This is a genomic window from Brevundimonas sp., assembly GCF_046295075.1.
Classification (GTDB): domain Bacteria; phylum Pseudomonadota; class Alphaproteobacteria; order Caulobacterales; family Caulobacteraceae; genus Brevundimonas.
Genome location: NZ_JBKBOC010000010.1, coordinates 57,672 through 100,894, shown reverse-complemented (window position 1 = coordinate 100,894; position 43,223 = coordinate 57,672). Strand labels below are relative to the sequence as shown.

Sequence of the window (43,223 nt, the reverse complement as noted above, 5' to 3'; positions counted from 1 at the left end):
GATCCAGCGGGCCCGAGTTGCCGATACAGGTGGTGCAGCCGTAGCCGACCAGGTTGAAGCCCAGGGCGTCCAGGTCCTTCTGCAGGCCGGCGTCGGTCAGATAGTCGGTGACGACCTGCGAACCGGGGGCCAGCGAGGTCTTGACCCACGGCTTGGCCTTCAGGCCCAGCGCATTGGCCTTGCGCGCCACCAGGCCGGCGGCGATCAGGACCGACGGGTTGGAGGTGTTGGTGCACGAGGTGATAGCCGCGATGACCACGTCGCCGTCGCCGACGGTGAACTTCTGACCGTCGACCGACACGCGCTCAGCGTCGGTCGGGCGGCTGAAGACTTCAGTCAGGGCGGTTTCGAACGCCGGAGCGGCGGTGGTCAGTTCGACGCGGTCTTGCGGACGCTTCGGACCGGCCAGCGACGGCACGACGGTCGAGATGTCCAGTTCCAGCACGTCGGTGAAGACCGGGTCTTCGCTCGTCTCGTCGATCCACAGGCCCTGGGCCTTGGCGTAGGCTTCGACCAGGGCGACGCGCGCCTTGTCGCGGCCCGTGGCGGTCAGATAGTCGATCGTCGCGCGGCTGACGGGGAAGAAGCCGCAGGTGGCGCCGTATTCCGGGGCCATGTTGGCGATGGTCGCCTGGTCCTCAATGGTCATGTTCGGCAGGGCCGGACCGAAGAACTCCACGAACTTGCCGACGACGCCCTTCTTGCGCAGCATCTGGGTGACGGTCAGCACCAGGTCGGTCGCCGTCGTGCCCTCGGGCATCGCGCCCGACAGCTTGAAGCCGATGACCTCGGGGATCAGCATCGGGATCGGCTGGCCCAGCATGGCCGCCTCGGCCTCGATGCCGCCGACGCCCCAGCCCAAGACGGCCAGGCCGTTGATCATGGTGGTGTGGCTGTCGGTGCCGACGACGGTGTCGGGATAGGCGACGGTCTTCTTGCCTTCGTCCAGGGTCCAGACGGTCTGGGCCAGATTCTCCAGGTTCACCTGGTGGCAGATGCCGGTGCCGGGGGGCACGACGCGGAAGTTGTTGAAGGCCGACGAGCCCCAACGCAGGAAGTTGTAGCGCTCGATATTGCGCTCGTATTCGCGCTCGACGTTTTGGCCGAAGGCCTTGGACGTGCCGAAGTTATCGACCATCACCGAGTGGTCGATGACCAGATCGACCGGCACCAGCGGGTTGATCTTGGCGGCGTCGGCGCCCAGGGCGCTCATGGCGTCGCGCATGGCGGCCAGGTCGACCACGGCGGGAACGCCGGTGAAGTCCTGCATCAGGACGCGGGCCGGGCGGAAGGCGATCTCGTGCTCGACCGAGCCCTTGTTCTCGACCCAGGCGGCGACGGCCTTCAGGTCGGCTTCGGTGACGGACACGCCGTCTTCGTTGCGCAGCAGGTTCTCCAGCAGCACCTTCATCGAGCGCGGCAGGCGGGAAATCCCGGTCAGACCGGCTTCCTCGGCGGCGGGAAGGCTGTAATAGGCGTATTTCTTACGCCCGACGGAAAGGTCCTGGCGGGTCTTGAAGCTGTCGTTCGACGGCATGGAGTCTTCCTCTGGTCAGCGCCGCCCGACAATCCGGTTGCGCCTTCGCGCGACAGACGCAGCGGCTCACAGGGCCCCTGCGCGCGCGGCGAAAGCCTGCTGCGGCGACCGTGCCTATAGCTCCACGGGATCGCACCGTCCATGTGTCCACACCCTCCACAGGGACATTGAGAAGGGTTCGCAGATTCTGCGGACCTGGCGGGGCATAGATGATCCACACCCTCACCCTCTCCGACCTGACCGTCTCGCGCGGAGAGCGGCGGCTGTTCCACGGCCTCGACCTGACCCTGCGCGCCGGCGAGGTCCTGGCCCTGACGGGCGCGAACGGCGCGGGCAAGACCAGCCTGTTGCGCACCATCGCCGGCCTGCTGCGACCCGATACGGGCACGGTCGGTTTCCAGGACGGCGACGGCAATCCGCTGGACGAGCGGCAGGCGCGCGGGCGAGAGGTGCATTTCCTGGGTCATCTCGACGGGCTGAAGGGCGGCCGCACGGCCCGCGAGGAACTGGGGTTCCAGTGCGACTGGCTGGGCCACACCCAGTACGGCCTCGATCACGCCGTCGAGGCCTTCGGCCTGAAGCCCCTGCTGGATCTGGAGGTCCGGCGTCTCTCCGCCGGTCAGCGACGCCGCCTGGCCATGGGCCGGCTGGTCGGATCGCCGCGCGCCCTGTGGCTGCTGGACGAGCCGATGGCCCCGCTGGACGCCCGCTGGCGCGAGACCTTCGCCGAACAGATGAAGCGGCATCTCGACGCCGACGGCCTGATCGTCGCCGCCGTCCACGACCCCCTGCCCCTGCCGGCCCGCGCTCTCGATCTGGGGAGCCTCAAATGAGCCGCCGCGATCTCGATCAGGAACCGCGCCCACCCGGCCTGCGGGGCGCGACGCGCGTGCTGCTGGAGCGCGAACTGGATCTGGCGTGGGGCGGAGGCGGCGGTCCGCTGCTGGCCTGCGGCTTCTTCGCCTGTCTGACCGCCATCCTGCCGTTGGCGGCCGGCGGCGACCCCCGCATGCTCGGCCCCGTCGCAGGCGGGGTCGCCTGGCTGGCCCTGGCCCTGGCGTCGCTACTGTCGCTGGAGCGGCTATTCGAGCGAGACATGGAGGACGGCGGCCTGGACCTGCTGGCGCTCGGCCATCTGTCGCTGGAGCAGGTCGTGCTGATCAAGGCCTTGGCCCAGTGGATCGCCGTCGGCCTGCCGCTCGCCCTGACCGCCCCCGTCGCCGCCCTGGCCCTGGGGCTGCCGGCGTCGCTGGCGCCCCTGACCGCCCTGACCGCCCTGATCGGCGGCGCGGGCTTCGCCTTCACCGGGGCGCTGGGCGCCGCCCTCGCGCTGGGGGCCAAGCGCGGCGGCCTGCTGATCGCCGTGGTCGTCCTGCCGCTGTTCATCCCGCCCGTGGTCTTCGGCGCCGGCGCCCTGGAACGCGCCGCATCCAGCCAGCCCGTCGGCCCGGCCCTGGCTTTGCTTTGCGCCTATGTCCTGTTCGCCGCCGTCATCGCCCCCTTCGCCGGGGCGGCTGCCGTTCGGAACGCGCAAGGGTGAGCTTGCCCGTCAGCCCTTCGCCGCGTAAGCGCTGAACCGATGTTCGGCCTGTCCAATCCGCAGCGCTTCATGGCCTTCACCGGCCCGTTGACGCCCGTTCTGTGGGGCCTCGCCGCCGTGCTGCTGGGCGTCGGCGCCTGGCTCAGCTTCTCCGTCCCGGCCGATTATCAGCAAGGCGACACGGTTCGGATCATGTTCGTCCACGTCCCCGCCGCCGTCTGGGGCCTCGGCGCCTATGCGGCCCTGGGCGTCTCCAGCTTCTTCGCGCTCGTGTTTCGCCACGCCCTGGCCGACGCCGCCGCCCGCGCCGCCGCCCTGCCCGGCGCCGCCTTCACGGCGCTCGCCCTGTTCACCGGCTCGCTGTGGGGCCAACCCATGTGGGGGACGTGGTGGGTGTGGGACGCACGCCTGACCAGCGTGCTCGTGCTGTTCCTCTTCTACCTCGGCTATATGGCGCTCAGGGCCTCGATCGACGACGAGCAGAAGGCCGGGCGCGCCGCCGCCGTCCTGGGCCTGGTCGGCCTGATCAACCTGCCGATCGTCAAGTTCTCGGTCGACTGGTGGAACACCCTGCATCAGCCCGCCAGCTTCCTGACCCCCGGATCGTCGGGGCTGGACCCCGTCTATCTGCCGCCCTTCCTGACCATGCTGGCGGCCTATGGGGTGCTGTTCGCGGCGCTTTGGCTGACCGCCATCCGCACCGAGATCCGCCGCCGCCGCGTCATGACCCTGCGCGCCCGCCAAGCCCAGGAAGCCTAAGATGCTCGACCTCGACGTGACCCCCTACGCCGCCTTCGTCTGGCCCGCCTGGGGCGTCAGCGCCCTGGTCCTGGCCGCCCTGACCGCCCGCGCCGTCATCGCCTCGCGCAAATGGAAGCGGGAACTCATGCGGCTGGAGACGAGCCCGATACCGGAAGCCGCAGCCACCAATCGCCCTCAAGTCGCGCGAAGCGCGATAGGGCCAAAAAAGTGAACCGCTGGCTGGCCCTTATTCCGCTGGTTGTCCTTGTGGCGCTGGCGGCCCTGTTTGTCGGCTGGTCGCTGAAACGCGATCCCGCCTTCAAGCCCGACGCCCTGGTCGGCCAGACCATTCCCGAGACCGTGCTGCCGATGCTGTCCGGCGACGAAGCCGGGCCGGGCAATCTGGACCTCAAGACCGCCGGCGTCGGTCGGCCCATGCTGGTCAACGTCTTCGCCTCCTGGTGCGCGCCCTGCCGAATCGAACACCCCAAGCTTCTGGCGCTGAAGGCTCGCGGCGTCGCCGTCGTCGGCGTCGCCTACAAGGACGAGCCGGTCGCCACCCGCGCCTTCCTGGACGAGCTGGGCGACCCCTATGCGATGGTTCTGGTGGATCGCGAGGGCCGTGCAGGTCTGGACCTGGGCATCTCCGGCGTGCCCGAGACCTTCGCCGTCGACGCCATGGGGCGGATCACCGCCAAACAGTCGGGCCCCCTGCTGGACGACGCCGACATCGCGCGGCTGGTCGCCTCCATGCAGGCCCCGCCCCGTTCAGCACCCAGCCCGGCGCCTCGCCCTCAGTGATCCTTCTGAACACGCGTTAACCCTTTTTCGAGGGTTTCCATTAACCATACCGGCATGAGCGCGATTCGCACCGGCCTGCCGCTGAACCTGCCCGCCCAGGGCCTCGATCTGCCGAGCGCGCGCAACGCCCAGGCGGCCTTCTTCCGCGCCGCCATGGATCAGGCCGCCGCTCCCAAGGCGCCCGCGCCGGCCGCCGCCGTCATGTCCTCGATCCGCACGGCCAACCCGGCCCGGCCCGCCGAAGCCCCCGCCATGGCGCCCGAACGCGAGGAGCCCCGCATCATGCGCCCTGGCTCCTACCTCGACATCCGGGTCTGACGCTCAGTCCAGCGGCGTCGCGCCCAGCAGCGTCCGACAGGCTTCGGCCTCGGCCGCCAGCGCCGCCCGCCTTGTTTCGCCGAACCCGTCCAGGGTCTTGTAGGGCATTGCCAGCCGCACATTGTCCCTCAACCGGTGGCGATTGCGCTCCAGAAAGCCCCAGTAAAGCCGGTTGAACGGACAGGCGGCGTCTCCGCTCTTGCTCTTCACGTCATAGCGACAGGCCCCGCAGTAGTCGCTCATCCGGTCGATATAGGCCCCCGACGCCGCATAGGGTTTGGACCCCACGATCCCGCCGTCCGCGAACAGGGCCATGCCCCGCGTATTGGGCATCTCGACCCACTCATAGGCGTCGGCATAGACGCACATATACCAGTCGTCGACCGCATCAGGATGCACTCCCAGCAACAGGGCCAGATTGCCCGTCACCATCAGCCGCTGGATGTGATGGGCATAGGCGTTGTCGCGCGTCGTCTTCACCACATCGGCGACGCAGGCCATGTCGGTCTCGCCTGACCAGTAGAACCAGGGCAGCTTCCGGTCCGCATCCAGGAAGTTGCGCGCCCGATATTCCGGCGCCTTCAGCCAATAGATTCCCCGCACGAACTCGCGCCACCCCAGGATCTGACGGATGAACCCCTCCACCGCGTTCAGCGGCGCGCGGCCTGCGCGATAGACCGCCTCGGCCCGGCGACAGACATCCAGCGGATCGAGAAGCCCCAGATTGATCGAGGTTGAGATCAGCCCGTGCCACATCCACGGCTGGTTCTCGGCCATGGCGTCCTGCCAGTCCCCAAACGACGGCAGGACGTCGCTCAGGAAGTGCGCCAGCGTCGCCTCCGCCTCGTCTGCCGTCGTCGCCCAGCCGAACCCGTCCAGCGATCCGAAATGGTCGCCAAACAGCCGCTCCACATCCGCCATCGCCTCGCGCGCCACGGTGTTGGGCGGGATGTGCAGCCGACCGGGCGGCGTCACGCCCTTCGCCAGCTTCTTTCGGTTCTCGGCGTCATAGTTCCAGCGCCCGCCCTCCGGCTGGGCGCCGTCCATCAGGATGCCCGTCTCGCGCCGCATCTCGCGATAGAAGAACTCCATCCGCAGCTGCGACTTGCCCGAGGCCCAGCGCCGGAAGCGGTCGTGCGAGCTGATGAAGCGGCGATCCTCGCGGATTTCGACAGACAGGCCCGCACCCTCGGCGAAGGCCGCCAGATGCTCGGCCAGCCGCCACTCGCCGCATTCCGTCAGCACCACCGCCTCATAGGCGCCGTCGTCCAGCGCGCGCGTCAGTTCGCCGGTGATCGATCCGCTGTTGTCGGCATCGTCGATCCGCACATAACGCACCCGCACGCCCCGCGCCTTCAGCCGCGCGGCATGGTTTCGCATGGCGGCGAACACCAGGGCGAGCTTCTGCTTGTGATGCCGGACATAGGTCGCCTCGTCCCGGACCTCGGCCATCAGGACAGTGTCGATATCGGGGTCCAGCCCCTCCAGCGCCGACAGGTCGTCAGACAGCTGATCGCCCAGCACCAGCCTAAGCACCGACATGCGTCATCCCCACTTGCGGGCCAGAAATTGAAGACGCGGACGCACGCGAAGAAAAAGCCGATACGCGCCTTCCAGCGCCGCAAGAACCACCGGAACACGCGCCGCCAGCCCTATGGGCCGCAGCAAGGGAATGGCCCGCCACATGGCCGCAAAGGCTGCTGCGCAGGACAGCAGCCGCCCATTCTCGCTGGCGTGGAACCGAGCGAGCAGGGCGTCGCGGTCGATGGGGCAGGTCGCATCGCCCTTGTCCACATCGATGAACCGGATCGCGCCCCGGCGATCCAGCCGACGCATCAGCGCGATCTCGCGGCGGCACAGGGGACAGCCTCCGTCGTACCAGACAAGCAGTTGGGTCATCGACGTGGAGGGCTTTCGTGGACGGAGTGCGTAATCGCCGTGATATACGGGCGTCTTCTGTAGTCTGGATTGCACGCAGCCCGACAGGTGTCCGATGGATGATGAAATGACCGACCGACACAGACTGCCGCCGATCGCCCGTGTCCTGGGTTTCGCGGGCCTCCTGCCCCAGGCGGCGGCGGTCGCGGTCCTGATCGGAGGCAGGCCGGACGTGCAGTTCGCGGCCCTCAGCCTCGCCTATGCCTATGCCGCCCTGATCTTCAGCTTCCTGGGCGGGGTCTGGTGGGGGTTGGTCGCCATGGCGCGCGGCGCAGGGCCGCGCTGGGTCTGGATTGCGGCCGTGCTGCCGTCCTTGCTGGCCCTGGTGACGGCCTGGCCCTGGGCGACCGGTCAAACCTGGCCCGGACCGTCCCTGGTCGCCTTGGGCGTCCTTATCGCCGCCAGCCTGCTGGTCGATCTGAGGCTCAAGGCCGCAGGACTGACGCCGGAAGGATGGCTGGCTCTGCGCGCGCCTTTGTCGCTCGGTTTGGGTCTGCTGACACTTATGGCCGGCCTGATCTGACGGACCGCCAGGATTCAGGGCAAAAAATCGGGGCCTGCCGAGAACGACAGGCCCCTGATTTTATCAGTCTCGACTTGGAGCGGGCGAAGAGATTCGAACTCTCGACCCCAACCTTGGCAAGGTTGTGCTCTACCACTGAGCTACGCCCGCACTCCGTAGGAGCTAGGTGCGCTCCCCGTCGAGGAGGGGGCGTATAGCGGAGGGTTGAGCGGTTCCGCAAGAGGTTTTTTCGACCTATCGCGGTTCGCGTCGCCCGCGTCGGAAAACGCCGCCGAAACGCTCCCGGCTCTCGCCGCCTGGGCGCCTTCGCGCTGAAGCGGCGAGCCTCGTCATTCCCGCGAAGGCGGGAACGCGTCGCGAGCGTAGCGCCCTTCCGCGCGTCAGCGCGGCGCCAGCCTGATAGCTCCGTCCAACCGGATGCACTCGCCGTTGATATAGACGTTGCGCGCCAGCTCCAGCACCAGGGACGCATAGTCCGCGGGCGTGCCCAGGCGGCTGGGGAAGGGGATGGCGGCGGCCAGGGCGTCCTGGATCTTCTGGTCCATACCGGCCATCATCGGCGTCCACATGATGCCGGGCAGGATGGTGTTGCAGCGCACGCCCTCCTGAGCCAGATCGCGCGCCACCGGCAGGGTCATCGCATAGACGCCGCCCTTGGACGCCGAATAGGCCGCCTGGCCGATCTGGCCGTCCTGGGCGGCCACAGAGGCGGTGTTGACGATCAGACCGCGCTCGCCGTCCGCCATGGGCTCCAGCGTCACCATGCCCGCCGCCGATTGCGAGAGGACGCGGAAGGTGCCGAACAGATTGACGCGCACCGTGCGCTCGAACTGGGCCATGTCGTGGGCGCGGATCTCGCCGGTGTCCTTCTTGCGCGATACGGTCTTCTGACCCGTGGCGATGCCGGCGCAGTTGACGGTCAGCCGCTCCTGGCCGTGGGCGGCGCGGGCTTTTTCGAAGGCGGCGGCGACCGAGGCGTCGTCGGTCACGTCCACCTGGCAGAAGACCCCGCCGATTTCCCTGGCGATCTCTTCGCCCCGCTCGGCGTTCAGGTCGAACAGGGCGACCCGTGCGCCCGTCGCAGCGATGGCGCGGGCGGTGCCTTCGCCCAGGCCCGAGGCGCCCCCGGTGACCACGGCGGCGATGGTGTTGTCGAGTTTCATCCTGGTCGTTCCTATGTATTGTTTGAACCTGAGTTTCGTTTGAGGATTTAGCGGCCATGACCGCCAAAGCCAAACCCGCCGATCCGTCCGACGCCCTGGACCCGAAAAAGGCCCTCGTCCCTTCCGTCGTGAAGGTCAACGAGGCGCGTGTGACCAAGGGCTTCTGGCCCAAGATCACCCGCACGGCCGCCCGCATCCCCTTCGCCGACCAGGCCCTGGCCGCCTGGTACGCCGCGCGCGATCCCGAGACGCCGATGGCGGCCAAGGGCATGATCTTCGCCGGCCTGGCCTATTTCGTCCTGCCGGTGGACGCCATCCCCGACATCTTCGCCGGCATCGGCTACACCGACGACGCCGCCGTGATCACCGCCGTCCTCGCCATGGTCGGCGCCAGCATCAAACGCCGCCACCGCGACAAGGCCGAGGATGCCGTGCAGCGGTTGAAGGCGAAATAATGATCCTCCCCCGAGAAGCGTAGCGGAACGGGGGAGGATTCAGCTCTCCACCGTCACCACGATCTTGCCCAGGGCCTGACGGTCGCCCAGCGCCTTGATCGCCTCGCCGGCCTTTTCCAGCGGGAAGGTTCTGGACACCTGCGGCTTGATCTTGCCGTCGGCGTACATCTGCATCAGTTCGGCCATGTTGGCGGCGTGGCCCTTGGGATCGCGCGCGACGGCGGCGCCCCAGAAGACGCCGATCACCGACACCGACTTCAGCAGCGTCAGGTTCAACGGCAGGGACGGGATCCCGGCCGGGAAGCCGACCACCAGATACCGCCCGTTCCAGTCCATGGCCCGCAGGGCCGGATCGGCGTAGTCGCCGCCCACCGCGTCATAGACGACGTCCGCGCCGTCGCGACCGGTGGCCAGCTTGAACTCGCCCGACAGTTCCTTCTGCGCCGCCCTGTCCATCGGCCCGGACGGATAGATCAGGCCGTTGTCGGCCCCCAGGTCCAGGGCGAACTGCACCTTGTCGTTGGTCGAGGCGGCGGCGACCACGCGCGCCCCCATGGCCTTGCCCAGTTCGACCGCAGCGGCGCCCACGCCCCCGGCCGCGCCCAGCACCAGCAGCGTCTCACCGGCCTTCAGCTGCGCCCTGTCCTTCAGCGCATAATAGCTGGTGCCGTAGGTCATGATCAGGGCCGCCGCCTCCTCGAAGCTCATGGCCTCGGGGATCGGGATGACCGTCTCGGCGCGCACTGCCAGCCGTTCGACCAGCCCGCCCCAACCGGGCACGGCGATGACCCGGTCGCCCTTGCGCACGCCCTTGACGCCCTCGCCCACCGCCTCGACCACGCCTGCGACCTCCGCGCCGGGCGAGAAGGGCCGTTCGGGCCGGAACTGGTATTTGTCCTCGATGATCAGGGTGTCGGGATAGTTGATCCCGACCGCCTTGACCTCGATGACCACCTCACCCGCCTTGGGCGTCGGATCGAGCACATCCTCGACCACCAAGGTTTCGGGACCGCCGGGGGCTTTCGAAAGAACAGCACGCATCAAGATTTCCTTTTCCCCGTGGCCGACATGGCGCGGCCTTCATCGCGACGCTAAACAGCGCCACGCCCGATTGAAAGAGGCGACGAAAACCAGGCTCAGGAAGACGACATGACCGCCCTCATCCTTCACGGCGGCGCCGGCGCCCGGCGCGAACGCAACTACGACGCCGAGGTCGTGCATATGCGCCAGGTGGTCGATGCCATGAAGGCGCGGCTGGACGCGGGCGACAGCGCCGTGGACGTCGCCACCGCCGCCGTCGTCATGCTGGAGGATTCCGGCCTTTACGTCGCCGGCAAGGGGGCCTCTCCCAATCTGGCCGGCGCCTATGAGCTGGACGCCAGCATCATGGACGGATCGACGAAACGCGCCGGGGCCGTCGCCGCCCTGCAAGGCTTCCGCAACCCCGTCGTCGCCGCCCGCGCCGTGATGGACCACACGCCGCATGTCATGCTGGTGGGCGAGGGCGCGGCCCTGTTCGCTCACGACCAGGGGCTGGAGCCCATCGCCGACGAGGCCGCCTGGTTCACCGGCGCCGGCCAGGGCGAGGACAACCATCCGCCTGGAACCCTCAGCCACGGCACCGTCGGCGTCTGCGTTCTGGACGCACAAGGCCGCCTCGCCGCCGCCACCTCGACCGCAGGCGTCTTCGGCAAGATGCCCGGCCGCGTCGGCGACACCCCCATCCCCGCCGCCGGAACCTGGGCCGACGGCCGCGCCGCGACCTCTTGCACCGGCCAGGGCGAATATTTCATTCGCGTCGCCGCCGCCGCCCAGGTCGCCTGGCGCGTCGCCGCCGGCCAGACCCTGGCCCAGGCGACTCAGGCCGTCATCGACGAGATCGGTCAAATGGGTGGCGACGGCGGCATGATCGCCCTGGACGCCGCCGGAAACATCGCCGCCCCCTTCAACAGCCAGGGCATGAAACACGCCTGGCTGACCCCCGCCGGCGAGATCGGCGTCGAGGTCTTCAGGGACTAGGCCCCGATCTCGCTCTGGCCTGACATCACGTCGGAGATGGTGGTCAGCAGCACCTTCAGGTCGATGGGCTTGCTGACCACCGCATCCATGCCCGCCGCCAGATAAGCCTCGACCTGTTCCACCATCGCATTGGCCGTCAGGGCGATGATCGGCGTCCGCGCCAACTCCTCGTCGGCCTCGCGTTTGCGAATGGTCTTCGTCGCCGTGGGACCGTCCATGTTCGGCATCTGCACGTCCATCAGGATCAGGTCCCAGGCGCGCGCCTGCGTCGCCTTCACCGCCTCAAGACCATCATCGACGATCTCGACCTCGATCCCGACCTGGCCCAGCAGGCCGCGGATCACCTGCTGATTGACCGGATGGTCCTCGGCGACCAGCACCCGCAGCGCCGCCTGCGGCTCGGCGTCGGCCCCATCCTGGCCGGCCTTCACAGGCTGCGTCCGCTTCAGCGGCAGGGTGACGACGAAAGTCGCCCCCTCGCCCGCCTCGCTTTCGACCTCGATCCGACCGCCCAGCAGGTCCACCAGCGCCGCCACGATCGACAGCCCCAACCCCGCCCCGTCGCGCCGGTCCGCCGCCGCCGCCTCGATCTGGGCGAAGCGCGTGAACAGATGTTCGATCTGATCGGCCGGTATGCCCCGCCCGGTGTCGGAGACCCGCAACACCACCCCGGCGTCCGTGCGCGCAACATCCAGCGCCACCTCGCCCTCGGCCGTGAACTTGATGGCGTTGGACAGCAGGTTGAACAGAATCTGGCGCAACCGCACCGGATCGGCGCTGAGCCACCCCAAACCCGCCGAGCGCACGTGGAAGGCCAGTTCCTTGCTGTCCGCCAGCGGTCTCAGCGTCTCGGTCACCTCATGGATCAGGGCGTCCGCGTCGATGGCCTGGGGCACGATCTCCAGCCGCCCCTCCTCGATCCGCGACAGGTCCAGGATCTGGTTGATCAGGTCCAGCAGGGTGTGGGCCGACCGGTCCAGGATCTCCAGCCGCCGCTTCTGTCGGTCCTCCAGCCCATCGCCGGCCATGATCTGTGCCATGCCGATGACGCCGTTCAGGGGGGTGCGTATCTCGTGGCTCATATTGGCCAGAAAACGCGACTTGGCGGCGTTGGCCTCGTCCGCCTCCTGGCGTGCATCCTGGGCCGCGTCGCGGTCCAGCAGGGCCGCCGCATGCGCCGCCTGGACCTCGGCCAGCAGGCCCTTGTTGCGTTGATCGGCCGCGAACAGATCGCACCACAGGGCGTGCATGGCCCGCGAGATGATGACCAGAATGATCGCCAGCATGGCGAAGGCGGCCGCGACCGCCAGGCCGTGCGGCCCCAGCAACGCCGGATAGATCACCACCAGCACGGCGACGCCGATGGGCGCCGCAGCCAGGGCCAGCAGCCTCGGCGCCGCGCTGAACTGGACGAAGGCCACGCCGATCGACCAGACCTGGATCAGGATCACCACGAGCCGAACATCGGGGGTCGGGCTCGACAGCCAGGCGATCAAAGGGCCCGACACCCCCAGGGCGAATCGCATCGACACGATCGCCATCAGCACCGGGGGCCAGCCGGACGCCGGGGCCTCTTCACGCTGGTAGCGTTTCACCCGTCGCTGCGCCCAGGCGTCGAACGCCATGCCGACGGCGGCGAATCCCAAGCCCAGCCAGGGCTGCCCCAGGGCCGCCAGGATCAGCCCGGCCGCCGCCCAACTGCCGTAGAGCACGGCCGGCGGAGTAACCATATTTTCCAGGACGAAGGCCCAGACCGCGATTTTTTCGTCGGAGACAGAAGTCGCTTTCGCTCGTCTCGGCACGCGTCCTCGGCATGGGTGGCCGCTGGAATGCGGCATTCGGCGAATAGATCGCCGTCATGAACTTGTCCACCAACGACCTGACCGACGATCCGGTTCATTACATCTCGGTAAGGTGCAAGTCGGCCAATCGCTGATACGGTCGGCCCCGCCCGGCGTTCCGGGCCTGGGAGCCCCGCATGAAATTCCGCCTCACCGCCACCGTCGCCGCCTCGGCCCTGATGCTGGGCCTCGCCGCCCCCGCCTTCGCAGAGACCGCTGCCCCTGCCGCAGCCGCCGTTCAGGCGCCCCAGGGCGTCACCGTGCCCCCGCTGGGCTTCGCCAAGCGCGTCCTGCCGAACGGGCTTGAAGTCTATACGTCGCGCGGCGCCGACACCTCGAACGTCACGGTCCAGGTCTGGTACAAGGTCGGCTCCAAGGACGATCCGGCGGGCCGTTCGGGCTTCGCCCACCTGTTCGAACACCTGATGTTCAAGTCCACCAAGAACCTGCCGCCCGAGACCTTCGACCGTCTGACAGAGGATGTGGGCGGGTCCAACAACGCCTTCACCGCCGACGACACCACCGCCTATTTCGAGACCGTGCCCGCCAACCACCTTGAGCGGATGCTGTTCGCCGAGGCCGACCGCATGGGCTCGCTGGTCGTGGACGAGCCGACATTCGTCGCCGAGCGCGACGTGGTGAAGGAGGAATACCGTCAGCGCATCCTCGCCAATCCCTATGGCCGCCTGTTCGGCCTGTTCGTGCCCGAAACCATCTATCAGGAAAGCCCCTATCGCCGCCCCGGCATCGGCTCGATCGAGGAGCTTGAGGCCTCGTCGCTGGAGGACGTGCGCCGCTTCCATGCCACCTACTACCGGCCCGACGCCGCCTATCTGATCGTGGCGGGCAACTTCGACCAGGCCCAGTTGGACCGCTGGATCGACCAGTATTTCGGCCCGCTAAAGAACCCGACCACGCCGATCCCGGTCAACAATGTGGTCGAGCCCGAGCCGACAGGCCCGCGCAACGTCACCTATTATGCGCCGAACGTGCCGCTGCCGGCCGCCGTCGTCGCCTGGCCGACCGTCAAATACGCCGACGCCGACCGCGCCGCCCTGACCGTGCTGGACGGCATCCTGTCCACCGGCGAATCGAGCCGTCTGTATCGCTCGCTGGTCTATGACAAGCAGATCGCCGCCCAGATCGGCTCCACCCCCGACTTCTCGCAACAGGCCGGCAACCTGTCCGCGCTTGCCATCATGGCCCAGGGCCATACGGCCGAGGAGGGCGTCACCGCCCTGAACGACGAAATCGCCAAGCTGCGTGACGCCCCCGTCTCGGCCGAGGAACTGTCCGAGGCCAAGAACGAGATCGTCGCCGATGCGCTGCGCAGCCGCGAGACGGTGGACGACCGCGCCACCGCGCTCGGTTTCGCCCTGATCAACACCGGATCGGCCGCCGCCGCCGACGACGAGGTCGCCCAGATCCAGGCCGTCACCGTCGCCGACATCCAGCGCGTGGCCCGCAAATATCTGACGCCGCAACGCCAATCGACGATCACCTTCCTCGCCGCCGACGACCAGAACCCCGCCTCGGTCCAGAAGATGAATGTCGGCGCCCCCGTCACTGTCGCCGACCTGGCGCCGGCCGGTCCGCCCGCCGTCCTCCTGCCCGAGGCCGAGCGCACCCCCCTGCCCCAGCCCGGCGCCGAGGTCGCACCCGTAACCCCTGCCGTCGCCGACTTCCGCCTCGACAACGGCCTGCGCGTCCTGGTCGCCCCGACCGACGGCGTGCCGCTGGTCTCGGCCCGCCTCAGCTTCGACGCCGGCTCGTCCGACGATCCGTCGGGCAAGGCCGGGATCGCCGCCATGACCGCCGCCCTGCTGACGCAAGGCACCAAGACGAAGACGGCCCCCGAGATCGCCACCCAGATCGAACAGCTGGGCGCCTCGATCGGCGCGGGCGCGGGCGTGGACTTCTCCAACGTCTACGCCAACGCTCCGTCCAACGCCTTCCCGGCGACCGTCGCCCTGATGGCCGATCTGGTGAAGAACCCCACCTTCGCCGCCGAGGAGCTTGAGCGTCAGCAGGCCCAGACTCTGGACGGCCTGCGCGTCGCCCTCAGCCAGCCGGCCGCCATCGCCGGCATGACCGTGGGCCGCGTCATCTATGGCGACGCCCCCTATGGCGCGACGATCACGCAACAGACGGTGCCGACCATCACCCCGGCCGACGTCGCCGCATTCCACGCCGCCCGCTATCGGCCGTCGGACGCGACCCTGGTCTTCTCGGGCGACATCACCCCCGACGCCGCCCGCGCCCTGGCGCAACAGGCGTTCGGCGACTGGAACCCGGCCGGCGCCGCGCCTGCCGCGACCGCCAACCCCGCCGGCCAGGTCCTGGCGCCCCGCATCGTCGTGGTGAACCAGCCCGGCGCAGGCCAGGCCGCCGTGGTCGCAGCCGTTCGCGGCGTCTCGCGCACCGACGCGGACTTCTTCCCCCTGACGGTCGGCAACACCCTGCTGGGCGGCGGCTTCTCGTCGCGGCTGAATCAGGAAATCCGCATCAAGCGCGGCCTGTCCTACGGCGCCTCGTCGTCGCTGGGCGTGCGGGCGGATGCGGGCCTCTTCACCGCCTCGACCCAGACCAAGAACGAGACCGCCGACGAGGTCGCCGACTTGATCCTGGCCGAGATCGCCAAACTGGGCGCCGAAACCCCGAGCCAGGCCGACCTGGCCCCGCGCCGCGCCACCCTGATCGGCGGCTTCGGCCGCTCGCTGGAGACGGTGGACGGCCTGGGGGCCCTGGTCGCCAATCTGGCCCTCTATGACCTGCCGATGAGCGACCTCGCCGACTACGCCGGCCGGGTCCGCGCCGTGACGCCCGAACAGGTCCAGGCCGCCTTCGCCGAACACCTGCCGGTCAATCGCGCCAGCCTGGTCATCGTCGGCGACGGCTCGCTGTTCCTCGACGCCCTGCGCGCCAAACACCCGAACCTCGAAGTCATCGAGGCCGGCGCCCTGAACCTGAACAACGGCGCGCTGAAGTAAGAGGCATACGCGAAAAGCTCATCCTCTCCTGCAGGGGGAGGGTGAGCTGCCGCCTAGACTGACAGGCAGACCACCTGGGCCACGCGCAGATCGCGCCTCAGCCGGTTCGATACCTGGCCATAGTCCTCGGTCGTCACCGCCTGGCCCCGCGCGTCCTCGTCGGCGGTCTGTTCGCCCCGGATGGCGGGACCGAAGGTTTCGGGCGCCGTCGTATAGATCCGACCCCGGCGCGGCGCCTCGGCGATGGTGACGCCTACGACCCGGCCTTCTGGGTCCAGCGCAGGCGCCCCCGACAGGCCTGACAGCGTGCCCTCCAGCCCGTTTGTCCGCCCGACCTCGGCCCAGGCCAGGACCGGCTCGTCGCGCGCGCCGCGTCCGAACACCTTCAGCGTCTCGCGGCCCAGAAGGCGCGACGTGACCTCGCCGGGCCGCCCTTGCGGGAAACCGGGATGGAAGGCCCGCTGTCCCTTGCGCAAGGGCGCCTGGGCAGCGACCGGCAAGGCGGGCGGCCCCCCATCGGTGATCAGCAAGGCGATATCGGCACGCGGGGCCAGACGCACGTCGGCGGCGACGGCCCGGCCCTGCCCCACCACCAATGCGGGCTTTCGACACCCCTCCACCACATGACGCGCCGTGATCCAGCGGCCCCGGCCGGCGATGGAGAAGGCGGTCCCGGACGAGGGTTTGAACGGCGCATCTCCCGCATCGACGGTTACGGCGGCGTCAAAAGGGGTGATCGGCCCCAGCAGCGGCCCTTCGGCCTCGGACACAGGCGCCGACGCGGGCGGCGCATCCGCATTCTCGCGCCGCCCCAGCGACACGGCCAGAAACACGGCCGCCACCGCTCCGTAGATGGCCCAGTCCGGCAGGCGGGGAAACTGCATGACCCCGGCCGATCAGCCGGTCAGCGCGGCGGACAGGATCACGGCCGTCGCCAGCTTGGCGCCCAGCAGCACCACCGCCGCCGAAATCTCGCCATGCCGGATCCGCTCGGGCAAGCCCGTCAGCAGCAGGTCCACGACCCGGAACGCCAGAAGCTGCAGCACCACCGTCGCCACGCCCCAGATGGCGATGTCGCGCACCGAGGTCGAGACCGACAGGGACACCGCCAGCGGAATGGCCAGCCCCACCAGAATGCCGGCGAAGGCGATGGCGGCGGCCGTATTGCCCTGACGGATCAGGGCCACCTCCTTCCACGGCGTCAGCAGGGCATAGACCGTCGCCCCCGCCGCAAGCAGCAGCAGGGTGACGATCAGGTGCATGACCATGACCGGGAAGCCCGAGGCGAAAGCCTGCACCTCGGCGCTGGAAAGGACGTTCGACAGAGACGGGTCCATACCCAGACGCCTTGCCCGATTGTCGCCCCAATCCGCAAGCGCGGCCGGGACACAGTGCGTGACATTATGTGTCCGAAGGTTGTGAAGAGCCGTTGCAAGCAGGCGGTGAATAACTCATCCATCGGTCACAGGGGGTGCTCTCGTGACGTCACTGACCATTCAGCAAACGACGAGGCGCGTCGCCACCCTCGTCGCAGCCGCCATACTGGCGGCTTTTGCATCAAGCTTCGCCTACGTCTTTTTCATTGGTGTGGTTTGGACAGTCGCCGGTCTTCACCAAGGCGTGCTGATGGCGTTCAGCGACGGTCTCATTGCCGTCGCCGTCCTTCTGCACCTCTCCCCCATCGTCGTTGGGTTCTTCCTCCTGGGAAGTTTCTGTGCCGGCATACCGACCTATCTGATCCTCAAGCGTGTGGGCAGAGCCGGACCGCTGGCCTCGCCATCGCAGGGGCCCTGCTCTCAGGGCTAACGGCCGTGGTGGTCTTTGGAGCATTGGGACCACTGGCGGTTCTGCCCGCACCAGCGGCTGGCGCTGTCGGGGCGCTGATCTTTCGGATCGTCGCCGAACAGATGCCTATGCCGCTTCCGACGCCGCCGCCTGCTCCGCCTTCCTGAGCGTGCTGGCGCGGACCTTCTCGCTCTCAGACTTCAGCTGGCCGCAGGCGGCCAGGATGTCGCGGCCGCGCGGGGTGCGGATGGGCGACGCGTAGCCGGCCTTGTTCAGGATGGCGGCGAACCGCTCGATGGTCTTCCAGTCCGAGCATTCGTATTCGACGCCGGGCCAGGGATTGAACGGGATCAGATTGATCTTGGCCGGGATTCCCTCGATCAGTTTCAGCAGGGCGCGCGCCTCTTCGGGGCTGTCGTTGACGCCCTTCAGCATGACGTATTCGAACGTCACCCGGCGCGCATTCGACAGACCCGGATAGGCCCGGATGCCCGCCATCAGCTGGTCCAGCGGATATTTCTTGTTCAGCGGCACCAGCACGTCGCGGAGCGCATCGTTGGTGGCGTGCAGGCTGATGGCCAGCATGGCCGCCGTGCGCGTGCCCAGAGCGTCCAGTTGCGGCACGACGCCCGAAGTCGAGACGGTGATCCGGCGCCGCGACAGGGCGATGCCCTCATTGTCCGAGATGATGTCGATGGCGTCGGCGACATGGTCCAGATTGTAGAGCGGCTCGCCCATGCCCATGAAGACGATGTTCGACAGGCGCCGGTCTTCCTTGGGCGACGGCCATTCCTCCAGATCGTCGCGCGCCACCTGGACCTGGGCCACGATCTCGGCGGCGGTCAGGTTGCGCACCAGCTTCTGCGTGCCGGTGTGGCAGAAGGTGCAGTTCAGGGTGCAGCCGACCTGGCTGGACACGCACAGGGCTCCGGCCCGACCTACGTCGGGGATATAGACGGTCTCGATCTCGATGCCCGGCGCGGTGCGGATCAGCCATTTGCGGGTGCCGTCTTTCGACACCTGCCGTTCGACGATCTCGGGGCGGGCCAGGGTGAAATGCTCGGCCAGCTTGACCTGCATGTCCTTGGCGACGTTGCTCATGGCCGAAAACTCGGTCACGCCATAATGGTGGATCCAGCCCCACACCTGGCTGGCGCGCATCTTCGCCTTCTCGGGCGGACAGACGTCGGCGTCGATCAGAGCTTGGCGCAGGCCCGCGCGCGTCAGACCGCTGAGGTTGACGGGAGCCTTCTTGGCGGGCGCGTTAGAGACGCGCGAAAGGTCGAGCGTGATGCTCAAGGCGGGATCCTGCGTGAGGTTGAGCCGGCCTATATAGCACGGATCCCGGCGATTGCATGGCCGGGGCGGATTCGACGGCTTTAGAGGCCGACGTCCCAGACGCCGGCGTCGCGCATCCGGGTCTCTCGCGCCTCTTCGGCCCGGCCGCCCATCTCGCCCGCCATGCCCCGGATCGCGGTCGAGACGGTGGTCTTGTGCACGCCCGGCACGATGGCGTGGGCGAAGGCGGCGCCGGCCAAGCGCATCAGTTTGAAGCCGAAGGCGGCCGAGGCGGCCATATGTTCGAAATAGGTCTCGCCCACTTCGCGCGGATGATCGCGGAACAGCCGGGCGAAGGCCGTGGAGCCTGAACGGGGCCGGTCGATCGTCGTCTGGCTCATGGCGCGGGCTCCCTGTTTCGGCGTCCCTATGGTCACGCCTGACGGCGCCGGACGCAACCCCTGTCGCGATCCATTCATTCCGCCCGTCCATCGCGCATCCGGGCCATCGTCAGAAGCGAAAACTCGGGCTAGGGTCGTCGTTCGCTCAAGGGAATGCTCATGCCGATCCGCCTCAAGGCCGTCTCCTCCGTGACCGTCGCGCTGGTCCTGCTGGCCTCGGCGTCGCCGGTGCTGGCCCAGTCGGGCGCCGCCGGCCTGCCCTATGACGCCCGTCGCGGCGTGTTCAGCTTCTCGTCGGGGCTGGAGGGTTCGCTGCCGGCGGTGGTGCAGGTGACGACCCTTGGCCAGTCGCGCGGTCCCAGTTCTGACGCCGCCGATCCCAAACCCTACGCCTCAGGTTCCGGCGTCATCGTCGATGCGGCCGAGGGCCTGTTGATCACCAACAATCACGTGGTCGAGGGCGGGCGCAAATTCACCGTCGATCTGACCGACGGCCGCCTGTTCGACGCCGTCCTGGTCGGGGCGGACAAGGCCACCGATATCGCCGTGCTGCGCATCGTGCCCGACGGCCGGCCGCTTAACCTGAAACAGGTCCAGACGGTGGATTCCGACACCCTGCGCACCGGCGACCTGGCCTTCGCCGTCGGCTATCCGCTGGGCCTGGACCAGACCCTGACCATGGGCGTCATCTCGGGCCTGAACCGATCGGGCCTGGGCGACGCGGTCGAGGACTATATCCAGACGGACGCGGCCGTGAACTCGGGCAACTCCGGCGGACCGCTGCTGGACAGCCGAGGCCGGCTGATCGGCATCAACACCTCCATCCTGTCGGGCGGCCTGGGCGGGGGCAACGACGGCATCGCCTTCGCCGTGCCGACGCGGATCATGCTGTATGTCGCCGACCAGCTGAAGAAGAACGGCGAGGTCAAGCGGGGCCAGACCGGGGCCATCTTCGGCTCGCTGAACGCCGAGCGGGCGCGCGAGCTGCACCTGGGCATCGTGCGCGGCGCCGTCGTCGCCGATGTCGCGCCGGGATCGCCGGCCGAGCGCGCGGGCCTGCGCCACAACGACGTCATCACCCGCATCGAGGGCCGCCCCGTCGCCAACGCCGGCTCGGTCAACGCCACCATCGGCATCGCCGCGCCCGGCTCGGACCTCAGCGTCGCCTATCTGCGCGGCGGCCGCGAGGCTGCGACGTCATTGTCGGTCGAGACGCCGGTGGATCAGCCGGTGGTCGTCGGCGCCCAGTCGGTGCTGGCCTATGGCGCGACCCTGCGCAATCAGGATGGCGGCGCCCAGGTCGTCGCCGTCACCGCCGGCTCGCCCGCCGCCCAGGCCGAGCTGACGGCCGGCGACCTGATCACCGCCATCGGCGGCGGCCCCGTGGCCGACGCCCAGGCGGCCGCCACCGCCCTGCAGAGCGCGACGGGCTCGGTCGAGGCGACCGTGCTGCGGAATGGAGAGACCCTGAGCCTGACCCTGGCGCTTTAGGCGGGGTCCAGACAGCGAAACGCCCGCCTTGCCAGGGAGGGGGAGGGGAAAGGCAGGGCGGGCGCTCGCTTGGAGGAAGCATCGGCCGCCGGAGCCCTTCGTGGAAACATCCAGGGGGGCTGGGGGGGCTGTTCAGGATCCGGGACGCTTCCGAACTCCGACGAGCCGATGATCGACATTTCGTCGCCCAACCGGGCGGGCGAAGGACCGAAACGGGGCCATTTCGTGTCTGCGGCGTTTTCCTTGCGGCCACTGGCGCCGGGCCGCCGTATCCTTAAGTTGAGGGGCATGAGCATCAACCCTCACGAGGCGGCGCCCACCGCCGGCCCCGTCTTCTTCGACCGAGGTGAGCTGGACCCGATCCTGCGGGTCTATGGCCGCATGGTCGCCCAAGGCGAATGGCGCGACTACGCCATGGTCGGACACAAGGATTTCGCCGAGTTCGCCGTCTTCCGCCGCTCCGGCGACGCCCCCCTCTACCGCATCGAAAAACGCCCCGCCCTCCAGACCCGCCAGGGCCAGTGGGCCGTCATCGGCGAAGGGGGCCAGATCCTGAAACGCGGGCGCGACCTGGCACAGGTGCTGCGGATCTTCGACGGCCGCAAGTTCCAGGTGGTGGATTAGGTCATCGGCGGGTGGGCGGCGTGACCTCGCGAATGCGTGCGCCTTGGACTTCCCACAGTTTGTCCCCGGCCATTGCATAGATCGGCAGCCGGTTGAGCAGAGACAGGAAGACGTGAACCTCCAACGGCTGTGGCGCGACCAGGATACTGGTGACCAGGCCGACGGTCTGGCCGCCCTGTTGCGCCTGCCGCCTGTCCATGTCGAGGCAACTGCCGGAAAGCTGCTCGCGCTTCTCCACGGTCTTGCCGTCGGCGCTGATGTGGAAGCGATAGTGGCCGCCCATCGGCACCACATTGGCCTGGGTCGTCGACGCCAGCAGCCAGACCAGCCAACCCTCGCCCTCCGGGTCTTTCAGCATCACCGCATTGTATCGCGCCGCGCAGCGCAGGGGACCAATGGCCTGGGCCGCTGTGTTCCGCGCCGCGAACTGAGCGCGCTCGTCAGGAGAAAGCTCAAGGTCGACGGCGTCGACGACCGCCCCGGCCTTCAGCTGCGCATCCACGACCACGTCCTTGAACGCACGCGGCGCATCGGGTTCGCCCGCCAGGAAGCGGACGCGCTGTGTGTCGCCTTCGGGCGTTACGATCCAGCCGATCAGCCCTTGCGGCGCCTGACCGTCCGATTGGGCCAGCAGGGCATCCGTGGCCCGCGCGGCGGCGACGTCCTGACGCCATATCGCCTGACCCAGCCGCCCTGTCTCTTCGATTGAAAAGGTCTGGACGGGCGCTGGCCGCTCCTGCGCAACGACAGGGCCGCCCATGGCGCAAAGAGCGATGACGAAGAACAGAATTCGAAGGTTCACGCAGCGCCCCCAACCCATGCAGCCAACCCCGCACAACCCTGACGTATCCACATCGTCGCGCAAAAAGAAAGGGCCCCGCGAGGGGCCCTTTCCGCATCCGTCTTGCGACAGACCTCAGTTCCGGTTGCCGCCCATGAAGGCCAGCAGGAATTGGAACAGGTTCACGAAGTTGATGAACAGGCTGAGAGCGCCGAAGCCCGTGGCCACGCCCATCGCGTTCTGGTCGCCGCCCAAGGCGTAGTAGGTCATCTTCAGACGCTGGGTGTCGTAGGCGATCAGGCCTGCGAAGATCAGCACGCCCAGACCCGAGATGATCAGGTAGAAGGTGCCTGATTGCAGGAACATGTTCACCACCGATGCGATGATCAGGCCGATCACGCCGAAGATCAGGAAGGTACCCATGCCCGTCAGGTCCTTCTTGGTGGTGTAGCCCACCAGGCTGAGACCGCCGAACGCCGCCGCCGTGACCAGGAAGGTCGAGGCCAGCGAGGCGCCGGTGTAGCGCAGGAAGACGATGCCCAGGCCCGCGCCGATGGTGGCGACCACGGCCCAGTAGAGCAGGTTCACGCCCTTGGCCGACGGGTTCTTCATGAAGAACATGGAGCCGAACAGCATCACCAGCGGCGAGAACTGAACGATCATACCCAGCATGGTCAGGCCGACCCGGCCGTCCGCCGTCTGGGCGAACAGCAGTTGCTGCACGGCGGGCACATTGCCGGTGACGTAGGCCAGGGCGGCAGCGACCACCAAGCCCAGGGCCAGCTTATTGTAGACGCCCAGCATGAAGCTGCGCAGGCCGGCGTCGACCGACATGTCGGCCGTCTGCGGCAGAGGACGGGCGTAGCCGTTGTTGAAATCGCTCATGGCGACGAACTTTCTCCGATTGGCCGGAGAGGCTTCTCCGGTCACAGGGTTTGAATATCGTGAGCCGAGGCCCTCGCTGCAAGGAAAACCGGACTTGGAGGCCGTTGTTCCTGCCGCTACCTTCGGTCGCATGCTTCGCCTGTTCACCGCCCTGACCCTGCCGCCCGATGTCGGAGACACGCTGAAGCGGCGCCAATCCGGCCTGCCCGGCGCGCGCTGGCGGCCGCTGGACGCCCTGCACGTCACCCTGTCCTTCTATGGCGAGACCGACGAACGGCGCGCCGACGACCTGGCGTCGGAGCTGGCGCGCGTGGCGGGCGGCCCGTTCGAGATCGCCTTGAAAGGCGTCGGCTGTTTCGGCGACGACCACCGCAGCCATACGCTGTGGGCCGGGGTCGAGACGCCCAACGAGCGGCTGTCGGTTCTGGCCGGGCGCTGCAAGTCGGCCGGCGAACGGGCGGGGATCAGGATGGAGGCACGCACCTACAAGCCGCACGTCACCCTGGCCTATCTGAAGACCCAGACCAATCCCGACCGCATCGGCGCCTGGATGGCCGGGCACAATCTGCTGCACTCGCCGCCGATCCGCATCGACCGCTTCGGGCTGTATTCCAGCGTCCTGACCGACAACGGCAGCCACTATGAGTTGGAACGGGAGTATCTGTTGTGAGCGATCTCGCCTACGTCGTGCCGCCCCATGTCGTCTTGGGTCCCACGCTTGAAACTGAACGGCTGATCCTGCGTCCGCCGGCGGTCGAGGACTTTCCGCGCTGGGCTGAGTTCATGGCCGATCCCGAGACCACGCGCTTCATCGGCGGCGTCCAGCCCGCGCCCCAGGTCTGGCGCACCATCTGTTCGATCGCCGGCATGTGGGCACTGAGCGGAGAGGGCATGTTCTCCATCCTGGAGAAGTCGAGCGGCCTGTGGCTGGGACGTATCGGGCCGCTGCATCCCTATGGCTGGCCCGGCCGCGAGGTGGGCTGGAGCCTGCACCGCGACGCCACCGGCAAGGGCTATGCGGTCGAGGCCGCCGCCGCGACGATGGACTATGCCTTCAACGTGCTGGGCTGGGACGACGTCATCCACTGTATCGACCCGGAGAACCTGGCGTCTGCGGCAGTGGCGACGCGGCTGGGATCGCGCAATCGCGGACCGGGCCTGCTGCCCGAACCGTTCCAGGACCACGCCGTCGATCTGTGGGGCCAGACGCGCAGCGCGTGGTTGGTCAATCGGTCGCGCCTGAAACGCTGAAAGCAACCGATCGCGTCGCCGCGCCGTATCCCCTCCAGATCGAACGAGGATACGCCCATGTTTCGCGCCAGCCTGATCGCCGCTTTCGCCGCCCTCGCCGTCCTGCCGGCGACGGCATTCGCCCAGGCGTCGAACGTCGATCTGAACCGCTTCGACGGCCGCTGGTTCGAGATCGAGCGTAACCACAACAATGTCCAGAAGGACTGCAGCCGCGCCCAGATCGACTTCACGCCGCGCGACGCCGCCGACCGTTACGCCATCGCCGTGACCTGCACCCGCCGCAGCGACGGTCGGGTCGAGACCCTGCGCGCCAACGCCCGCGTCACCGACACTGCGACCAACGCCAAGTTCCGGTTCAGCCTGACCGGCCTGCTCAGCTTCGGCGGCCTCGCGGGTCAGAACTACTGGGTCTACGATCACGCGCCGGACTACAGCTGGGCCATCATGGGCCTGCCGGACAAGTCGAACTGGTGGATCTGGCATCGCAATCAGAATGCGTCCCAGGCCGAGCGCGACCGCATCCTGACCCGCGTCCGCGCCCTGGGCTTCAGCACCGGCCGCCTGGTGCACACGGGCCTGTAAAGACGCCGCTTGCGGTTGGAACGTAGCCGGAACATAAGCTGTCGGCATGTCCGCCGTCGCCCACCTCGAACTCGTCTTCAGCCGCCCCCAGACCACGCAATCGGTCACGCGCGGCGCGGCGCGTCTGATGATGGACATGGGCTATGCGCCGCTGCTGGAGGTCTGTCTGCCCAACGGCCGCCGCGCCGATGTCATGGCCATCGGGCGTAAGGGCGACATCGTCATCTGCGAGGTCAAGTCGGGCGTCGACGACTACCGCGTCGATCGCAAATGGCATGAGTACGGACCGTTCTGCGACACCTTCTATTTCGCCGTGGCGCCCGAGTTTCCGCAAGAGATTTTGCCTGATGAGCCAGGCCTGATCGTCGCCGACGGCTTCGGCGGCGCGGTGGTGCGCGACGCGCCCTTGCTGACGCTGGCGCCCGCACGACGCAAGGCCCTGACCCTGGCCTTCGCCCGGCTGGGCGCGATGCGGACCTTGCGGGATTAAAGGCGGCGGAAGGCGGCGGCGGCGAAGCCTTCGACGACAAGGCGCGCATCGACCTCGGCCAAGAGTTCGACGACCACGCCCTTGCCGCCGGTCGCATGGATGATCCGTTCACCGTCCAGCATCAGGGCCGAATGACCGGTCCAGTTCTGATCGCCGTCCGGCGCCAGCCAGACGACGATGTCGCCGCGCTCAATGTCCGACGCGGAGATCGCCTGCCCGATCTGGGCCTGGGCGTTCGACCGGCGCGGACCCGGCAGGCCGCATGCCAGCAGGGCCTGCTGGACCAGACCGGAACAGTCGGTAGAGATCGAAGACCGCGCGCCCAGCTCGTGCGGGCGGCCCAGCAGCCGTTCAGCCACAGCGACCAGATCGGCTTCGAACTCCCCGATCGGCTGAAGATCGGCCTGGTCCAGACCCGCAGCCGCTTCGACGACCAAAGAATTCAGCGGCAGGGCGGCGTCGATGGCCGCGACACGATAGGCGGCCAACGGCGCTCCGCTCGACAGGCTGTCCAGCACCACCCAGCCGACCACGCCGTCCCGGCGCGCCCGGCCCCAGGCCCGGCCGTTCGATCGGTCCAGAACGTCGAAGATTTCACCGTGCAGCAGCTGATCGATCCGCCCGTCGGCGTCGGACAGGATGTCCGCCACGGCCGCGCGGCAGTGCATGGCTTCGGTCGCGCGATAGGCGTCCGCACGCACCAGCCCTTCCAGCGCCTGTTCGGCGAGGTCGGGGCGAGCAAGGCGGTCGCCGGGCGGAAGAAGATCGAGAACGTCTGTCAACGTGAACTCGCGTGATTGAGCCCACAGCCTTATCCCCCCGATGGCTTAGGGGCCGTTAACGGCCGCCGCCTTTGCGAAAGAAAATCAACAAAACTGCGTTCTCAGATATTGGAAGCAGGCCCTCAACGCCTGGGCCTCGCCGCCTTCGGGGTAGCCAGGCCGGGCGCGGGGGTTCCAGGCGAAGATGTCCATATGCGCCCAGGCGCCGGTCGTGGGCGCGAACTTCTGAAGGAACAGGGCGGCGGTGACCGAACCCGCCTGGGCCCAGGCGGACGGATCGTTCTTCAGGTCCGCGATCTCGGTGTCGAGTGCGCCGCGATAGCCGGCCCACAGCGGCATCCGCCAAAGGGGATCGCGCACCTGCGCCGCCGCCGCCAACAGCCCGGCCGCCAAGGTCTCGTCGTCGGTATAGAGAGGCGGCAGGTCCGGCCCCAGGGCGATCCGCGCTGCGCCGGTCAGGGTGGCGAAGTCCAGGGTCAGATCGGGCTCGTGCTCGCCCGCTCGCGTCAGGGCGTCGGCCAGGATCAGCCGTCCTTCGGCGTCCGTATTGCCGATCTCGATGGTGAGACCCTTGCGGCTATTCAGCACGTCGCCGGGCCGGAAGGCGTCGGCCGAAACCGCATTCTCCACCGCCGCCACGATGACCGCGAGCCGCACCGGCAGATCGGCCTGCATGACCAGCCGTCCCAGGGCCAGGGCGTGGGCCGATCCGCCCATGTCCTTCTTCATGTTCCGCATCCCGGCGGCGGGTTTGAGGTCCAGCCCGCCAGTGTCGAACACCACCCCCTTGCCGACCAGGGCCACCAGCGGCAGGTCGGTTTGGTCCAGCTTCCAGCCGATCTCGATCATGCGCGGCGACCGGTGCGGGGCGGCCGCCCGGCCGACGACGTGAACGGCCGGATAGTTCTCCTCCAGCAGGGCGTCGCCCTCGACCACAGTGATGGTCGCCCCGGCGCTCTCGGCGATCTCGCGGGCGATGGTTTCGATCTGCAGCGGCCCCATGTCGGCGGCCGGCGTATCGACCATCTCGCGCGCCAGGGCGCAGGCGGCGGCGATGCGCGAGACCTCGGCGACATCCACCCCGTCCGGCGCGACCAGCCTGACCGGCGCCCGATCAGGCCGGGCCTTGTAGCGGTCGAACACATAGGCCCCCAGGAGAAAGGCCAGGGTCGCCAGTTCCGCATCCTCGGCCGCCAGATCCAGACGATACAGGCCGCCCGGTAGCCGCGCCGAAAGGCCCCGTACGCTCATCGGATCGAACGTCGCCCCCGTGCCGACCACGATCTGGGCGACGTCGCCATCTGCGCTCGGCACGACCAGCAGCTGGCCCGCCTGGCCCTCGAATCCGTGCAAATCGCCCCAGCGGCGGGACGCACCGTCCAGCTCACCGCCCGCCTGAACGAAGCGAATCGGGATCGCGCCGTCGCCGTCTTGGGCGGAAACCAGCAGGAGATGCGAGATGGACATGCGGCCCTCGAAACGAAGTTAACCATCAGTTGACGTGAACAGGCGACCCTAGAGGCAAGACCCAAGGACCGCCTGGACCCGCCCCATGTCGCGCATGCCCGCCCTTCTCGCAACCATCGCCCTGATCGCCCTGTCCGGGGGATCGGCCCTGGCGGCCGACCCGACGCCGGCCTCATCGGCCCAGACCCGTGCGCCGTCCTCGGCGCAAGTCCGCGCCACCTATGACCGGATGGACGCCCTGTCGCGTTCGGTCTTCTGGACCTCGGAACAGGAAGCCAATCCGACCGATGCCGTCGCAGGCGTAAAGCTGGCGCAGGCGCTGCGTGAATTGGGCCGCTACGACCAGGCCGCCGAGGCCGCCCAGGCGACCCTGACCGTCCAGCCGAACAATCTCGACGCCCTGCTGGAGCTGGGCCGCGCCCACATCGCCAGGGGCCAGGCCTTCTATGGCGTTGCGCCCCTGGAGCAGGCCCGCAATCAGGCGCCGCGCGACTGGCGCGCCTATTCTCTGCTGGGCGTGGCCTATGAGCAGGTGCGCCGGACCGACGACGCCCGCGCCGCCTGGAACCAGGCCCTGGCCTTGTCGCCCGACAACCCCGATGTCCTGACCAACGCCGCCACCGCCGCCCTGACCCATGGCGATGCGCCGGGCGCCGAGACCCTGCTGCGCCGCGCCGTCGCCCAGCCGACCGCCTCGGCCAAGGTGCGCCAGAACCTGGCCATGGTGCTGGGCCTGCAGGGCAAGATGGGCGAGGCCGAACAGATCCTGCGCCGCGAACTGCCGCCCGAACAGGCCGAGCAGAACCTGCGCTGGCTGCGCGCGCGCGGCACGGCCGGCGCCGCGCCGTCCAGCGGCGGCGCACCGACGAACACGCCGACGACCGACACGGCCCGCACCTGGAATTCGCTGCAAGGCGGCTGATCCGCCCGTTGCGGTTGGGCCGCGCGCGTGGTGGATGAGGCCATGACCTCCCTCCCCACACCCCGCGCCTACCAGGCCTTCCTGTTCGACATGGACGGCACATTGATCACCTCGACCCTCGCCGCCGAGCGGGTCTGGACCCGCTGGGCCGGACGTCACGGCCTGGACGTCGAGGCCCTGCTGTCGGTCATGCACGGGGTCCGCGCCATCGACACCATCCGCAACCAGAACCTGCCCGACATCGACCTGGCCGCCGAGGTCGCCTGGGTCGAACGCGGCGAGATCGAGGACGTGGAGGGCGTCGCCCCCATTCCCGGCGCCATAGATTTTCTCAAGCGCCTGCCGCCCGACCGCTGGGCCGTGGTGACCTCCGCGTCTGTCCCCCTGGCCCGCGCCCGGCTGAAGGCGGCCGGTGTGACCCCGCCCGCCGTCATGATCACCGCCGACGACGTCGAACGCGGCAAGCCCGACCCCGCCGGTTATCTGAAGGCTGCGGCGACCCTGGGCTTCGACATCGCCGACTGCCTGGTGTTCGAGGACGCCGAGGCCGGCATCAGGGCGGGCGAAGCGGCCGGGGCCGATGTCTTGGTCATCACCGCCGCCTGGACCCATCCGCTTCCGACGGATCACCCCAAGCTGGTGGACTATGCGGATGCAATCTTGGAATACGGCGAAGATGGAGAATTCCTCCTCCATCTAGGTCAACCTGCATAGGCCCGCGTCTAAAGGCGCGTCGCCGTGATATAACGACGATCAATTAATATTGAGGCCTTCATCATGACCGGATACGGCACGCTGGAATGGTCGGCGCTCTTCGTCGCCCTGCTGATCGTCATCGCCGTTCTCTGGCTCATTTTATGGCTGTCGAGCAAAATCGGTGAGCGCCGACGCGCCGAGACATGGGCCCAAGAACGTTTGATCGATGCCGACCTTGATCTCGACTGGCCGCCAGAGATGCCGTCCGATCTTCGGCTTCTTTACGGTGCGCTGGGGCATTTGCGGAACGTTCTCGAACACCTGTTGACGCAACCCCATACGCTGCAAAGCGAAATGCTGCGCGAACTCGCTGCGGCGGCGTGGCGACAACAGTGTGCAGCCGACTTCGACCGGCTGCTCCAAGCGGTCGCGGAGCCCTCGCCTCGATTTCGTCAGAACCTCACCGCAGCAGGCCTGACCGACGAAGCCGCACGTTTCAAGATCGCCGCCTATTACTATCTGGCCGCCCGTTCGGGTTTGCATTCCCCAAATCTCACCGTTCCCGGAAGCGAAGCAGAACGGCGTCGCTGGGATCAGGCGAAGAACGGCGCCAGACCCTTTGGAATCGTCTCGGAGCTGTTCCGAAGTCGGCGTGCGAAATCGGTCCTGAAGGCTGGGGATATAGTTCTGGAGAGCGTCTGCGCCGCCCTGCCCGACAGTATGAAGATGATTCAACTCGGCGGTCACGGCATCGCCGAAGTCAAGCAGACCGTCGAACTGCTCAAACCCCTGCGCCGGTCATTGATGTGAACTTCCCGAGCGGCGCCGACGATGCGCGCTTCCCCCTCGCGGTCTCGCTCCCTATCTTCGCCCCATGATCGACGACCTCTACAGCACGCGCATTCTGACGCTGGCGGCCAACCTGCCGCACGCAGGTCGTCTTCCCGCGCCCGAAGGCACCGGCGAGCGGGTGGCGAAGCTGTGCGGGTCGCGGGCGACGGTCGATGTGACGCTGGACGACCAAGGTCGCGTCGCCGGCTTCGCTCAGGACGTGAAGGCCTGCGCCCTGGGTCAGGCCGCCGCCGGGGTGATGGGCCAGTCTGTGATCGGCGCTTCGATCGATGAACTCCAGGACGCTCGCGACGCCATGTCCGCCATGCTGAAATCCGGCGGCGAAGGCCCGACCGGCCGGTTCGAGGACCTGCGCCTGCTGAAACAGGTCGCCGACTATCCGGCCCGCCACGCCTCGACTCTGGTCTCCATCGAGGCGACGCTGGAGGCGGTCGATAACGCCCTGACCGCCCGAACGCGTCTCGCCGGCGCGGCCTGACGGGCACGACCGGTTGATCCCCCTGCGATGACGGGGGATAAGCGCGGCGAACCCATCCAGCCCCCGGCGAAGGGACATATGTCTCTCTATGAACGCGGCGTCCGCGCGGCCCATCGGGGCTACAAGCTGACACTGTCCCCCCTGATCGGCCAGCAGTGCCGGTTCCTTCCGACCTGTTCGGACTATGGGCGCGACGCCCTGATCCAGCACGGACCGGTCAAGGGGGGATGGCTCACCGTGCGTCGCCTCTGTAAATGCCATCCCTTCGGCGGGTCGGGATACGACCCGGTGCCGCCAATAAAAGACTGACACATGATCGACCTGAAATTCCCCGACGGCGCTGTGCGCCAATATCCCGAAGGCTCCACGGCGCGCGACGTCGCGACCTCGATCTCGCCGTCGCTGGCCAAGAAGGCCGTGCTGGCCGAGCTGAACGGCGAACAGCGCGACATGGGCCGGGTGCTGGAGACGGGCGGCGACTTCCGCCTGATCATGCGCGACGATCCCGCCGCCCTCTATACGATCCGCCACGACACGGCCCACGTCCTGGCCGAGGCGGTCCAGACCCTGTTCCCCGGCACCCAGGTCACGATCGGCCCGGCCATCGAGGACGGCTTCTATTACGACTTTTTCCGTGAGGAGCCGTTCTCGACCGATGACTTCGCCGCCATCGAGAAGGAAATGGGCCGGATCGTCGATCGCGACGCCAAGTTCGAGCGCGAGGTCTGGGACCGCGACGAGGCGATCAAATTCTTCGAGGCGCGCGGCGAGAAGTTCAAGGCCGAGCTGATCCGCGACCTGCCGGGCACCGAGACCATCACCCTCTATAAGCAGGGCGACTGGATCGACCTGTGCCGGGGGCCGCACTTCCCCTCGACCCGCCACGTCGGCAAGGCGTTCAAACTGACCAAGCTGGCCGGCGCCTACTGGCGGGGCGACAGCAAGCGCGAGCAGCTGCAACGCATCTACGGCACCGCCTGGGCGACCAAGGAGGACCTGGACGCCCACCTGCAGCGTCTGGAAGAGGCAGAGAAGCGCGACCACCGCAAGGTCGGCAAGGCGATGGAGCTCTTCCACATGCAGGAAGAGGGCCGGGGCATGGTCTTCTGGCACCCCAAGGGTTGGGTCCTGTGGCGCGTGCTGGAGGCCTATATGCGCCGCCGCCTGGACGCCGCCGGCTATGTCGAGGTCAAGACGCCCCAGGTGCTGGACCGCAAATTCTGGGAACAGAGCGGCCACTGGGACAAGTACCGGCCCAACATGTTCGTCTGCGAGACGGTCGAGGGCGAGGAGCTGAGCCTCAAGCCGATGAACTGCCCGGGCCACGTCCAGATCTTCGACCAGGGCCAGCGGTCCTATCGCGAACTGCCGCTGCGCATGGCCGAGTTCGGCGCCTGCCACCGCTATGAGCCGTCGGGGTCGCTGCACGGGCTGATGCGGGTGCGCGGTTTCACCCAGGACGACGCCCACATCTTCTGCCGCGAGGACCAGATCGTCGAGGAAACGGCCGAGTTCATCAAACTGGCCCGTAGCGTCCACGCCGACCTGGGCATGGAGACCGCCTACATCAGCCTGGGCACCCGCCCCGAGAACCGCGCCGGTTCGGACGAGTTCTGGGACAAGGCCGAGGCCCTGATGGCCGAGGCCGCCCGCGCCGCCGGGACCGAACCCGTCGTCACGGAGGGCGACGGCGCCTTCTACGCGCCCAAGCTGGACTTCATCGTCAAGGACGCCATCGGCCGCGAATGGACCTGCGGCACGATCCAGCTGGACTACGTCCTGCCCGAGCGTCTGGACGCAACCTATATCGCCGAGGATGGCCAGAAGCACCGGCCGGTCATGCTGCACCGCGCGATCCTGGGCTCGTTCGAGCGGTTCATCGGCATCATGATCGAGAACTACGCCGGCGCCTTCCCCCTGTGGCTCGCCCCGACCCAGGCCGTGGTGGCCACCATCACCTCGGACGCCGATGACTACGCCCGCGACGTGATGGCCCGGTTCAAGGCCGCCGGCCTGCGCACCGAGATCGACCTGCGCAACGAGAAGGTCGGCTACAAGGTGCGCGAACACTCGGTCGGCAAGGTCCCGGTCATCGCCGTCGTCGGCCGTCAGGAAGCCGAGCAAGGCCTGGTCGCCATCCGCCGCCTGGGCTCCCAGGCCCAGACGGTGGTCACGGTCGAGGAGGCGATCCGCATCCTGGCCGACGAGGCGACCCCGCCGGATCTGAAGCGAGACCAGGCGGCCGATTGAGGCCGCGCCTTCGCGGCGATTGTCGCCTAGGATGGGGCGTCAGGCTTCAGCACGCTCCCGTGTCTGTGCCGACAAGGGTCTAAGGGGAAAGCGGGCATGCCCAGCACCATCTTGGTCACGGGCGGCGCCGGCTATGTGGGTTCGCACGCCTGCCTCGCCCTGTCTCAGGCCGGTTTCACGCCGGTGGTCTATGACAATCTGTCGAACGGTCATGCGGCCTTCGTCCAGTGGGGCGACCTTGAGATCGGCGACATCCGCGACGCAGCCCGTCTGGATGCCGTGATCGCCAGACACAGGCCTGTCGCCATCCTGCATTTCGCCGCCCTGATCGAGGTCGGGGAATCGGTCAAGGCGCCGGGCCGCTTCTACGACAACAATGTCGTCGGCGCCCTGACCCTGATCGAGGCGGCGCGGCGCGGCGGGATCGGGGCGATGGTCTTCTCCTCGACCTGCGCCACCTATGGCGACCCCGTCTATCTGCCGATGGACGAGGCCCATCCCCAGACGCCGCTGAACCCTTATGGCCGCTCCAAGCTGATGGTCGAACAGGCCTTGGCCGACTATTCGACCTATGCCGGCTTCCGCTCGGTCTGCCTGCGCTACTTCAACGCCGCCGGCGCCGACGAAGACGGCCGGATCGGCGAGCGCCACCACCCCGAGACCCACGCCATTCCGCTGGCGCTCCAGACGGCGCTGGGCCAGCGTCAGGGGTTCAAGCTGTTCGGCGACGACTACGACACCCGCGACGGCACGGCGGTGCGTGACTATGTCCATGTCATGGATCTGGCCGACGCCCATGTACGGGCGCTGAAATACCTGCTCGACAGCGGCGAGACGACGGTCTTCAACCTGGGCACCGGTACGGGCACGACGGTCAGGGAACTGATCGACACCATCCGCCGCACGACCAACCGGCCCTTCCCCGTCGAGACCGCGCCGCGCCGACCCGGCGACGCCCCCTGTCTGGTGGCCGACAACAGCCGTGCGCGCGAGGTTCTCGGCTGGCGGCCGACGCGGACGTTGGACGACATCGTTCGCACCGCCTGGCGCTGGCATGCCGCCGAGCGGGAGGCGCTTGAGGTCTAGGTCTTCGCAGCCTGCGCACGAAACCGAACAGAGGAACGCAAACCTGAAAGATCGCTTGTGATGGGGTGCGCGCCTGCGCTCCATCACAAATAGCGAGACACGACCATGGCCGAGAAAACCCTCGACACCCTGTTCCACGACACGCTCAAGGACATCTATTACGCCGAGCGCAAGATCCTGAAGTCCCTGCCCAAGATGGCCCGCGCGGCGCAATCGCCCGAGCTGAAGGCCGCCTTCGAAAAGCACAAGGACCAGACCGAAGGCCAGATCGAACGCCTGCAACAGGTCTTTGAGCTGATCGGCAAGGCCCCGCGCGGAAAGACCTGCGACGCCATCGAAGGCATTCTGGCCGAGGGCGATGAAATCATGGAAGAATATAAGGACACCCCGGCCCTCGACGCCGGCCTGCTGGCCGCCGCCCAGGCGGTCGAGCACTATGAGATCACCCGCTACGGCACGCTGAAGCGCTGGGCTCTGGTGCTGGGGATGAAGGACGCCGCCGCCCTGCTGGACGAGACGTTGCAGGAGGAATCCCAGACCGACGAAGACCTGACCGGCATTGCCGACGCCGCCGTCAACGCCGCCGCCATGAAGACGGCCGCCTGATACAGACCGGAGGCGGTCCGCGACCGCCTCCGCCTCTTTCTTCTCAAGCCTTGCGTCCGGAACCGGACACAGCACCTCTACAAAAGTCAGCGTTCACCGTATCTTAGGCGACAGTGACCGAAGTTGCGTCATCGGCCCTAGAGACCCTGACGATGACGCACCCAAAGACCGCCCGAGACCGGACCTTTCTGCAATATCTGATCGAAGCCGGGCATATGCGGTACTGGATCATCGCCAGTTGGGCGGTCGCCCTTTTCACCGTCACCGACTTCAAGACAGCCGCCGCCTGGTTCGTCGCGGCGACGCTTTCGGGTTTGCTGCGAACCTTCGTGGAGCGCGGTCTGGTCATGTCGGACGCCGCGATGCACGGGCGGATCAAGCTGGCGGCCGCCACCATTTCGTGCTTCGCCTGGGCGGCCGCGCCCCTGCTGGCCTTCCTCCATGGCGGAGCCTACGGCGTGCCGCTTGGCGTCGCCTTGCTTATCGCCGGCTATGTCCTGGTCTTCACCCAGATGCGGGCGGCCCCGCGCGAGGCCCTGATCGCCTCCGCCCCCTATTCCATCGTGGTGGCGATCCTGTTCGCCCATCTTTGGGGCACGCCGGGCTTCTGGGTCGTACTCAGCACGGTCCCTGTCCTTGCCCTGGCTCTGGTCATCAAGGTGGCTATCACCCAGATGAAGGACGGCGACCTTGAGGCCGTGAACCGCCGTCAGGCCGAACTGATCGCAGAGCTGGAGACGGCGCGCGACCGGGCCGACGCCGCCAGCGCCGCCAAGTCCAACTTTTTGGGCGTCATCTCGCACGAGCTGCGCACGCCGATGAACGGGGTGTTGGGCGCGGCGCAACTGCTTCAGATGTCCGAACTCAGCGACCGTCAGAAGGAGTTCGTCGGCGTAATCCGCAACTCGGGCGAAGGTCTGATGGTGCTACTGAACGACATCCTGGACATCACCAAGATCGAGTCCGGCAAGATGGAACTCGACATCGCCGACATCGAGACCGACACCTTGCTGACCCGGCTGACCGGGCCGTTCAAGGCCCAAGCCGAGGCGCGCGGCCTGACTTTCGCGACCGAGATCCGAGGCGATCTTCCGCCCGTTCTGAAGATGGACCCGCTGCGCCTGGCCCAGGTCACGCACAACCTTCTGGCCAATGCGATCAAGTTCACGCCGCAAGGCGAGGTTCGTCTGATCGTCGAAAGCGAACCGCGCGCCGATGGCTGTACCGCCCTGGGGATCAGCGTCGTCGATTCCGGCATCGGCATCGCGTCTGACGATATGTCGCGCCTGTTCCCGCCCTTCTCCCAGGTGGACGGGTCGTCCACACGCAAGTTCGGCGGCACCGGCCTGGGCCTCAGCATCTGCCAGCGCCTGGCCGTTCTGATGGACGGCGAGATCACGGTGACGTCGATCCCCGGCCAAGGATCGACCTTCACCCTTCACGCCACCTTCGACGCGCCTTCGATCGAAGCGGCCCCGGTCGAAGCCGCTCGCGTCGCCGCCTGATCAATCGCGCAGCAGTTCGTTGACGCCGGTCTTGGCCCGCGTCTGGGCATCGACGCGCTTGACGATGACGGCGCAGTACAGCGACGGCCCGCCGTTGGGATCAGGCAGCGCGCCCGGCACCACGACCGAATAGGCCGGCACCTCGCCACGGAAGACTTCGCCCGTCGCCCGGTCCACGATCTTGGTCGAGCCCGACAGATAGACGCCCATGGCCAGGACCGCGCCCTCGCGCACGATCACCCCCTCGGCGACCTCGGCCCGAGCGCCGATGAAACACCCGTCCTCGATGATGGTCGGATTGGCCTGCAACGGCTCCAGCACGCCGCCGATGCCCGCCCCGCCCGACAGGTGGACGTTCTTGCCGATCTGGGCGCACGAGCCGACCGTGGCCCAGGCGTCGACCATCGACCCCTCATCGACGAAGGCGCCGATGTTCACGAACGACGGCATCAGGACGACATTCCTGGCGATGTGGGCCCCGTGACGAACGATGGCGCCGGGCACCGAACGGAAGCCCGCCGATTGATAATCCGCCGCCGTCCAGTCGCCGAACTTGTTGGGCACCTTGTCCCAGAAGGGTCCGACGGCCGCAGGATGATCCGCAGACAACGGCATGACGGACGCAGGGCCGGCGCGCATGATCTGGTTGTCGTTCAGGCGGAAGGACAGCAGCACCGCCTTCTTCAGCCACTGATGCGTGGTCCAGACGCCGTCCTCGCCGCGCGAGGCGACGCGCGCCTGGCCGGAATCCAGCAGGGCCAGGGCCGTTTCGACGGCGTCGCGAACTTCGCCGTGGGTGGCGGCGGACACCTCGGCGCGCTGTTCCCAGGCGGCCTCGACGACGGATTCGAGATGCGACAGATCGGTCATGCGGCGTCCTTGAAGGTCAGGTCGGAGAGAAAGTCGAGAAGGTCGGGGGCCATATGGTCGATGTGGTCGCCCAGCGGCTTGCCGTGGCCGTCGCCGATCAGGACCGTGGCCATGCCCAGCGCCTTGGCCGGCTCCAGGTTCTTGGGCGTGTCCTCGAAGAAGGCGGCCTGGTGCGGATCGATCTCGAACCGTTCCAGCATCCGGCGGAAGGTGGCGGGATTGGGCTTGGGCGTCAGATCGCCATCCTCGATGGCGAAGACGTCCGCGAAACAGTCGGCGATCCCGATCCGCTCCAGCACCCGATGCGCATAGTCGCGCGCACCATTGGTGAAGACGTAGCAGCGGCCGGGCAGGATTTTCAGCCGTTCCGCCAAACGCGGATTGGGTTCGACCCCATCCAGAGGCACGTCGTGCACCTCATGCAGGAAACGCTCGGTATCGACGGCATAGTTGGCCATCAGACCGGCCAGGGTGGTGCCGTGCTCGTCCAGGAACTGACGCTGCATCGCCGCCGCCGCCTCGGGATCCAGCCCCACGGCCTCGACCACGAAGGCGTTGATCCGCGCCTGCACCAGCCGCATCAGCCCCTGCTCGCGCGGATACAGGGTGTCGTCCATGTCGAACACCCAGGCCCGCACATGCCCAAGGGATGCAGAATGGGGATCGCTCAAGACGCCTTCACCAGAGTGCCCGCGCCGAATTCGGTGAATAGCTCGACCAGCATGGCGTGCGGCCGACGACCGTCCAGAATGACAACCGCCTCGACGCCCGCACGCACGGCCGCCATGGCCGTCTCCAGCTTGGGGATCATGCCGCCGTGGGCGACGCCGCTGTCGATCAGGGCCTGCGCTTCTTCCAGCGTCATCTGGCGGATGATGTCGCCGTCCGCGCCCTTGACCCCCGGCACGTCGGTCAGCAGCAGCATCCGCTTGGCGTTCAGCGATCCGGCGATGGCGCCCGCCACCGTATCGGCGTTGACGTTGTAGGTCTGGCCGTCCTCGGCGACACCGATCGGAGCGATGACCGGAACCCAGTCCTCGGTCTCCGACGCGATCAGCCCCTTGATCAGCTTGGGATCCACCTTGGTCGGTTCGCCGACATAGCCCAGGTCGACCTCGTGCTCGATCATGCTGTCGGGATCGCGCTTGGTCCGGCGCGTCTTCTCGACCGTCAGCAGACCGGCGTCCTTGCCCGACAGACCGACGCCGCGCACGTCCGCCTCCTTGCCGGCCATGGTGATCCAGTGGGCGATCTCTTTGTTCACCGCGCCCGACAGGACCATTTCGGCGACTTCCATCGTCGCCGGATCCGTGACTCGCAGCCCATCGACGAAGCTGGACTTCACCCCCGCCTTTTCCAGCATGGCGCTGATCTGCGGCCCGCCGCCGTGCACCACGACCGGGTTCACCCCCATCAGCTTCAGCAGCACGACATCGGCCGCGAACTGACGCGCCACGGCGCTCTCGCCCATCGCGTGGCCGCCGTATTTGATGACCACGGTCTCGCGGTCATAGACCTGAATATACGGCAAGGCCTCGGCGAGCGTCTTCGCCGTCTCCCAGCTGCGTTCCTCGGACTGGCGTTCTGTTTCGTTCATCACGCGCGCGAGATAGCGGGCGATGGGGGCGGTGTCACGCGGGAAGGAGTAAAGGTCTTCTCAGAACGGCCACCTCGCATGGCAGACATTCCCCCAACTTGCGTCTGGCCTTTCGCTTCGATTGCTTCTCCTGGTCCAGACGCCTTAAAGCCGAGACATGAAAACGCTTTGCATCGACGGCTATAACCTCGCACTTGCGCGCGGGACCGGGATCGCCACCTATGGTCGTTCGCTGCTTGAAGCTGGAAAAGCGCTGGGCATGCGAACGGAGGCGGTGTTCGGCCCAGCCGTTCCACGTAGCCGTTCAAACCTCATCAATGAGACAAACTTGGTCGGCCCCGCGGCGGCTTCGCAGAAGCGATCCCTTGTTCAAAGGGTGGAGCGGCGTCTCGAAAAACGCATTGGCTCATTTGGAGCTAAGGTCTGGCCGATCGACATTTCAGGCGAAGTTTTGTGGCCGGAGGCGAGGGGCGGAATGCCAGATGTTGATGCGCTTTGGGCCGGCGACAACCTCTTTCACCGTGCAGGGCGGACGTTCCGCGACCACGGCCGATCAATACCTTTGAGTTTTGATGTCACCCTCGACAGGCCCAAGCCGGATATCATGCACTGGACGATCCCCATGGCGCTGCATGCGCCTGGGTGCGCCAACATCTACACAATCCACGATCTCATACCCCTGAAAGCACCACACACCACCACCACGGATCGCAAGGCGTTCATCGCACTTCATAACCAAGTCGCACGTCACGCTGACCATATCGCCGTCGTGTCCGAAGCCACCCGGCAAGACGTGATCGCGTTGCTCGGGGTGTCGCCGGAGCGGGTTACGAACACCTACCAAACCTTGTCTATGCCACCGCTTTATACGTCACGCCCCATTGCCGAGGTCGCGTCAAATTTGGAGGGCGTCTTCGGGCTGGAGTGGGAAAACTACTTCATCCACTTCGGCGCCATTGAGCCAAAGAAGAACCTGGGTCGCATCGTAGAGGCTTATCTGGCTTCAGGTTCAAAACGCCCGTTGGTCGTTGTAGGCGGCCGCGGCTGGCTCCAGGAAGACGAGACCGCTCTCCTGAAGCAGGCCTTGGGAAGGGGGAGTGAGGAAAACCAGCGCATTCGAGTCTATGACTACCTGACGCAATCAAGCCTGGTCGACCTGATCCGAGGAGCTCGAGCCTTGTTGTTCCCATCGCTCTACGAGGGGTTTGGCTTGCCCGTTCTGGAAGCCATGGCGCTCGGGACGGCGGTGTTGACCTCCAGAAGCGGGGCGTTGCCCGAAGTGGCGGGCGATGCGGCGATCGCCGTCGAAGCTGAAAGTGTGGACTCTATTAAGATGGGCATCCGCGCACTGGATGCCGACGACGACCTAGTTGCCGAACTGACCCACAAAGGCATTCTGCAAGCCGCAAAATTCAGCACTGAAGCCTACGCGGAAAGATTAAATGGGATGTATTCCAAGCTGCAATGATTGTCCCTTGAAGCTGGACGAAAGCGTCGATTGAAGCCTAAAGCCCTTTCCACGCGTGAGGTTGGGGTGACCGAATGACAAACAAGACGGCCTTGGTTGTGCTCGGCATGCATCGCAGCGGCACCTCGTCGGTGGCGGGAGCTCTAGCTATGCTAGGCGCAGAGCCGCCAAAAACCTTGCTGGCCCCTAGCGACGACAATCCAAGGGGATTTTGGGAAAGCTGGGAAATCATCCAGCTAAACGATCGCATTCTCCAGGCGGGGGAGTCTTGGTGGAACGACTGGCGGCGGTTCGACGAGCGCAAGATTTCCGAAGCGGCCCGACTGGCCTTCCATGCCGACATCCGCGCCACGCTGACAGATGAATTCGGCGACGCGGACACGATCGTCATCAAGGATCCCCGCTGCTGCCGGCTGTGGTCCTTCTGGGAGCCTGCCCTAGAGGGCGCAGGATATAAAGCACTTTATATCCTTCCGATTCGCTCGCCTGTGGAGGTCGCGCGCTCGCTGGACGCCCGCAATGGCTTCAGCATCGCCGAAGGCTTGATCCTGTGGCTACGCCACGTTCTGGAGGCAGAACGCGCGACGAGAGGAAAGCCACGCATAATTTCCCCGTGGACGACATTCATGTCCGACTGGCGCGGGGAAATCGCGCGAATGGAGAACACGCTCGGCTGGCGCTCACCGCCGCTAGACGGCGCAGAGGCTGCGGCGGTGGATGATTTCATCCACCCCGATCTCAGGCGTCAACGCGCGATCGGCGATGAAGACAGCCACAGTCATCCTTGGGCAGGCGAGGCCTTCGGCCTGATGCTGAAATTGGCGCAAGACGACACTGCTGAAACATGGCGGGAACTCGACGACCTTTCAGAACGGTTCGAAATCGCGAGCGATCTCTACGGCGGCGCCCTAGGCTCCATTCTTTGGAACGCCCACATGTCTCTGACGCGTGAAGCCGAACTTAGTTTCGCCCAAGGCGAAGTCTTACGCACCCAGGATCAGGTCACGTCCCTGAACGCCTCCTTGATCGACAGCGAAAGAATAATTGCAGACCAACAACAAGCGCTTTCAAGCCTTCACCTCCAATCCGAAGCGTCTAGGCAACGCATCGCTCAAGATGAGGACATTCGAGAGCTCCTCATCGCACAAGTTTCCGCGTTGGAGACCGCGCACCTTGATCTGACAGACGCGCATCGACGGCTTCGACTTGAGTCTGCGGCTCAGAATGAGAACGCTGAAAGTCGGATCACCGCATTGCTGGAAGCCGCGCGGCAAGCGGCTAAGGATCGAGCGCTGATCGTGAGCAAGCTTGAAGCAACCGTCCGCGACAAAACGACTCAGCATGAGCTGGTCGCCAAGGCTTTTGATGAGCTACGCATCCTGTTGGCCCGACAACCCATGCGGACAGTATGGAAATCTTTGACCCAAACGGAAACGGATCGTCGGCGGGACTGACGCCCGAGCGACCGTCTATTCACGCTCCCGCCGTACACCCGTCAGACGCTTCGCCAAAAGCGATGCCGCCACGCAACTTATTGCTCTATAAAACCAACATCTGAGTCTCGACTGATCGAGACGGTAGGGCGCATGCAGCATATCAGCGCTCATATTTTTTACGGCTCTCCAATGCAGGGAGGGCATCCTGGCGAGCACGCACGCCGCCCTCCCCGTCAAAGTGAGCTGGTAATTGTCCGAAACGACTCAATAAGACGTGCTTACCAACTGCTATCCGGTTGCTCGGATAATCAAGATCCTAGGTGACGATCTCCGTCTACGGTGAGCTGGCTATAGATTTGGATCAATTGCTCGGCCTGTTCCTTTGAGCTTCTGATCGCTTCATTCCTGGGCGCCGGCCGAAGATAGGTTTCCGGATCATTATTAATTTTGTCCAAAACAGCCGCTAAAGCCGCTGGTGACGACACGTCGACTATAAACCCATCCACATCGGGCCTGACATCTTCTCCAATCGCACCCCTGTCGCTCGCCACAACCCACACACCAGCGGCATTGGCTTCTCTGGTGACAAGGCCATAGCTTTCGACGCAAGCTGACGGCGCCAAAAGTACATCAATGTTCGCATAGAGGTTTGGAACTGCTGTCTGCCGAATTCGCCCCGAGAAAGTCACCTCCGTTTTACCCCAAGTGACTGTGGATTTGTGTTCCGCAGGCTGGGCGTGCGAAAGCGCCAAAAGTTCGACATTTTCGAACTCCCCCTGCCTCAGGGCCGCCTCCACCAAATCAAAGCCCTTGTGAGGTGACGTGTCACCGATATGGGCGAGCCGGACGCGGCCAGTTTTTGAGCGCGTGCGCTGAGCGACCGCGACATTCGGCAGACCGTTGCTCAGTGCCGATACGTTGGCGAATCCCGCATCCCTGTAAATTTTTTGGAAGTTAAGCGACGGGGTCAGTATCTCCTCGGCGCCCTCCAGGGCATCGCGAAGGTAGGCCAGTCGCTGGAGACTGTCAGAGAGCTTTAAAGGAGGCTTTGGACCCAGACGAACCTCATCGCCTGGAGTCCTCATTCTGGCCTGCTCGTCGAACAGAAACTGATAGTCAGACAACCACCAGCCGTCATGGACGCTCACAATATAAGGGACGTTATTTGACCGGCACACGTCGATAGCCGAGGACGTTATCCTTTGAATGCAATGGAAATGCACAAGATCTGGTTCGAACTGCGCTACCACACGGCCAAACCACTCCTCCATACGCTTATCTGAATATTTCCAGTCCAGATTATGTTCGAAGGGTGGAGCGATTCTAAAAACAGTTTTTCCGTTATAGGAATCCATCCTTTCTCGATAATCAGGCCGCGCATCGTAGTCCGTCGTTGCGACGGCAAACTCAAAATTTCCGCTCGCAGATAGATAATCCAGATTATCGGCGACTACGCGGGTCGCACCACCAATAGATTGTGGTGGGAAAAATACATTCACCAGGAGAATACGTTTAATATTCGTCTCATCTTTGCGCGGCAGCGCAGGTTTCAAGGCGTTCGCCATAGCCACCGCGCCCGCTTCAGCGCTGTAGCTTCTCAGCGCTTCTTCACGGGCCGCCTCACCTATCTGATGGCGAAGGGCTTCATCCCCCACAAGCATGCTAAGCGCTTGCGTCCATTGCTCGGGGGTTCGCGCCAGCAGGCCCGTCACTCCGTTTTCAATGACCTCATTATAAGTGGTGGTTGCACTCACAACTGACGGAACGCCAAGTA

General features: G+C 66.7%; 46 protein-coding genes and 1 tRNA gene (1 of these 47 only partly in view). 28 read left to right on the top strand and 19 right to left on the bottom strand.

Features of this window, described 5'->3' with window-relative positions; translation table 11 throughout:
* On the bottom strand, window positions 1-1,537 hold a 1,537-nt coding region (acnA, locus tag ACK4MH_RS09885; protein WP_409717521.1), incomplete at its 3' end, for an aconitate hydratase AcnA.
* A 209-nt stretch (window positions 1,538-1,746) separates the two neighbouring features.
* Here acnA and ccmA point away from each other — a divergent pair.
* The 6 genes from ccmA to ACK4MH_RS09855 are packed head-to-tail and all read left to right on the top strand — an operon-like array spanning window position 1,747 to window position 4,937.
* Window positions 1,747-2,370 (top strand): heme ABC exporter ATP-binding protein CcmA, encoded by a 624-nt coding sequence (ccmA, locus tag ACK4MH_RS09880; RefSeq protein ID WP_409717519.1) that lies wholly within the window; start codon window positions 1,747-1,749, stop codon window positions 2,368-2,370.
* Window positions 2,367-3,077 carry a heme exporter protein CcmB gene (gene ccmB, locus ACK4MH_RS09875; RefSeq protein WP_409717517.1) on the top strand — a complete coding sequence of 237 codons (711 nt, stop codon included), beginning with the start codon at window positions 2,367-2,369 and terminating at the stop codon, window positions 3,075-3,077. Before ccmA ends, ccmB begins: the two co-directional genes overlap by 4 nt.
* A gap of 39 nt (window positions 3,078-3,116) precedes the next feature.
* Complete coding sequence (locus ACK4MH_RS09870; protein ID WP_409717515.1) at window positions 3,117-3,836, top strand: heme ABC transporter permease; 720 nt, start codon at window positions 3,117-3,119, stop codon at window positions 3,834-3,836.
* 1 nt (window position 3,837) lies between these two features.
* Window positions 3,838-4,050, top strand: a complete 213-nt coding sequence (ccmD, locus tag ACK4MH_RS09865) for a heme exporter protein CcmD (RefSeq protein WP_409717513.1) — start codon at window positions 3,838-3,840, stop codon at window positions 4,048-4,050.
* Window positions 4,047-4,619, top strand: coding sequence for a DsbE family thiol:disulfide interchange protein (locus ACK4MH_RS09860; RefSeq protein ID WP_409717511.1), 573 nt, complete (start codon window positions 4,047-4,049; stop codon window positions 4,617-4,619). The genes ccmD and ACK4MH_RS09860 overlap by 4 nt, the downstream gene beginning before the upstream one ends.
* A gap of 54 nt (window positions 4,620-4,673) precedes the next feature.
* Entirely contained in the window at window positions 4,674-4,937 is a 264-nt protein-coding gene (locus ACK4MH_RS09855; protein WP_409717509.1) for a hypothetical protein, read from the top strand.
* Between the two features lie 3 nt (window positions 4,938-4,940).
* On the opposite strand, the gene ACK4MH_RS09850 is transcribed toward ACK4MH_RS09855, so the two are convergent.
* On the bottom strand, window positions 4,941-6,479 hold the full coding sequence (locus ACK4MH_RS09850) for a cryptochrome/photolyase family protein (RefSeq protein ID WP_409717507.1): 1,539 nt from the start codon (window positions 6,477-6,479) through the stop codon (window positions 4,941-4,943).
* Between the two features lie 3 nt (window positions 6,480-6,482).
* Complete coding sequence (locus ACK4MH_RS09845; protein ID WP_409717505.1) at window positions 6,483-6,836, bottom strand: thiol-disulfide oxidoreductase DCC family protein; 354 nt, start codon at window positions 6,834-6,836, stop codon at window positions 6,483-6,485.
* Between the two features lie 106 nt (window positions 6,837-6,942).
* Between ACK4MH_RS09845 and ACK4MH_RS09840 the strand changes: the two genes are divergently transcribed.
* A complete protein-coding gene (locus tag ACK4MH_RS09840) occupies window positions 6,943-7,398 on the top strand; it encodes a DUF3429 domain-containing protein (protein WP_409717503.1) in 456 nt (151 codons plus the stop codon).
* Window positions 7,399-7,473: 75 nt separating this feature from the next.
* On the opposite strand, the gene ACK4MH_RS09835 is transcribed toward ACK4MH_RS09840, so the two are convergent.
* Window positions 7,474-7,548, bottom strand: a tRNA-Gly gene (locus tag ACK4MH_RS09835).
* 230 nt (window positions 7,549-7,778) lie between these two features.
* Window positions 7,779-8,561 carry an SDR family NAD(P)-dependent oxidoreductase gene (locus ACK4MH_RS09830; protein WP_135194154.1) on the bottom strand — a complete coding sequence of 261 codons (783 nt, stop codon included), beginning with the start codon at window positions 8,559-8,561 and terminating at the stop codon, window positions 7,779-7,781.
* A 56-nt stretch (window positions 8,562-8,617) separates the two neighbouring features.
* Between ACK4MH_RS09830 and ACK4MH_RS09825 the strand changes: the two genes are divergently transcribed.
* Complete coding sequence (locus ACK4MH_RS09825; RefSeq protein WP_304936228.1) at window positions 8,618-9,016, top strand: YkvA family protein; 399 nt, start codon at window positions 8,618-8,620, stop codon at window positions 9,014-9,016.
* A gap of 39 nt (window positions 9,017-9,055) precedes the next feature.
* Here ACK4MH_RS09825 and ACK4MH_RS09820 read toward each other — a convergent pair whose 3' ends face one another.
* Window positions 9,056-10,057 carry an NADPH:quinone oxidoreductase family protein gene (locus ACK4MH_RS09820; protein WP_409717501.1) on the bottom strand — a complete coding sequence of 334 codons (1,002 nt, stop codon included), beginning with the start codon at window positions 10,055-10,057 and terminating at the stop codon, window positions 9,056-9,058.
* Window positions 10,058-10,165: 108 nt separating this feature from the next.
* On the opposite strand from ACK4MH_RS09820, the gene ACK4MH_RS09815 reads away from it, so the two are divergent.
* The gene (locus tag ACK4MH_RS09815; protein WP_409717499.1) at window positions 10,166-11,035 is read left to right on the top strand and encodes an isoaspartyl peptidase/L-asparaginase family protein; all 870 of its coding nucleotides are present in this window, start codon (window positions 10,166-10,168) and stop codon (window positions 11,033-11,035) included.
* On the opposite strand, the gene ACK4MH_RS09810 is transcribed toward ACK4MH_RS09815, so the two are convergent.
* Window positions 11,032-12,765: an ATP-binding protein gene (locus tag ACK4MH_RS09810; protein ID WP_409717497.1), complete on the bottom strand. Its 1,734-nt coding sequence runs from the start codon at window positions 12,763-12,765 to the stop codon at window positions 11,032-11,034. The genes ACK4MH_RS09815 and ACK4MH_RS09810 overlap by 4 nt on opposite strands.
* 248 nt (window positions 12,766-13,013) lie before the next feature.
* Here ACK4MH_RS09810 and ACK4MH_RS09805 point away from each other — a divergent pair, with 248 nt between their 5' ends.
* Window positions 13,014-15,866: a M16 family metallopeptidase gene (locus tag ACK4MH_RS09805; protein WP_409717495.1), complete on the top strand. Its 2,853-nt coding sequence runs from the start codon at window positions 13,014-13,016 to the stop codon at window positions 15,864-15,866.
* A 53-nt stretch (window positions 15,867-15,919) separates the two neighbouring features.
* Here ACK4MH_RS09805 and ACK4MH_RS09800 read toward each other — a convergent pair whose 3' ends face one another.
* Together ACK4MH_RS09800 and ACK4MH_RS09795 are read right to left on the bottom strand one after the other, a co-directional pair.
* Entirely contained in the window at window positions 15,920-16,750 is an 831-nt protein-coding gene (locus ACK4MH_RS09800) for a serine protease (RefSeq protein WP_409717493.1), read from the bottom strand.
* Between the two features lie 12 nt (window positions 16,751-16,762).
* A complete protein-coding gene (locus ACK4MH_RS09795; RefSeq protein ID WP_409717491.1) occupies window positions 16,763-17,203 on the bottom strand; it encodes a DUF350 domain-containing protein in 441 nt (146 codons plus the stop codon).
* A 142-nt stretch (window positions 17,204-17,345) separates the two neighbouring features.
* On the opposite strand from ACK4MH_RS09795, the gene ACK4MH_RS09790 reads away from it, so the two are divergent.
* Window positions 17,346-17,672 carry a hypothetical protein gene (locus ACK4MH_RS09790; protein ID WP_409717489.1) on the top strand — a complete coding sequence of 109 codons (327 nt, stop codon included), beginning with the start codon at window positions 17,346-17,348 and terminating at the stop codon, window positions 17,670-17,672.
* A gap of 105 nt (window positions 17,673-17,777) precedes the next feature.
* On the opposite strand, the gene rlmN is transcribed toward ACK4MH_RS09790, so the two are convergent.
* Together rlmN and ACK4MH_RS09780 are read right to left on the bottom strand one after the other, a co-directional pair.
* On the bottom strand, window positions 17,778-18,950 hold the full coding sequence (gene rlmN / locus ACK4MH_RS09785; RefSeq protein WP_409717487.1) for a 23S rRNA (adenine(2503)-C(2))-methyltransferase RlmN: 1,173 nt from the start codon (window positions 18,948-18,950) through the stop codon (window positions 17,778-17,780).
* Between the two features lie 80 nt (window positions 18,951-19,030).
* Complete coding sequence (locus ACK4MH_RS09780; protein WP_409717485.1) at window positions 19,031-19,330, bottom strand: DUF6356 family protein; 300 nt, start codon at window positions 19,328-19,330, stop codon at window positions 19,031-19,033.
* Window positions 19,331-19,489: 159 nt separating this feature from the next.
* Here ACK4MH_RS09780 and ACK4MH_RS09775 point away from each other — a divergent pair, with 159 nt between their 5' ends.
* Window positions 19,490-20,821 carry a trypsin-like peptidase domain-containing protein gene (locus ACK4MH_RS09775; protein WP_409717483.1) on the top strand — a complete coding sequence of 444 codons (1,332 nt, stop codon included), beginning with the start codon at window positions 19,490-19,492 and terminating at the stop codon, window positions 20,819-20,821.
* A gap of 288 nt (window positions 20,822-21,109) precedes the next feature.
* Window positions 21,110-21,445 carry a DUF2794 domain-containing protein gene (locus ACK4MH_RS09770; protein ID WP_409717481.1) on the top strand — a complete coding sequence of 112 codons (336 nt, stop codon included), beginning with the start codon at window positions 21,110-21,112 and terminating at the stop codon, window positions 21,443-21,445.
* Between the two features lies 1 nt (window position 21,446).
* On the opposite strand, the gene ACK4MH_RS09765 is transcribed toward ACK4MH_RS09770, so the two are convergent.
* Together ACK4MH_RS09765 and ACK4MH_RS09760 are read right to left on the bottom strand one after the other, a co-directional pair.
* Window positions 21,447-22,247: a hypothetical protein gene (locus ACK4MH_RS09765; RefSeq protein WP_409717479.1), complete on the bottom strand. Its 801-nt coding sequence runs from the start codon at window positions 22,245-22,247 to the stop codon at window positions 21,447-21,449.
* Between the two features lie 114 nt (window positions 22,248-22,361).
* Window positions 22,362-23,111, bottom strand: a complete 750-nt coding sequence (locus ACK4MH_RS09760) for a Bax inhibitor-1/YccA family protein (RefSeq protein WP_409717477.1) — start codon at window positions 23,109-23,111, stop codon at window positions 22,362-22,364.
* Between the two features lie 130 nt (window positions 23,112-23,241).
* On the opposite strand from ACK4MH_RS09760, the gene thpR reads away from it, so the two are divergent.
* From thpR to mmcB, 4 genes are read left to right on the top strand one after another with little or no spacing between them, the layout of a single operon-like run.
* Window positions 23,242-23,781, top strand: coding sequence for an RNA 2',3'-cyclic phosphodiesterase (gene thpR / locus ACK4MH_RS09755; protein ID WP_409717529.1), 540 nt, complete (start codon window positions 23,242-23,244; stop codon window positions 23,779-23,781).
* On the top strand, window positions 23,778-24,362 hold the full coding sequence (locus tag ACK4MH_RS09750; protein WP_409717475.1) for a GNAT family N-acetyltransferase: 585 nt from the start codon (window positions 23,778-23,780) through the stop codon (window positions 24,360-24,362). The genes thpR and ACK4MH_RS09750 overlap by 4 nt, the downstream gene beginning before the upstream one ends.
* Before the next feature lie 57 nt (window positions 24,363-24,419).
* Complete coding sequence (locus ACK4MH_RS09745) at window positions 24,420-24,944, top strand: lipocalin family protein (protein WP_409717473.1); 525 nt, start codon at window positions 24,420-24,422, stop codon at window positions 24,942-24,944.
* Window positions 24,945-24,990: 46 nt separating this feature from the next.
* The gene (gene mmcB, locus ACK4MH_RS09740) at window positions 24,991-25,434 is read left to right on the top strand and encodes a DNA repair putative endonuclease MmcB (RefSeq protein ID WP_409717471.1); all 444 of its coding nucleotides are present in this window, start codon (window positions 24,991-24,993) and stop codon (window positions 25,432-25,434) included.
* Here the strand turns inward: mmcB and ACK4MH_RS09735 are convergent.
* Together ACK4MH_RS09735 and ACK4MH_RS09730 are read right to left on the bottom strand one after the other, a co-directional pair.
* Window positions 25,431-26,216 carry an NlpC/P60 family protein gene (locus tag ACK4MH_RS09735; RefSeq protein WP_409717469.1) on the bottom strand — a complete coding sequence of 262 codons (786 nt, stop codon included), beginning with the start codon at window positions 26,214-26,216 and terminating at the stop codon, window positions 25,431-25,433. The genes mmcB and ACK4MH_RS09735 overlap by 4 nt on opposite strands.
* An 84-nt stretch (window positions 26,217-26,300) precedes the next feature.
* On the bottom strand, window positions 26,301-27,683 hold the full coding sequence (locus tag ACK4MH_RS09730) for a leucyl aminopeptidase family protein (RefSeq protein ID WP_409717467.1): 1,383 nt from the start codon (window positions 27,681-27,683) through the stop codon (window positions 26,301-26,303).
* Window positions 27,684-27,768: 85 nt separating this feature from the next.
* Here ACK4MH_RS09730 and ACK4MH_RS09725 point away from each other — a divergent pair, with 85 nt between their 5' ends.
* The 9 genes from ACK4MH_RS09725 (at window position 27,769) to ACK4MH_RS09685 (ending at window position 36,078) form a co-directional block, all read left to right on the top strand.
* On the top strand, window positions 27,769-28,605 hold the full coding sequence (locus ACK4MH_RS09725; RefSeq protein ID WP_409717465.1) for a tetratricopeptide repeat protein: 837 nt from the start codon (window positions 27,769-27,771) through the stop codon (window positions 28,603-28,605).
* Window positions 28,606-28,647: 42 nt separating this feature from the next.
* Complete coding sequence (locus ACK4MH_RS09720) at window positions 28,648-29,319, top strand: HAD-IA family hydrolase (protein WP_409717463.1); 672 nt, start codon at window positions 28,648-28,650, stop codon at window positions 29,317-29,319.
* Window positions 29,320-29,382: 63 nt separating this feature from the next.
* A complete protein-coding gene (locus tag ACK4MH_RS09715; RefSeq protein ID WP_409717461.1) occupies window positions 29,383-30,111 on the top strand; it encodes a hypothetical protein in 729 nt (242 codons plus the stop codon).
* Window positions 30,112-30,175: 64 nt separating this feature from the next.
* Window positions 30,176-30,631: an iron-sulfur cluster assembly scaffold protein gene (locus ACK4MH_RS09710; RefSeq protein ID WP_409717459.1), complete on the top strand. Its 456-nt coding sequence runs from the start codon at window positions 30,176-30,178 to the stop codon at window positions 30,629-30,631.
* A gap of 78 nt (window positions 30,632-30,709) precedes the next feature.
* Window positions 30,710-30,940 carry a membrane protein insertion efficiency factor YidD gene (yidD, locus tag ACK4MH_RS09705; protein WP_292024213.1) on the top strand — a complete coding sequence of 77 codons (231 nt, stop codon included), beginning with the start codon at window positions 30,710-30,712 and terminating at the stop codon, window positions 30,938-30,940.
* Between the two features lie 3 nt (window positions 30,941-30,943).
* Window positions 30,944-32,881, top strand: a complete 1,938-nt coding sequence (gene thrS, locus ACK4MH_RS09700) for a threonine--tRNA ligase (RefSeq protein ID WP_409717456.1) — start codon at window positions 30,944-30,946, stop codon at window positions 32,879-32,881.
* Window positions 32,882-32,977: 96 nt separating this feature from the next.
* Window positions 32,978-33,967: a UDP-glucose 4-epimerase GalE gene (gene galE / locus ACK4MH_RS09695; RefSeq protein WP_409717454.1), complete on the top strand. Its 990-nt coding sequence runs from the start codon at window positions 32,978-32,980 to the stop codon at window positions 33,965-33,967.
* Between the two features lie 105 nt (window positions 33,968-34,072).
* Window positions 34,073-34,573: a ferritin-like domain-containing protein gene (locus tag ACK4MH_RS09690; RefSeq protein WP_409717453.1), complete on the top strand. Its 501-nt coding sequence runs from the start codon at window positions 34,073-34,075 to the stop codon at window positions 34,571-34,573.
* A gap of 152 nt (window positions 34,574-34,725) precedes the next feature.
* Complete coding sequence (locus ACK4MH_RS09685; protein WP_409717451.1) at window positions 34,726-36,078, top strand: sensor histidine kinase; 1,353 nt, start codon at window positions 34,726-34,728, stop codon at window positions 36,076-36,078.
* Here the strand turns inward: ACK4MH_RS09685 and dapD are convergent, their stop codons facing one another.
* From dapD to argB, 3 genes are read right to left on the bottom strand one after another with little or no spacing between them, the layout of a single operon-like run.
* Complete coding sequence (gene dapD / locus ACK4MH_RS09680; RefSeq protein WP_409717449.1) at window positions 36,079-36,948, bottom strand: 2,3,4,5-tetrahydropyridine-2,6-dicarboxylate N-succinyltransferase; 870 nt, start codon at window positions 36,946-36,948, stop codon at window positions 36,079-36,081.
* Window positions 36,945-37,619 (bottom strand): pyrimidine 5'-nucleotidase, encoded by a 675-nt coding sequence (locus ACK4MH_RS09675; protein ID WP_409717447.1) that lies wholly within the window; start codon window positions 37,617-37,619, stop codon window positions 36,945-36,947. The genes dapD and ACK4MH_RS09675 overlap by 4 nt, the downstream gene beginning before the upstream one ends.
* Entirely contained in the window at window positions 37,616-38,545 is a 930-nt protein-coding gene (gene argB / locus ACK4MH_RS09670) for an acetylglutamate kinase (RefSeq protein WP_135194182.1), read from the bottom strand. The genes ACK4MH_RS09675 and argB overlap by 4 nt, the downstream gene beginning before the upstream one ends.
* 157 nt (window positions 38,546-38,702) lie before the next feature.
* On the opposite strand from argB, the gene ACK4MH_RS09665 reads away from it, so the two are divergent.
* Both ACK4MH_RS09665 and ACK4MH_RS09660 read left to right on the top strand, forming a co-directional pair.
* Complete coding sequence (locus ACK4MH_RS09665; RefSeq protein WP_409717444.1) at window positions 38,703-40,013, top strand: glycosyltransferase family 4 protein; 1,311 nt, start codon at window positions 38,703-38,705, stop codon at window positions 40,011-40,013.
* Between the two features lie 74 nt (window positions 40,014-40,087).
* Complete coding sequence (locus ACK4MH_RS09660) at window positions 40,088-41,467, top strand: hypothetical protein (protein WP_409717442.1); 1,380 nt, start codon at window positions 40,088-40,090, stop codon at window positions 41,465-41,467.
* 290 nt (window positions 41,468-41,757) lie between these two features.
* On the opposite strand, the gene ACK4MH_RS09655 is transcribed toward ACK4MH_RS09660, so the two are convergent.
* Window positions 41,758-43,223, bottom strand: partial view of a glycosyltransferase gene (locus tag ACK4MH_RS09655; protein WP_409717440.1) — the final stretch only. Its footprint extends 2,224 nt past the window's final position; 1,466 of the gene's 3,690 nt are visible here — the last part of the coding sequence; its start codon lies beyond the right edge, outside the window — the gene reads right to left on this strand; it ends in the stop codon at window positions 41,758-41,760.

Bases quoted from the DNA above. Each gene is read 5' to 3' on its own strand.
- ccmA (WP_409717519.1), top strand. From the start codon at position 1,747: ATGATCCACACCCTCACCCTCTCCGACCTGACCGTCTCGCGCGGAGAG.
- ccmB (WP_409717517.1), top strand. From the start codon at position 2,367: ATGAGCCGCCGCGATCTCGATCAGGAACCGCGCCCACCCGGCCTGCGG.
- ACK4MH_RS09870 (WP_409717515.1), top strand. From the start codon at position 3,117: ATGTTCGGCCTGTCCAATCCGCAGCGCTTCATGGCCTTCACCGGCCCG.
- ccmD (WP_409717513.1), top strand. From the start codon at position 3,838: ATGCTCGACCTCGACGTGACCCCCTACGCCGCCTTCGTCTGGCCCGCC.
- ACK4MH_RS09855 (WP_409717509.1), top strand. From the start codon at position 4,674: ATGAGCGCGATTCGCACCGGCCTGCCGCTGAACCTGCCCGCCCAGGGC.
- ACK4MH_RS09850 (WP_409717507.1), bottom strand. From the start codon at position 6,479: ATGTCGGTGCTTAGGCTGGTGCTGGGCGATCAGCTGTCTGACGACCTG.
- ACK4MH_RS09845 (WP_409717505.1), bottom strand. From the start codon at position 6,836: ATGACCCAACTGCTTGTCTGGTACGACGGAGGCTGTCCCCTGTGCCGC.
- ACK4MH_RS09840 (WP_409717503.1), top strand. From the start codon at position 6,943: ATGACCGACCGACACAGACTGCCGCCGATCGCCCGTGTCCTGGGTTTC.
- ACK4MH_RS09830 (WP_135194154.1), bottom strand. From the start codon at position 8,561: ATGAAACTCGACAACACCATCGCCGCCGTGGTCACCGGGGGCGCCTCG.
- ACK4MH_RS09825 (WP_304936228.1), top strand. From the start codon at position 8,618: ATGACCGCCAAAGCCAAACCCGCCGATCCGTCCGACGCCCTGGACCCG.
- ACK4MH_RS09820 (WP_409717501.1), bottom strand. From the start codon at position 10,057: ATGCGTGCTGTTCTTTCGAAAGCCCCCGGCGGTCCCGAAACCTTGGTG.
- ACK4MH_RS09815 (WP_409717499.1), top strand. From the start codon at position 10,166: ATGACCGCCCTCATCCTTCACGGCGGCGCCGGCGCCCGGCGCGAACGC.
- ACK4MH_RS09810 (WP_409717497.1), bottom strand. From the start codon at position 12,765: ATGGTTACTCCGCCGGCCGTGCTCTACGGCAGTTGGGCGGCGGCCGGG.
- ACK4MH_RS09805 (WP_409717495.1), top strand. From the start codon at position 13,014: ATGAAATTCCGCCTCACCGCCACCGTCGCCGCCTCGGCCCTGATGCTG.
- ACK4MH_RS09800 (WP_409717493.1), bottom strand. From the start codon at position 16,750: ATGCAGTTTCCCCGCCTGCCGGACTGGGCCATCTACGGAGCGGTGGCG.
- ACK4MH_RS09795 (WP_409717491.1), bottom strand. From the start codon at position 17,203: ATGGACCCGTCTCTGTCGAACGTCCTTTCCAGCGCCGAGGTGCAGGCT.
- ACK4MH_RS09780 (WP_409717485.1), bottom strand. From the start codon at position 19,330: ATGAGCCAGACGACGATCGACCGGCCCCGTTCAGGCTCCACGGCCTTC.
- ACK4MH_RS09775 (WP_409717483.1), top strand. From the start codon at position 19,490: ATGCCGATCCGCCTCAAGGCCGTCTCCTCCGTGACCGTCGCGCTGGTC.
- ACK4MH_RS09770 (WP_409717481.1), top strand. From the start codon at position 21,110: ATGAGCATCAACCCTCACGAGGCGGCGCCCACCGCCGGCCCCGTCTTC.
- ACK4MH_RS09760 (WP_409717477.1), bottom strand. From the start codon at position 23,111: ATGAGCGATTTCAACAACGGCTACGCCCGTCCTCTGCCGCAGACGGCC.
- thpR (WP_409717529.1), top strand. From the start codon at position 23,242: ATGCTTCGCCTGTTCACCGCCCTGACCCTGCCGCCCGATGTCGGAGAC.
- ACK4MH_RS09745 (WP_409717473.1), top strand. From the start codon at position 24,420: ATGTTTCGCGCCAGCCTGATCGCCGCTTTCGCCGCCCTCGCCGTCCTG.
- mmcB (WP_409717471.1), top strand. From the start codon at position 24,991: ATGTCCGCCGTCGCCCACCTCGAACTCGTCTTCAGCCGCCCCCAGACC.
- ACK4MH_RS09730 (WP_409717467.1), bottom strand. From the start codon at position 27,683: ATGTCCATCTCGCATCTCCTGCTGGTTTCCGCCCAAGACGGCGACGGC.
- ACK4MH_RS09725 (WP_409717465.1), top strand. From the start codon at position 27,769: ATGTCGCGCATGCCCGCCCTTCTCGCAACCATCGCCCTGATCGCCCTG.
- ACK4MH_RS09720 (WP_409717463.1), top strand. From the start codon at position 28,648: ATGACCTCCCTCCCCACACCCCGCGCCTACCAGGCCTTCCTGTTCGAC.
- ACK4MH_RS09715 (WP_409717461.1), top strand. From the start codon at position 29,383: ATGACCGGATACGGCACGCTGGAATGGTCGGCGCTCTTCGTCGCCCTG.
- ACK4MH_RS09710 (WP_409717459.1), top strand. From the start codon at position 30,176: ATGATCGACGACCTCTACAGCACGCGCATTCTGACGCTGGCGGCCAAC.
- yidD (WP_292024213.1), top strand. From the start codon at position 30,710: ATGTCTCTCTATGAACGCGGCGTCCGCGCGGCCCATCGGGGCTACAAG.
- thrS (WP_409717456.1), top strand. From the start codon at position 30,944: ATGATCGACCTGAAATTCCCCGACGGCGCTGTGCGCCAATATCCCGAA.
- galE (WP_409717454.1), top strand. From the start codon at position 32,978: ATGCCCAGCACCATCTTGGTCACGGGCGGCGCCGGCTATGTGGGTTCG.
- ACK4MH_RS09690 (WP_409717453.1), top strand. From the start codon at position 34,073: ATGGCCGAGAAAACCCTCGACACCCTGTTCCACGACACGCTCAAGGAC.
- ACK4MH_RS09685 (WP_409717451.1), top strand. From the start codon at position 34,726: ATGACGCACCCAAAGACCGCCCGAGACCGGACCTTTCTGCAATATCTG.
- dapD (WP_409717449.1), bottom strand. From the start codon at position 36,948: ATGACCGATCTGTCGCATCTCGAATCCGTCGTCGAGGCCGCCTGGGAA.
- argB (WP_135194182.1), bottom strand. From the start codon at position 38,545: ATGAACGAAACAGAACGCCAGTCCGAGGAACGCAGCTGGGAGACGGCG.
- ACK4MH_RS09665 (WP_409717444.1), top strand. From the start codon at position 38,703: ATGAAAACGCTTTGCATCGACGGCTATAACCTCGCACTTGCGCGCGGG.
- ACK4MH_RS09660 (WP_409717442.1), top strand. From the start codon at position 40,088: ATGACAAACAAGACGGCCTTGGTTGTGCTCGGCATGCATCGCAGCGGC.